Consider the following 57,262-nt stretch of genomic DNA (forward strand, 5'->3'; position numbering starts at 1 on the left):
TTCCGGCAGGATCACCGGCAGCTGATCTTCCGGGGTCGGCAGCACGGTGCCATCTTCCAGGGTCACCATCGGGATCGGCGCGCCCCAGTAGCGCTGACGGGATACGCCCCAGTCGCGCAGACGGTAGTTAACTTTACGCTCGCCCACGCCCATGGCAGCCAGTTTGTCGGCAATGGCGTTGAAGCCCGCTTCATAATCAAGACCGCTGAACTCGCCGGAGTTAAACAGGACGCCTTTCTCGGTCAGCGCCTGCTCGGAGAGATCCGGCTCGGAGCCGTCGGCAGCGAGGATAACCGGCTTAATGTTCAGACCGTACTTGCTGGCGAACTCGTAGTCGCGCTGGTCGTGACCCGGAACGGCCATTACCGCGCCGGTGCCGTATTCCATCAGCACAAAGTTTGCCGCCCAGACCGGAATTTCTTCACCGGTCAGCGGATGAATGGCTTTAAAGCCGGTATCGACGCCTTTTTTCTCCATCGTCGCCATGTCGGCTTCGGCCACTTTGGTATTGCGGCACTCGTCGATAAAGGTGGCCAGCGCCGGATTGTTCGCCGCAGCCTGCTGCGCCAGCGGGTGACCCGCCGCGACGGCCAGGTAGGTACAACCCATAAAGGTGTCCGGACGGGTGGTGTAGACAGTCAGTTTGTCAGCGTAGTCGTTGACGTCAAAGGAGATTTCTACCCCTTCCGAACGGCCGATCCAGTTGCGCTGCATGGTCTTCACGGTGTCCGGCCAGTGGTCCAGCTTATCCAGATCGTTCAGCAGTTCATCGGCGTAGGCGGTGATTTTAATAAACCACTGCGGGATCTCTTTACGCTCGACCTTGGTATCGCAGCGCCAGCAGCAGCCGTCGATAACCTGTTCGTTGGCAAGCACGGTCTGGTCATTCGGGCACCAGTTCACTGCGGAGGTTTTTTTGTACACCAGGCCTTTTTTGTACAGCTCGGTGAAGAACTTCTGCTCCCAGCGGTAGTATTCCGGGGTGCAGGTCGCCAGCTCGCGGCTCCAGTCATAGCCGAAGCCCAGCATTTTTAGCTGGTTTTTCATGTAGGCGATGTTGTCGTAGGTCCACGGCGCTGGCGCGGTGTTGTTTTTCACCGCCGCCCCTTCTGCCGGCAGACCGAACGCATCCCAGCCGATCGGCTGCAGGACGTTTTTGCCCAGCATGCGCTGGTAGCGGGCAATCACGTCGCCGATGGTGTAGTTACGCACGTGACCCATGTGTAGTCGACCAGAAGGATAAGGAAGCATCGACAGGCAGTAATACTTCTCTTTGCTCTCGTCTTCAGTTACTTCAAATGTACGATTTTCGTCCCAGTGAAGCTGGACTTTCGATTCTATCTCTTCCGGGCGGTATTGCTCTTGCATGGCAGCCAGTGGTCCTGTTTTCAATACAGCTACAAAGTGTAGCCAATGGATGTGTTATTTCAGATCGGCATAGCATAGCCCAAACGCCCACGTCAAAACAGCTTTTCGCACATCAACATCGGCAAAAGCTGCGCAGATTATTTCGCGACTCTGTGGCTTGTCAGACACAGCGGGAGAGGAATAAGGTCTATTATCAGAAGACGTTAACCCCACCGGAGGCGAAATGATGAACAAGGTTGCTCAATATTACCGTGAACTGGTCTCCTCGCTCAGCGAACGGCTCCGCCATGGAGAGCGCGATATCGACGCGCTGGTGACGCAGGCGCGGGAAAAAATCGTCCGCGCCGGCGATCTGACGCAGAGCGAGATCGAGTCGGTGATTGCGGCGGTCAAACGCGACCTCGAGGAGTTTGCCCGCAGCTACGAAGAGAGTCACGAAGACGAGAGCGACAGCGTGTTTATGCGGGTGATCAAAGAGAGCCTGTGGCAGGAGCTGGCTGATATCACCGACAAAACCCAGCTCGAGTGGCGGGAAGTCTTTCAGGATCTGAATCATCACGGCGTGTACCACAGCGGCGAAGTGGTCGGTCTGGGCAACCTGGTCTGCGAGAAGTGCCACTATCACCTGGCGGTATACACCCCGGACGTGCTGCCGCGCTGTCCAAAATGTGGCCACGATCAGTTCCAGCGTCGGCCCTTCGAGCCCTAAGCGTGCGAAAAACGATGCGCGAGGCTTCGCGCATCGTGGTTTGTCTTATTTCACCGTGTTGACTTCGGTGCTCTTGAAATACTGTTTTCCACCCATGTCGCTAACATATTTCTGCGATGAGTTCAGTACCAGCTTGTCAGCAGTTAACGTCCCGACGCCGCATTTCGCCAGGCCCAGTATGCCGCAACTTTTACCACCATTGACCACTTTGGTGGCGGTTAACGTCATGTTGCCGCCCGCGCTGAGGGTTGAATAATTGTAGATCGCGCCTTTATTTTTGGTATTTAAGGTCAGGTCGCCGGTGCTGCTGATCTGCCCTTCGTTGGTGATATCTGAGTAGGTCGTGATTGAAATATTTTTGGCAGTAATATTGCCATAATTATTCACTACGCCGTGATCGGTGGTGATATCGGCGGCATTCATATAACCATTTTGGTTCAGCCAGTAGCTGTGGGCGGTAATGGCGTTGGTTGCCTCAATACGACCACTGCTGCTTTGCGCCAGCGTGCCATTGGTCTGTAGATTGATATTTTCGCCGGTGATATTGCCGAGGTTATAGATCTCGCCCGTATTGGCGCTGCCGTCCTGTTTAAGCGACTGAATGGTGGTTTGGCCAGTAGAGTTAATATTGCCGGTGTTTTTAAAGCTGTCGCCGACAAACGTCAGGCTGGTGTGTTTGGCGCTGATTTTGCCTTCATTGAGGAAATCACCGATTGCCGTGGCGGCAATCTGGTTATTTGACAGCAGGGAGGCTTTTTCTTCGTTGCGGATTTTCCCGCCGCTGGTCAGGCTTAATCCACTGGTGCCGGTCATCGTGCCTGAGTCGCCGTTGGTGATGTTGCCGTTAGCGGTGGCAATCAGCTGGCCGCCGGAGAGAGAACCGGTGTTAACGATATAATCGCCACTGGAGAGCATTAAATAATAGGCGCCGGCGATGCTACCGTCATTGGTGATGCCCGTGACGGTGGAAACCTGGCTCAGCAAACCTTTGCCCGTTATTGACCCTTTGTTCAGTAAATTACCGTTGCTGGTGAGCATCAGCGTGCCGTTGGAGATAATAGAACCCTTATTACGTACGCCAAAGCCGATGTTATTGCCGACCATGCTGATGCTGTTGGCCTCAATGCCGCCAAGGCTGCTGACGTCGATGCTGTACTGCGGGTTAACCGTCATCTGGATCAGGGTGGCCTTTTTACCGGCGGAGGTCACCGAGCCAGAGCTGTTATCCATGGTGAAGTTGCCCGCGCTGACCAGGGCGTTGTTGGCCTGCACTTTACCGTTAATCTTAATCGCGTCGGCGAGCAGAACCGCGTAGCCGTTGGCGGCGTTCATGCCATTTTCGCCGATGGTGAGGGTGCCTCCCGTTACGGTATAGCTGCCGATGGCGCCATCGTCGGTCATATTAACCTTGCCGGTGGTCAGGATAGCCTTGTTGGTATTAACAAAGCTACAGCCGGAACAGGTGATGCCGTTCGGGTTGGCGATTATCACATCCGCTTTCTGACCGTTGACTTCGATAAAGCCCTTCAGACTACTGGCGTTTTTGGAGGTCACCTCGTTCAAAATCACCGAAGCGCTGCCGGCGGTCAGATTATTGTTGCGGGCGATATTGCCAAATGTGCTGTGGCTGACATCATCGCCGCTGTTATTGAGGATGGTGCCATTGGCGCCGACGTTGAAGTCGCGGTACAGGTTATGGGAGACACCGGCGGCGTTCGGCTTTTCAATATCGATAACCGTGGCGCCGGAAGAGTGCGTATAGCTTGTGGGGTCGGCATAAACTACCGACGAGGTTAATACTGCCGCCAGTGCGACATAAGAAGCCTTAAACTTAAACATTTTCTTTATTCCTTTAAATAATGATTAATAAATAATGTAAATATGACGAGTCAATAATGTGCGAATTAATACCTCCACTGTAATGAAAAGCCCATATTCAGGGCGTCGCTATGAAACTTATCCGGTTTACTCAGCGGGGTACTAATAAACAGATCGTACTGCGTTGACCATAGCTGACCGCGCAGCCCGCTGACGGCGCCGGAGAGCACTTTGCCTTTTTGATATAGATCGGCGCCGATAAGACGGCCTATATCCGCGCCCAAATAGAATTGCCGCTCGTGGGTGGCCAGATCCCAGATAAAATCGTTGCGCCAGTACCATCCCTGATTGCCGGACAGGCTGTTTTCACCGTCAAAACCGCGCACGCTCCAGCGACTACCAATATTGAATTTATTATCGGAAGCGAGTTTGTCCGGGCTGAACTGGGCGCTGAGGCGGGGAGCCCAGGTAAATTTGTCGCCGGTGGCGTCAAATTTTATCATTGCCTGCAGATTACCATGCACAATCCGCGACAGCGGGCTATACAGCCCGGCCTGCTCTTCCGGCGTTGCTGTCGAGCTGAGCCACGGCAGGCTGCGCTGGATGCCGATGCTGGCATCAACAATCTTTTTGTTAAAGTAGTGCTGGTGGTTGAGGGTGAATTCCCATGAGGGGTTCTGCTTGCGCATCACCAGTAGCTCACTGCCGCCGAAGTAATAATGCGAGGTGCTCTTGGCGATCCGCAGGTCAGCGGTGGTTTTTTGCTGCCGGGTGTGGGAGAGCAGACGACTCAGCGTGGCGCTGTAGTAGCGATTTTTACTCTTATAATCCATCGTCGACCAGTTGCCGTTAAACTGCTGACGATACTGGCTGTATGCCCCGTAGGCGCTTAGTGTCCAGTAGCCAAAGGGAATGGAGTAATACAGGCTGCCGTTGTGGTTGCCGTCGTTATGCTGATTGAATTCAATATCGCCCCCGCGGAAAGGTACAGGATATCGTTGAGGGTGGTCAGGTCATAGAGATAGAGGGCCCCGCCGGCCTGGTAGCGTCCGCTGGCTTTGCTGCCGGCGTCGTTAAGCCAGGCGCCAAGCTGCCATTTTTTCGCCAGGCTGCGGGCGATCTGGATATCGCTTTCTCCCTCGTGCTGGCCCGGCAGCAGTTTCATGTGCGCGGTGGCGCCGGGCAGACGCTGCAGGTTGGCCATCCCTTGCTCAAGGTCGCTTAAGCGCAGGATAGTACCGGAAGAGGTGGGTAGGGAATTCCACAGGCGGGTGGTGTCCGAGCCGTCGGCATAGTCGATAGCGCCCACTTTGCCATAGTGCAGCGTGAACCTGAGTATGCCGTGCTCCAGCGACTGGGAGGGCACATCAATCAGCGAGGTGATGTAGCCTTGCGCGATCAGCTCATTTTGCAAGGTATAGGCCAGCAGGCGAATGCCTTCGCTACCCAGACAGCGTCCCTGCGCCTGCCGCGCGGTTTTCGCCAGTAATTTCCGGGTGAGCGCCTGGTTATCGGAGTCGATATCGACCCGGTTGATCAATTTGCAATGCGTTTCCTCAGGAAAAGGGATACCCTGCGGCGCCACGCGCTGTTGTGAAGACTGAAAATCCTGTTGCTGCGGCGCCAGCGCTTCCTGGCGGGCTTTATCCTGCTCCGTCTGGTGAGTAGAAGAGGCCAATGGCGCGGCCCCGGCGGCTGAGGTGCCCGCCAGCGTGATAAACAGCAGCCCGGTGAGCGTGCGAGATCGAATTAACATGAAGCAATATCCATTTGTTTCATTGGTTTGGTGGCGCATCCATTATTCTGCGAGCGGCAGAGAATATTGATGGCCTTTATTTCGGCGCAGGCGAGGTCAGGCAAGAATATTATATTCAATTAATAAAATAATCGTGCGACGAACCTGTTACGAGGCGTTATATGCTAGCGGCGGTGGCAAGGCCGGTCCACGAATTCATTATTGAATTCTTTATGAATTGATCGATTTAATAAATAAGTTCAGCTTTTATCGCCCAGGTTTATTGGGTACGTAAATGATAGTAGCGATAATCTGCCGCATAAATAACATTGGCGAATAATATGGCGGAAAAGATTAACTGCGCATACCGGGCGGTATGCGCAGAGAAAAACCATTAATGGAGTATTTTGGCGAGGAAATCTTTGGCACGCTCGGATTGCGGATTGGCAAAGAAGGCCTCTTTATCGGCATCCTCGACAATCTTCCCTTCATCCATAAAGATCACCCGGTTCGCCACCTTGCGGGCAAAGCCCATCTCATGGGTCACGACCATCATGGTCATCCCCTCGTTGGCCAGTTCGACCATAACGTCCAGCACCTCGTTAATCATCTCCGGGTCAAGCGCTGAGGTGGGCTCATCAAACAGCATGGCGATTGGGTCCATACACAGGGCACGGGCAATGGCCACGCGCTGCTGCTGGCCGCCGGAGAGTTGCGCCGGGTATTTTTCCGCATGCGCCGCCAGGCCAACGCGCTCCAGCAACTTGAGGCCTTTCTTGCGCGCTGAGGCTTTATCGCGGTTAAGCACTTTAACCTGCGCCAGCGTCAGGTTGTCGATAATCGACAGATGCGGGAACAGTTCAAAATGCTGAAACACCATGCCGACGTGCGAGCGCAGTTTAGCCAGGTTGGTCTTTTTATCGTTAACCACGGTGCCATCGACAATAATCTGCCCCTGCTGTACCGGCTCAAGGCCGTTCACAGTCTTAATCAGCGTGGATTTACCGGAGCCTGACGGCCCGCAGACCACCACGACTTCGCCTTTTTTCACTTCCGTGGAGCAATCGGTCAGCACCTGAAAGTGACCATACCATTTTGAAACGTTTTTCAGGGTAATCATTACACAGTCCTTTTCTTCAACCAGCTGACCAACAGCGAGGCGCTGAGGCTAATCACAAAATAGACGCCGCCCGCGAACAGGATCATTTCGACCTGGGTTCCGTCACGCTCGCCAATAGTGGAGGCGGTACGGAAGAAGTCGGCGAGACTCAATACATACACCAGCGAGGTATCCTGGAACAGGACGATCCCCTGGGTTAGCAGCAGCGGCACCATGGCGCGGAAGGCCTGCGGCAGGATCACCAGCCGCATTGACTGCCAATGGGTCATCCCCAACGCCAGCGCGGCGCTGGACTGGCCGCGGGAGATGCTCTGAATGCCGGCGCGGATAATCTCTGAATAGTAGGCGGCTTCGAACATCGAAAACGCCACCATCGCCGAGATCAGGCGAATATCCGTTTTCGGGGACAGTCCCAGCACGTTCTGCAGGAAGCCCGGGACAATCAGGTAGAACCACAGCAGGACCATCACCAGTGGGATTGAGCGGAATACGTTGACGTAGGATTTAGCAAACCAGGCCAGCGGCAGAAAGCTGGACAGGCGCATAACCGCCAGCAGGGTGCCCCAGACGATGCCGACCACGATGGCGATCACCGTAATCTTCAGGGTGATCACCAGCCCTGCCAGCAGATAGGGCATGGAGGGAACGATCGAACTCCAGTCAAAATCGTACATTATTTGCCTCCCATATTGCCAGGCAGGCGAACCTTACGCTCGACCACATACATAATCAGCATAATCACCGCGTTGATGAAAACATATGCCAGGGTGATGGCGGTAAAAGACTCCCAGGCATGAGCGGAGTAGTCCAGCAGTTTGCCCGCCTGCGCGGCCATATCGGCCAGACCGATGGTGGAGGCGATGGCCGAGTTTTTCACCAGGTTCATCATCTCCGAGGTCATCGGCGGCACAATAACGCGGTAGGCGTTCGGCAGCAGCACGTAGCGGTAGGTTTGCGGCAGGGTCAGGCCCATCGCCAGGCCGGCGTTCTTCTGCCCGCGCGGCAGCGACTGGATGGCGGCGCGTACCTGCTCGCAGACGCGAGCGGCGGTAAACAGCCCCAGGCACAGCATGGAGGAGACAAAGAATTGAATGTTTGGGTCCAGCTCCGATTTAAACCACATGCCGATATTTTCCGGCAGGAACTCCGGCACCACCAGGTACCAGGTAAAGAACTGCACGATCAGCGGCACGTTGCGAAACAGTTCGACATAGCAGGTGCCAATGCCCGAGAGGAAGCGATTGGGTACCGTGCGTAAAATGCCGAACAGTGAGCCGACGAGAAAAGCGATGATCCAGGCCGAGATGGAGAGGGCGACGGTGATTTGAAAACCGCTCCACAGCCAGCCCAGGTAGGTAGTGTTGCCGAAGGGGGCCTGTTGCAGGAATATCCCCCAGTTCCAGTCTATTGACATACATGACTCCTGGAAAAAAAAGGGTAGCCAGTGCTACCCTCGAAGACGGTTGTCCAGCTTGTTTCGGTATTCGCGGCGGCTGGGGAACGACCAGCCGCCGTATAGTCTGTCCGTGCTGTGACAATCATCGGGAGGGCAGGATATCCCGCCCCTGGTTGTTATAATTAGTTCAGTGCTTTGTCGTTAGGTGATTTGAACAGCGCTTTCATGTCGTCCGACAGCTCGAAGTTGAGGTTAAGATTTTTTGGCGGAATCGGGTTTTTGAACCATTTGTCAAACCACTTCTCCGCTTCGCCAGAGGTCTGAGCCTGGGCGACGGTTTCATCAACCAGCGCCTTGAACGTCGGATCGTCCTTCCGCAGCATGCAGCCATAGGCTTCCTTCGACTGCGGGGTGCCGACGATTTCCCAATTATCCGGTTTCTTCGCCTTGGCGCGTTCGCCAGCCAGCAGGGCATCATCCATCATAAAGGCCACGGCGCGTCCGCTCTCCAGGGTGCGGAAAGAGTCGCCATGATCTTTGGCGCTGATAATGCGCATATTCATTTTTTTCTCATCGTTCAGCTTATGCAGCAGGATCTCCGAGGTGGTTCCGGAGGTGACGACGACCGCTTTATCCTTCAGGTCCGGGAAATCTTTGATCGGGCCGCCTTTCTTCACCAGCAGACGGGTACCGACCACGAAGATGGTATCGGAGAAGGCCGCCTGTTTCTGGCGCTCAAGGTTGTTGGTGGTTGAGCCGCACTCGAAATCAAAGGTGCCATTCTGCAGCAACGGGATACGGTTCTGCGAGGTGACCGGGATCAGTTTGACCTGCAGATCGGGTTTGTTCAGTTTTTTCTTGATGGCATCGACGATGGCGTTGGAATAATCCTGAGAGTAGCCCACAACCTTCTGCTGGTTATCGTAGTAAGAGAACGGGACCGAAGATTCACGATGGCCGACAACGATAACCCCGTTTTTGGCGATCTTATCCAGGGTGTTCTGGCCAGCCGCCGGGGCAGCATCTTCCGCCTGCGCCAGACCAGCGGTCATTCCCATTACCAGCATTGCCGTGGCCAGTTTACGTAATTGCATATCCAACTCCTTATCCGCAGCGTCAGCGACGCTATTGATACCCATTGTGATTGTGTGTGTTGTTATTGGGGGCACGCGTCCACGTGCCGCATTTGTATGTGTTTGTTAGCATTTAGTTTGGCTTAATGTAAAGATTTTGCTGCTTTATTGTTTATTTTTGCGAAGCGCTCCGCACCAATCGGAGGCAAATATCTTCCATTGCACCAAAATAGCGCGACCACCGATCGTTTCTGGTGCAACCTGGTTGCACTGGGTCGGACGATGCCGCTACCAGGTTAAATAAAGCAATGACTGTGCCAGAGTGGCAGATGATGGGAAGAAAAAGCCGGCGACGGGCGTCGCCGGCGGAGAAACTTATCGGCGACGCTGGCGCAGGCTCATCAGCAGCGCGGCGAAACCAAACAGCGCCGTCAGCGCCCATAGCGGCCAGTTGCCGGTGCGGGCGTAAGGGGTTAAGCCGCTGGTGGGGGTCACGGTGGTGGTCAACACCTCGCGGGTAAACTGTGGGATCATCTTCTGGATCTCGCCGCGCGGGCCGATCACCGCAGTAATGCCGTTGTTGGTGCTGCGCAGCAGCGGGCGGGCCAGCTCCAGGGCGCGCATTCGCGCCATCTGGAAGTGTTGCCACGGGCCGATGGACTTGCCGAACCAGGCGTCGTTGGAGATGGTCAGCAGGAAGTCGGTGTCCGGCCGGAAGTTATCCCGCACCTGTTCCCCGAGGATTATCTCGTAGCAGATGGCCGCGGTCAGCTTCAGGTTATGCGCCATCAGCTGCGGCTGCACGTAGGGGCCGCGGCTGAAGGAGGACATCGGCAGGTCAAAGAACGGCGCCAGCGGACGCAGAATCGACTCCAGCGGTACAAACTCGCCGAACGGCACCAGATGGTTCTTGTTGTAGCGGTTGGTCGAGTCGTAGCGGTACGGGTTATCTTTGCCGAGAGTAATGATGGTGTTGTAGGTATCGTAACGGTTCTGCTTGTTGAGACGCGCATCGACAATGCCGGTGATCAGCGAGCTGTCTTTTGCGCGCAGCAGATCGTCCATCATGCTGAGGAACTGCTGCTGGTTGATCTCCAGATCCGGGATCGCCGATTCAGGCCAGATAATCAGCTGCGAGTGGCCGATATGCGGCTGGGTCAGCGCCAGGTAGGTTTTCAGGGTATTGACCAGCTGCTTTTCGTCCCATTTCATGGCCTGTGGGATATCGCCTTGCACCAGCGAGACCTGGGTCGCGCGCGCCGGCAGCAGCTGATACCACTGGATATAGCGCAGCGGGAAGGGCAGGGCGAACAGCAGCGCGGCAATCGCCAGCGGCTTCCAGTTGCGCTGGACGAGGGCCAGGGCCAGCAGGCCGCTGACTACCATCAGCAGGAAGTTAATCGCCTCGACGCCCATCACCGGCGCGAGGCCTTTCAGCGGGCCGTCAATCTGGCTGTAGCCGAACTGTAGCCACGGAAAGCCGGTCAGCACCCAGCCGCGCAGGAACTCGGTGATTTGCCAGACGACAGGGGCAGCGATAGCCATCCGTATCCAGTTAGTTTTAGGCCACAGACGGGCGAGCAGGCCGGCAAACAGGCCGGTGTAGAGCGAGAGATAGGCCGCCAGCAGAACGACGAGGAAGACGTTAACCGGGCCGGGCATTCCGCCAAACTGCGCGATGCTGACATAGACCCAGTTGATACCCGTGCCGAACAGCCCGAGTCCCCAGAAATAGCCGATCCCGGCGCTTTGCAGCGGGCGTCGGTTGAGGGTTAACGCCTGCAGACCGATCAGCGAAACGATAGCCGCTGGCCAGAAGTCATAAGGTGAAAAAGCCAGCGTTCCGCTGGCTCCAAACAACAGCGCCAGCAACAGACGTACGCGCTGGCGTTCAAGAAGAGAGGCAAATACCATTTAGGTTAATCGTCCCGTTAATTAACGCCTGCTGCTACAGGCTATTCTTTTTGCCAGCCGGACGCGGGGCACCTACAACCGTGTATGACTCGCGGTCTCCCGGCTGGCCATTTCAGCGCTACCGCTTACTCTTCCAGCTTCGGCTGGGGAGCGTCATCGGGCAGCTTTACATGCACCTGAATGATACGACGACTATCTGCCATTGCTACCTTGAATTGGTAACCATCAATGTCGATAGATTCGCCGCGGGCCGGCAGATGGCCGAAGGCCTGCATCACCAGCCCGCCAATGGTATCCACTTCTTCATCGCTAAAGTGCGTGTCGAAGGCGTCGTTGAAGTCTTCGATGGAGGCCAGGGCGCGCACCGTCCAGGTGTGGCGGCTCAGCTGGCGGAAATCGATATCTTCTTCTTCGTCGTACTCGTCTTCAATTTCCCCGACGATGAGCTCAAGGATATCCTCGATGGTCACCAGGCCAGAGACGCCGCCGAATTCGTCAATAACGATCGCCATATGATAGCGCTGTGAGCGAAACTCTTTCAGCATGCGGTCGACCCGCTTGCTTTCCGGGACGACAACCGCCGGCCGTAACACTTTTTCCATGCTGAAGGCTTCGGCGTCGCTGCGCATAAACGGCAGCAGATCCTTGGCCATCAGAATCCCTTCGATGTGATCTTTATCTTCACTGATGACCGGGAAACGCGAGTGGGCGGATTCGATGATGACATCCAGGCACTCGTCCAGCGTCTGGTTGCGTTTCAGGGTTATCATTTGTGAACGGGGGATCATAATGTCGCGGACCCGCTGGTCGGCGATATCCATTACCCCTTCGAGCATGTCACGCGTATCTTCATCGATAAGGTCGTTTTGCCCGGAATCACGGATCAGCGCCAGCAGTTCATCGCGGTTTTTCGGTTCCCCGTGAAAAAGCTGGCTGAGTAACAGGGAGAAAAATCCCTTTTTGCTGTTTACTGTGTCACTACTGTGTGAATTGTCGTCGCTCATGGCGTCGTTTGGGTTCTCATGTTGATTTAACTGTCGCTCGTCGCGCGTAAACTCAGCGCCGGACGGCATGGGTTGCCTGACTTTCTGGCAGGTAAAACGCAGAAACAGCGGCCGGATGAGGCGCAAGCACCGCCATCCGGCTGGGCGCTATTCCGCAATCTTCTCGGAAATGTACGGGTCCTCATAGCCCAGAGCAAGCATTATCTCTGTTTCAAGGCCTTCCATCTCTTCCGCTTCGTCGTCTTCGATATGATCGTAGCCCAGCAGATGCAGGCTACCGTGCACCACCATATGCGCCCAGTGCGCCTCCAGCGGCTTACCTTGCTCGCTGGCTTCCTGCTCTACCACCTGACGGCAGATGATCAGATCGCCGAGCAGCGGCATTTCAATTCCCGGCGGCGCTTCAAACGGGAAGGAGAGGACGTTGGTCGGCTTATCCTTGCCGCGATAGGTCAGGTTCAGCTCATGGCTTTCTGCAACGTCGACCAGACGAATCGTTAACTCTGACTCCTCCTGAAACGGCGGAATGACGGCGTCGACCCAGCGTTGAAAAAGGGCTTCGTCCGGCAGGCCGCTGGTCTCTTCGCAGGCCAGCTGTAAATCGAGGATCACCTGACTCATTTTTGCTCCTGTTCCTGGGCTTCGCGTTTGCGCTCGGCGGCCAGCTCTGCTTTACGTTTCTGGTCTGCGGCTTCCCATGCCTCATAGGCGTTCACGATGCGGGCGACCACCGGATGGCGCACCACGTCTTCGCTATGGAAGAAGTTAAAGCTGATCTCATCGACTTCCGCCAGCACTTCGATGGCATGGCGCAGACCGGATTTGGTGCTGCGTGGCAGGTCAATCTGCGTGATGTCGCCGGTGATCACCGCCTTGGAGTTAAAGCCGATGCGGGTCAGGAACATCTTCATCTGTTCGATGGTGGTGTTCTGGCTTTCATCAAGAATGATAAAGGCGTCATTCAGCGTCCGTCCGCGCATATAGGCCAGCGGGGCCACTTCGATGACGTTACGCTCAATCAGCTTCTCCACTTTCTCAAAGCCGAGCATCTCAAACAGCGCGTCATACAGCGGGCGCAGATACGGGTCGACCTTCTGGCTCAGATCGCCGGGCAGGAAGCCGAGCTTTTCGCCTGCCTCGACGGCCGGACGGGTCAGCAGAATACGGCGGATCTCCTGGCGCTCCAGCGCATCGACCGCCGCCGCTACCGCCAGATAGGTTTTACCCGTACCCGCCGGACCCACGCCGAAAGTGATGTCGTGATCGAGGATATTGGCGATGTACTGCGCCTGGTTCGGCGTACGCGGTTTGATTACCCCGCGCTTGGTCTTGATATTGACGGCTTTACCGTACTCAGGCACGCTTTCGGCGCTCTGCTCCAGTACGCGCGCTTCCTTGATCGCCAGGTGGATCTGCTCTGGTTCAATATCCTGAATCTGACCGCGCATTGGCGCTGTGTCGACATACAGGCTGCGCAGAATATCGGCGGCAGCGTGCACGCACAGGGCGCGACCGGTCAGCTTAAAGTGATTGTCACGGCGGTTGATCTCAATGCCTAACCGACGCTCCAGCTGTTTAATGTTGTCGTCAAACGGGCCGCACAGGGCTAACAGGCGTGCGTTATCCGCTGGCTCCAGGGTAATCTCACGAGTGTCTATGTTCAAACTATTCCTCTTTACGCAGGTGGCCGGACGCGGCGCGTGGCCGGCTAATCAGGAAATTATTTACGTCACAGGAAAATGGCGCAAGCATTGCTGTAGATATAGGGACGGAGAGAGGAATTACAAGGCCTGCCGGAACCGACAGGCCTGAAGGGATCATGGCTGGTAAATTCCCACGCCAAGATCGTTCTCTTTACGGGTGCGGGCAATCACTGATTCGGGTGATTCAGCGATACGCAGACCCATCTCCGCTTCGGTGCGCACGATTTTACCGCGCAGCGAGTTGGTGTATACATCGACGATTTCGACATCGACAAACTTACCGACGAGGTCCGGGGTACCTTCGAAGTTGACCACCCGGTTATTCTCCGTACGTCCGGAGAGCTCCATGATGTTCTTACGCGAGGTGCCTTCCACCAGGATGCGCTGTACCGTGCCGAGCATGCGACGGCTCCAGGCCATCGCCTGCTGGTTAATGCGTTCCTGCAGGATATACAGACGCTGTTTTTTGTCCGCCTCCGGCACGTCGTCGACCATATCGGCCGCCGGGGTGCCCGGGCGAGCGGAGAAGATAAAGCTGTAGCTCATATCGAAATTGACGTCGGCGATGAGCTTCATGGTCTTTTCGAAATCTTCCGTGGTTTCGCCCGGGAAGCCGACGATAAAGTCGGAGCTTATCTGAATATCCGGGCGCGCTTCACGCAGCTTGCGAATAATCGCTTTATACTCCAGCGCGGTATGGGTGCGTCCCATCAGGTTCAGCACACGGTCGGAGCCACTCTGCACCGGCAGGTGCAGGAAGCTCACCAGCTCCGGCGTATCGCGATAAACGTCGATGATATCGTCGGTAAATTCGATCGGGTGGCTGGTGGTGAAGCGAATGCGGTCGATGCCGTCGATGGCGGCGACCAGGCGCAGCAGGTCGGCAAAGCTGCCGGTGGTGCCGTCGTAATTCTCACCGCGCCAGGCGTTAACGTTCTGCCCCAGCAGATTGACCTCACGCACGCCCTGCGCCGCCAGCTGGGCGATTTCAAACAGGATATCGTCGCACGGACGGCTAACTTCTTCTCCGCGGGTATACGGCACCACGCAGTAGGTGCAGTATTTATTGCAACCTTCCATAATCGAGACAAAGGCGGTCGGCCCTTCGGCGCGCGGCTCTGGCAGGCGATCGAATTTTTCAATTTCCGGGAAGCTGATATCAACTACCGGACTGCGGTTGCCGCGCACGGAGTTAATCATCTCCGGCAGGCGGTGCAGGGTTTGCGGCCCGAAAATAATATCGACATAGTGCGCGCGCTGGCGAATATGGTCGCCTTCCTGGGAAGCCACGCAGCCGCCGACGCCAATAATCAGGTCCGGGTTCTTCTCTTTCAGCAGCTTCCAGCGGCCAAGCTGATGGAAAACTTTTTCCTGGGCCTTCTCACGAATTGAGCAGGTATTGAGCAACAGCACATCTGCTTCTTCCGCCACTTCGGTCAGTTGATACCCATGTGTCGCATCCAGCAGATCGGCCATCTTTGATGAATCATACTCGTTCATCTGACAGCCCCAGGTTTTAATATGGAGTTTTTTTGTCATTGACTTGCTCATGCTCAGTAATAGATATCCAAAACGCGGGGATATATACAGGGTGAATTTCGCATTCCAGGGCGCGTATTGTAATGCTTTGGTCGCCCCCTGACCAGTGCGAGCGTTATCGCCGCAAGAGGGCGAAAAATCCGGTAAACTTAACGGATTCTGCTTTAAGGATAATAGCCATGACAATTCACGTAACAGATGTCGCCATCGTGGGCGGCGGCATGGTCGGCGGCGCCCTGGCGTTAGGGCTGGCGCAACAGGGATTTACCGTGACGGTGCTTGAGAAAGCGGCGCCACCGGCGTTCGATCCGGCATCCGCCCCGGATGTGCGGATCTCGGCGATCAGCGCGGCTTCGGTCGGCCTGCTGAAGAGTCTCGGCGTCTGGGATGCCATACGGGCGATGCGCGTCCATGCTTATCGCCGTCTGGAGACCTGGGAGTGGGAGAGCGCGCACGTCGCCTTCGACGCCGCAGAGCTCAAACTGCCGGAGCTGGGCTATATGGTCGAGAACAAGGTTCTGCAATGGGGCCTGTGGCAAGCGCTGGCGGCGCATGAGGCGGTTACCCTGCGCGTCGGTAGCGAACTGAAAACGATGCAGCGCGGCGAGACGCAGACGGCGTTGCATTTGCGCGAGGGGGAGACGATCCACGCCCGGCTGGTTATCGGCGCCGACGGCGCTAACTCCCAGGTGCGGGAGATGGCCGGCATCGGCGTGCACGCCTGGCAATATCAGCAGTCCTGTATGCTGATCAGCGTCGAATGCGCCGACGATCCCGGCGACAGCACCTGGCAGCAGTTTACTCCCAGCGGCCCGCGCGCCTTCCTGCCGTTGTTCGACCACTGGGCCTCGCTGGTCTGGTACGACGCCCCGGCGCGGATCCGTCAGCTGCAGAGCATGACCATGGCGCAGCTCCAGCAGGAGATCGCCAGTCACTTTCCGGCGCGGCTGGGACGGGTGACGCCGCAGGCGGCCGGCGCCTTCCCGCTCACCCGGCGTCATGCGCTGCAGTATGTTCAGCCCGGCCTGGCGCTGGTGGGCGATGCGGCGCACACCATTCATCCACTGGCGGGGCAGGGGGTTAACCTTGGCTATCGTGATGTCGATGCCCTGCTGGAGATCCTGGCGGAAGCGCGCGGCCGCGGCGAAGACTGGGCCAGCCTGCCGGTGCTGAAGCGCTACCAGGCGCGGCGGCGAGCGGATAATTTTATCATGCAGTCGGGGATGGACCTCTTTTATGCCGGATTCAGCAATGACCTGGCGCCGGTGCGGATGCTGCGTAATATTGGCCTGATGGCGGCTGAACGCGCCGGGGGGCTGAAGCGTCAGGCGCTGAAGTATGCCTTAGGCTTGTAAAACCGGCTTCCCGGGCAGGGGCGTAGCGGAGAGCGCCTGCCCGGCAGTCAGTACGGAGTAAGCATGTCAGGACGCCAATAGCAAAAAAGCCCACCGAAGTGAGCTTTTTTGCATTGAAATGGCTGGGGTACGAGGATTCGAACCTCGGAATGCCGGAATCAGAATCCGGTGCCTTACCGCTTGGCGATACCCCAATTGTCTGTTGCGCTTGACCGTAACTACGCCGGTTGAGGGCAACAGTGCGTTCACTGCTGAACGACTTTTAAATTTGGCTGGGGTACGAGGATTCGAACCTCGGAATGCCGGAATCAGAATCCGGTGCCTTACCGCTTGGCGATACCCCAACAAATTGTTTGCGGATTTATCGATGTGTATCGATACGTCCAGAGTTTGGTGGCTACGACGGGATTCGAACCTGTGACCCCATCATTATGAGTGATGTGCTCTAACCAGCTGAGCTACGTAGCCTAATTGTCTTACTGCTTCTTCGATGGCTGGGGTACCTGGATTCGAACCAGGGAATGCCGGTATCAAAAACCGGTGCCTTACCGCTTGGCGATACCCCAATACCGTCGCGGTGAACCGCAAATATCGAAGAAATATGGCTGGGGTACCTGGATTCGAACCAGGGAATGCCGGTATCAAAAACCGGTGCCTTACCGCTTGGCGATACCCCATCCGTACAACGCTAACTGGTGAATGGTGCGGGAGGCGAGACTTGAACTCGCACACCTTGCGGCGCCAGAACCTAAATCTGGTGCGTCTACCAATTTCGCCACTCCCGCAAAAAAGATGGTGGCTACGACGGGATTCGAACCTGTGACCCCATCATTATGAGTGATGTGCTCTAACCAGCTGAGCTACGTAGCCATCTTTTTTTCGCGTAACCTTATCGGCGTTGCGGGGCGCATTATGCGTATTGGGCCTGCGAGCGTCAACCTCTTTTTCAAGGAAAATCGTTGTAATGTGACTGTTTGGTTAGGTTGCGAACAGCTCGCTGGAATATTCGGCAATTATTGGTTATTTATCGTTTTTCAGCGGTATAAATCCGGCAAAAAGAAAACGGACCCCGGAGGGTCCGTTTTGCGTTTCACCGCCCGTCTGGGCTTATTTGTAAGCCGACTGGTGGACACCGACCGCGCGGCCTGATGGATCGTTCATGGTTTTGAACGCTTCATCCCACTCAATGGCTTTCGCTGAAGAGCAGGCCACCGACGGACCGCCAGGGACGCACTCCGCCGCGCTCGGTAGCGGGAACAGCTCTTCGAAGATCTCGCGGTACAAATAGCCTTCTTTGGAGGTCGGCGTGTTGTACGGGAAGCGGAAGCTTGCGGTTTCCAGTTGCTGGTCGCTGATCTGTTTGGCGGCCACTTCTTTCAGGGTATCTATCCAGCTGTAGCCGACGCCGTCAGAGAACTGCTCCTTCTGGCGCCAGGCGACGCTGGCCGGCAGGTAGGATTCAAAGCATTCGCGCAGAATGTGTTTTTCCATTTTGCCGTTGCCGCACATCTTATCCTGCGGGTTAATGCGCATCGCGACGTCGAGGAACTTCTTGTCGAGGAACGGCACGCGGGCCTCCACGCCCCAGGCGGACATCGCTTTGTTGGCGCGGGCGCAGTCAAACATATGCAGCGCCTGCAGCTTACGCACCGTCTCTTCGTGCAGTTCTTTGGCGTTCGGCGCCTTATGGAAGTAGAGGTAGCCGCCGAACACTTCGTCCGAACCTTCGCCGGAAAGCACCATTTTGATGCCCATGGCTTTAATTTTCCGCGACATCAGGTACATCGGCGTCGAGGCGCGAATAGTGGTCACATCGTAGGTTTCGATGTGATAGATAACGTCGCGGATGGCATCCAGCCCTTCCTGGACGGTAAAGTGAATTTCGTGGTGCACGGTGCCGAGGTGGTTGGCCACCTCCTGCGCCGCTTTCAGGTCAGGAGAGCCTTCCAGACCGACCGCGAAAGAGTGCAGCTGCGGCCACCAGGCTTCGCTACGCTCCTGATCTTCGACGCGACGGGCGGCGAATTTCTTGGTGATAGCCGAGATGACCGATGAATCAAGACCGCCGGAGAGCAGCACGCCGTAAGGCACGTCGGACATCAGGTGGCTTTTCACCGACTCTTCCAGCGCCTGGCGCAGCTCGTTCTTATCGGTAACGTTGTCTTTCACCGCGTCGTAATCAAACCAGTCGCGCTGATAGTACTGGCGAATTTCGCCGTCTTTGCTCCACAGGTAGCTGCCCGCCGGGAACTCTTTAATGGTGCGGCATACCGGCACTAGCGCTTTCATTTCGGAGGCGACATAGAAGTTGCCGTGTTCGTCATGGCCCATATACAGCGGGATAATGCCGATATGGTCGCGGCCAATTAAGTACGCGTCTTTTTCGCTGTCGTACAGGGCGAAGGCGAACATTCCCTGCAGGTCGTCGAGGAACTCCGGGCCTTTTTCCTGATACAGCGCGAGGATCACTTCGCAGTCGGAACCGGTCTGGAACTGGTAGCGATCGCCATACTCCGCGCGCAGCGCCTGGTGGTTGTAGATCTCGCCGTTAACGGCCAGCGCATGGGTTTTTTCGGCGTTGTACAGCGGCTGGGCCCCGGCGTTGACGTCGACAATCGACAGGCGCTCGTGCGCCAGAATCGCTTTGTCGCTGGCATATACGCCAGACCAGTCCGGACCGCGGTGGCGCATCAGGCGGGAAAGCTCCAGCGCCTTTTTACGCAGCTCGCCTGCGTCAGTTTTAATATCCAGTACGCCAAAAATAGAACACATAGCCTTCTCCATTACCCTGTCGTGTTTGATGTTGTGCTGGCTTCGTCTCGTGGCGAAGCCTGAGTGCGTGCTTAAGAAAATGCCGTAAAGGGGGAGCAGGCGCAAGGGTTTTGCGGCCGGAAAAAGAAAAAACGCAACCGTGATTGTTGAACAGTGAAAAAAGAGTATCTTTTGAACGGCTTTATTGAGGAATTCGTATTTATAGGCCGTTTTTATTAGATGGGGTAATTCTGATGGGCGCTAGAAATGAAAAACCACGTCCTGCGACGTGGTTGGCATCAGAAAATATCGATTTCCGCGACGGAAGGGTAAATCCACGACGGGCGGAACGGCATGCTGTCGATATCGTCGAGGGTGGAGACGCCGGAGAGCACCAGAATAGTCTCCAGCCCCGCCTGGAAACCGGCCAGTATATCGGTGCGCAGGTTATCGCCGACGATCACCGTCTGCTCGGAGTGAGCTTGCATTTTATTCAGCGCTGAACGGATGATCCACGGGCTGGGTTTGCCGACGTAAAACGGCTTACGGCCGGAGATCTTCTCGATCCCGGCGCACAGCGCGCCGCAGGCAGGGTAGAAGCCGCGACCGTGCGTATCCGGGTTAGTGGCAATGAAGCGGGCGCCGTTGGCGACGAAGAAGGCGGCCTTATGCATCATTTCCCAGTTAAAGGAGCGAGTTTCCCCGACGATGACAAAATCCGGGTTCACATCGGTAATGGTAAAGCCGGCTTTGTACAGCTCGTGGATCAGCGCCCCTTCTCCCACCACGTAGGCTTTTTTGCCTTCCTGGCGACGCAGAAAATCGGCGGTGGCCATCGCTGAGGTGTAAAAGGCGCTATCCGGAACATCAATTCCAGCGGTGGCGAAACGGTTCGCCAGATCCTGGCCGGTTTGCGACGGGTAGTTGGTCAGCATTACCAGCGGCATGCCTTTATCGAGGATGCGCTTGATAAACTCGGCTGCGCCGGGAACGGCGACGTTATCGTGCATCAGTACGCCGTCAATATCACAAATTATGTTTTGAATGGTCATGGTGGGTCCAGAATCATTAACAAAGACGAAACTATACGCGTCATCGATGAGGTTTCACACCTCTGACGGGCGAGGCCCGCCCGTATCAAGGTGACGCGCTATCAGAAAAGGGGCGATTAGCTCTCAAGCAAACGCTGCAGCAGCGTGCCATTAAGCATGGCGCGTTTGACCAGCGCGAAGGCGCCGATTGCAGAGCGGTGATCGAGGGTGGAGCGCACCACCGGCAGGTTCTTACGAAACGCCTTAAGCGCCTGGGCGTTAATGCAGCCTTCGATGGCCGGAAGAAGGACCTTTTCAGCTTCCACTATTTCGCCGGCGACGACGATTTTTTGTGGGTTGAACAGGTTAATGGCGATGGCGATCGTTTTCCCGAGGTGGCGCCCCACGTACTCAATCACCTCGCAGGCCAGGGCATCGCCCTTGTTGGCCGCTTTGCAGATAGTTTTGATCGTGCAGTCATCCGGCGTCAGACGGCTCTGGTAGCCCTGCTCCAGCAGGTGGCGAACCCGCTGTTCAATGGCGGCATTGGCCGCGACGGTCTCCAGACAGCCGAAGTTGCCGCAGTGGCAGCGTTCGCCCAGCGGGTCGACCTGAATATGGCCAATTTCGCCGACGTTGCCGTTGCGGCCGATAAAAATGCGCCCGTTGGAGATAATCCCCGCCCCGGTACCGCGGTGCACGCGCACCAGAATGGAGTCTTCGCAATCCTGGCTTGCGCCAAAATAGTGCTCGGCCAGCGCCAGGCTGCGGATATCGTGGCCAACAAAGCAGGTAACATTGAAGCGTTTCTCCAGCGCCCCGACCAGGCCCCAGTTTTCCACCGCAATGTGCGGCATATAGCGGATCACGCCGCTTTCCGGGTCGACGAGGCCCGGCAGGATCACTGAGATAGCGATCAGCTCGCGAATTTTGCGCTGACAGTTTTCGATAAAGGTGGCGATGATATTCAGCAGGGCGTGTTCCAGCGTTTCCTGGGTGCGCTCGGGCAGCGGGAAGTGCTCCTCTTCCAGGGTCTTGCTGCTTAAATCATACAGGGTCAGTGTGGCGTCATAGCGGCCAAGCCGCACGCCGATGGCGTTGAAGTTGCGGGTTTCTGCAATGATAGAGATAGCGCGGCGGCCACCGGTGGAGGCCTGCTGATCGACTTCTTTGATCAGGCCGCGCTCAATAAGCTGACGCGTGATTTTGGTCACGCTGGCAGGGGCAAGCTGGCTTTGTTCGGCTATCTGAATGCGCGAGATGGGCCCATGCTGGTCAATCAGGCGGTACACGGCCGCGCTGTTCAGTTGTTTTACGAGGTCAACGTTACCAATTTGAGCTTGTCCGCCTGCTGTCATACTTTTACTTACTCAGTGACGACCTCGTTACCATTAACGATGGTCTTGGTGATTTTATAATCGCGTGTAAAGGCGGTCAGGTTAGCGACCATGCCCGGCGCAATGCTGCCGAGCTGCTTGTCCACGCCGATAGCGCGCGCAGGATAGAGCGTCGCCATGCGCAATACTTCGTCCAGTGCCACGCCGCAATGCTCAACCAGATTACGCACCCCTTCAATCATGGTCAGGGAAGATCCGCTGAGGGTGCCGTTTTCATCTACGCACAGCCCATTGCGGTAGTATATTGTTTTCCCGGCAAAAATGAACTGGTCAATATTCGCCCCCGCCGGCGCGGTGGCGTCGGTGACCAGGCACAGCTTGTCGCCTTTCAGGCGCTTGGCGTTGCGCACGTTGGCGTAATCGACGTGCATCCCGTCGACGATGATACCGCAGTAGACATCCGGCTCGTCAAAAATCGCCCCGGCAAGACCCGGTTCGCGGCCGGTAATGTACGGCATCGCATTATACAGGTGGGTGGCGAAGGTAATGCCCGCGCGGAAGCCGACTTTCGCCTCTTTCAGCGTAGCGTTGGAGTGGCCCGCGGAGACAACGATCCCGGCGGCGACCAGTTTGCGGATCACTTCTGGCTCAACGCGCTCAGGGGCGAGGGTCACTTTGGTGATCACATCGGCGTTGTCGCACAGGAAATCGACCAGCGCCGCGTCCGGTTTACGCACGTAGTCCGGATTGTGGGTGCCTTTCTTAACGATATTCAGCCACGGCCCTTCGAGATGCAGGCCCAGCGCCTGGTTCGGATGTTTTTGCAGATATTCGCGCATTACGCGCACGCCTTGCTTCATCAGATCGTCGCTGGAGGTAATCAGCGTCGGCAGGAAGCTGGTGCAGCCTGAGCGTTCGTTGGCCTTCTGCATGATCTCCAGCGTTTCGACAGTGACCGCCTCTGGGCTGTCGTTAAACTGCACGCCGCCGCAGCCGTTGAGCTGGACGTCGATAAAACCGGGGGCGATTATTGCGCCGTTGACTGAGCGCTGCTCGATGTCAGACGGCAAATCTGCCAGCGGACAAAGACGTTCGATAAAGCCATCAGCGATAACAACCGCATGGTCATCGAGAATTTCATGACCGGTATAAACCCGGCCCTGGGTTAATGCATACATTACGACCCCCGGTATATACGCCTCATCAGGTCAGCGTTCGTTCGTTTGCCGCCGGCATGATGGTGCGTACAAAGAAAAAGATGATCCCGCGCCAGGGCGCGGGAAGGACTACATTACAGACCTTTAATATTTTCAGCTTCTAATTCGTTGAAATATTTCAGCGTCTTCACTTTCAGCTCCATGGTGGACGGTTCGTCGCAGACGATCACCGCCTTCGGATGCAGCTGCAGACAGGTAATGGTCCACATGTGGTTGACGTTACCTTCTACCGCCGCCTGCAGCGCCAGCGCTTTCTGATGACCCAGCACCAGAATCATCACTTCTTCTGCGTCCAGCAGGGTGCCCACGCCGACGGTCAGCGCATATTTCGGCACCAGATCCACATCGCCGTCGAAGAAGCGGGAGTTCGCTACGCGGGTTTCATGGGTCAGGGTCTTAATACGGGTGCGGGACGCCAGAGAAGAGGCCGGTTCGTTAAACGCGATATGACCATCGTTGCCCACGCCGCCCATGAACAGGTGGATTTTACCGTAGGAACGAATTTTTTCTTCATAGCGACGGCATTCCGCATCGATGTCCGGCGCGTTACCATTCAGCAGGTTGATATTTTCTGCCGGAATATCAACGTGGTCAAAGAAATTACGGTGCATAAAGCTATGATAGCTTTCCGGATGCTCTTTCGGCAGGCCAACGTATTCATCCATGTTAAAGGTGACGACGTGCTTGAAGCTAACCTGGCCTGCTTTATGCATTTCAACCAGCGCCTTGTAGGCGGTCAGCGGGGTACCACCGGTTGGCAGACCCAGGACGAACGGACGGTCCGCGGTTGGTTTAAATGCATTAATGCGGTTAACGATATGGCGGGCAGCCCATTTACCGACCTGCTCAGCGGTTACCAGGGGAATCAGTCTCATTCTTCACCTCTATAGTCAAAGTAGATTCTGGCGGATTGGCGCCAGCACTCTAAGGAGAGTATTGCAGCAACTGCGCCGACCGGGGTCAATCCGTGTTGATTTTTTGAATGATAAAATAAGTTTTCGTTGTTAGCCAGTGCAAGGGAGGAGGGAATACGATATTTGGTGATAATTATCACAAAAAATACCCGTTTAATTTGCGATACGAATTAATTTTTCACACACTTTGCCGGTAAGTGATAAAACCGACCTTGTTACACAATAAAAAAGTGGCTTTGAAATGAGCCTCATCGGGGTCTCATAGGGGGAATAAGATGAATATTTTAGGTTTCTTTCAGCGACTGGGTAGGGCGTTGCAGCTCCCTATCGCAGTGCTGCCGGTCGCGGCATTGCTGCTGCGTTTCGGGCAACCAGACCTGTTAAATGTACCCTTCATCGCGCAAGCGGGTGGGGCGATCTTCGATAATCTGGCGCTGATCTTCGCAATTGGTGTGGCATCAAGCTGGTCCAAGGATAACGCCGGTTCTGCGGCGCTGGCCGGTGCGGTAGGGTATTTCGTGATGACCAAAGCGATGGTCACCATCAACCCGGAAATCAATATGGGCGTGCTGGCCGGTATCATTACCGGTCTGGTGGCAGGGGCGGTATACAACCGCTGGGCCGGCATCAAGCTGCCGGACTTCCTGAGCTTCTTCGGCGGCAAACGCTTCGTGCCGATCGCCACCGGCTTCTTCTGTCTGATCCTCGCGGCGATCTTCGGCTACGTCTGGCCGCCGGTGCAGCACGCTATCCACTCTGGCGGCGAATGGATCGTCTCCGCAGGGGCGCTGGGTTCCGGTATCTTTGGTTTCATCAACCGTCTGCTGATCCCAACCGGTCTGCATCAGGTGCTGAACACTATCGCCTGGTTCCAGATTGGTGAGTTCACTAACGCCGCTGGCGCTGTGTTCCACGGCGACATCAACCGCTTCTACGCCGGCGACGGCACCGCGGGGATGTTCATGTCCGGCTTCTTCCCAATCATGATGTTTGGTCTGCCGGGTGCGGCGCTGGCGATGTATCTGGCGGCGCCGAAAGCGCGTCGTCCGATGGTAGGCGGTATGCTGCTGTCCGTGGCCATCACCGCGTTCCTGACCGGGGTAACCGAGCCGCTGGAATTCCTGTTCATGTTCCTGGCTCCGCTGCTGTACCTCCTGCATGCGGTGCTGACCGGTATCAGCCTGTTCATCGCAACGGCGCTCGGGATCCATGCGGGCTTCTCCTTCTCCGCAGGTGCAATTGACTACGTGCTGATGTACAGCCTGCCGGCCGCCAGCAAAAACGTCTGGATGCTGCTGGTGATGGGCGTGGTGTTCTTCTTCGTCTACTTCCTGCTGTTCAGCGCGGTGATCCGCATGTTCAACCTGAAAACGCCGGGTCGTGAAGACAAAGCCGCTGACGTGGTAACGGAAGAAGCCAACAGCAACACTGAAGAGGGGCTGACCCAGCTGGCGACCAGCTATATCGCCGCGGTGGGCGGAACGGACAACCTGAAAGCCATTGACGCCTGTATTACCCGTCTGCGTCTGACCGTGGGCGATTCGGCGAAGGTGAACGACGCCGCCTGTAAACGTCTCGGCGCGTCCGGGGTGGTGAAACTGAATAAGCAAACCATTCAGGTTATCGTCGGTGCGAAAGCAGAGTCTATCGGCGATGAGATGAAAAAAGTGGTTACCCGCGGCCCGGTAGCGGCAGCGGCAGCCGCACCGGCTGGCAACGTCGCCACCGCAGCGCCCGCGGCTAAACCGCAGGCGGTAGCGAACGCGAAGACCGTTGAGTCGCTGGTTTCGCCGATTACCGGTGACGTGGTGGCCCTCGAGCAGGTGCCGGACGAAGCCTTCGCCAGCAAAGCCGTCGGCGACGGGATCGCGGTGAAACCGACCAGCAACATCGTGGTGGCCCCGGCCGCCGGTACCGTGGTGAAAATTTTCAACACTAACCACGCGTTCTGCCTCGAAACCAACAACGGTGCGGAAATCGTCGTTCACATGGGTATCGACACCGTGGCGCTGGAAGGCAAGGGCTTCAAACGTCTGGTTGAAGAGGGCACGGACGTGAAGGCGGGTGAGCCGATTCTGGAAATGGATCTGGACTTCCTCAACGCCAACGCGTGCTCAATGATCAGTCCGGTCGTCTGCAGCAACAGCGATGACTACAGCGCGCTGGTGATACTGGCGAGCGGTAAGGTCGTTGCTGGCCAGACGCCGCTGTATGAGATTAAAGGCAAGTAAGGCTCCTGAGTCGAGTTTTTGCCTCAGCGGCGAAGGGAAACCTTCGCCGCTTTTTTTTCCAGCAATCGGCCCCATAATCCTCTTCTGATACCTATTTTACGTAACTAATAGTTGTCACTACGCCCTGCTTGTAAGATCATGTGCCGTTATACGTTGTTTACGCTTTGAGGAACCCGTGATGAGTGAGGCAGAAGCCCGCCCGACTAACTTTATCCGTCAGATTATTGATGAAGATCTGGCTACCGGTAAACATACCACCGTTCACACTCGCTTCCCGCCGGAGCCGAACGGTTATCTGCACATTGGCCATGCAAAATCCATCTGCCTGAACTTCGGCATCGCCCAGGATTATCAGGGCCAATGCAACCTGCGTTTCGATGACACCAACCCGGTGAAAGAAGATATCGAATACGTTGAGTCGATTAAAAACGACGTGCAGTGGTTAGGTTTCCACTGGTCCGGGGACGTATGCTACTCGTCTGATTATTTCGATCAGCTGCATCAGTATGCGGTTGAGCTGATCAACAAAGGTCTGGCCTATGTTGATGAACTCTCTCCTGATGAAATTCGCGAATACCGCGGCACCCTGAAAGCGCCGGGTAAAAACAGCCCGTATCGCGACCGCAGCGTGGAAGAGAACCTGGCGCTGTTTGAAAAAATGCGCAGCGGCGGCTTCGAAGAAGGCAAAGCCTGCCTGCGCGCGAAGATCGATATGGCGTCGCCGTTTATCGTGATGCGCGATCCGGTGCTGTACCGCATTAAGTTCGCTGAGCATCATCAGACTGGCAACAAGTGGTGCATCTACCCGATGTACGACTTCACCCACTGCATCAGCGATGCGCTGGAAGGCATTACCCACTCGCTGTGTACCCTGGAGTTCCAGGACAACCGCCGCCTGTACGATTGGGTGCTGGACAACATCAGCATCCCGGTGCATCCGCGTCAGTACGAATTCTCGCGCCTGAATCTCGAATACACCGTGATGTCCAAGCGTAAGCTGAACCAGCTGGTGACTGAGAAGCACGTGGAAGGCTGGGACGACCCGCGTATGCCGACCATCTCCGGTCTGCGTCGTCGCGGCTACACCGCCGAATCCATCCGTGAGTTCTGCAAGCGCATCGGCGTGACCAAGCAGGACAATACCATCGAGATGGCGTCGCTGGAGTCCTGCATTCGTGAAGATCTGAACGAAAACGCCCCGCGCGCGATGGCGGTGATCGAACCGGTGAAACTGGTTATCGAGAACTATCCGCAGGGCGAAAGCGAAATGGTGGTGATGCCGAACCATCCGAACAAGCCGGAAATGGGCAGTCGTGAAGTGCCGTTCAGCGCCGAAATCTGGATCGATCGCGCGGACTTCCGCGAAGAAGCCAACAAACAGTACAAGCGTCTGGTGCTGGGTAAAGAAGTGCGTCTGCGCAACGCCTACGTCATCAAAGCGGAACGCGTGGAGAAAGATGCCGAAGGCAATATTACCACCATCTTCTGCACCTACGATGCCGACACCCTGAGCAAAGACCCGGCCGACGGCCGCAAGGTCAAAGGCGTGATCCATTGGGTAAGCGCGGCGCATGCGCTGCCGGTAGAGATCCGTCTCTACGATCGTCTGTTCAGCGTGCCAAACCCGGGCGCGGCGGACGATTTCCTCGCAGTGATCAACCCGGAATCGCTGGTGATCAAACAGGGGTACGCGGAGCCGAGCCTGGCGCAGGCCGAAGCCGGTAAAGCTTACCAGTTTGAGCGTGAAGGCTATTTTTGCCTCGACAGCCGCTATGCAACCGCAACCAATCTGGTGTTCAACCGCACCGTCGGGCTGCGTGATACCTGGGCGAAAGCGGGCGAATAACATTTCTTTTCTGTCAAAGCGTCGCTCCCAGCGGCGCTTTTTTTGTTTCAGAATCAGCTAATTAAACTTTTCATTTTCGCGATGCGAATTAATTCTGTTTCTGCGCGGTAATAAATAGCGCTTCTGATGTTTCCTGTCACATACAAAAAACCAATGTAATCGCTTTCAATGATTGCGTTTTTCCCTGATTTTGCAATGACTTCCATAACAAAATCATCAGAGATAAGACTGTAACAAAACGACATAAAATATGTGCGCTTTGTCATAATCTTAAGCTTTGCCTCACGAAAAACATTGATAATTCGCGTCACGAAAAATAGTCTATCTATAGTGGTTTCGCGGTCTTTTTTACCGCCCCACATTTTGCAGTTTTATTTATTTTTTAGCGATTGACCGCTGGTCTTCGCCTTTTAAAACGTCAAAGAGGATATGCACATGCGTACGTTTAGTGGCAAACGTAGTACGCTGGCGCTGGCTATTGCCGCCGTCACCGCGATGTCGGGCTGGGTTGTTGCTCCACAGGCCAGCGCAGCAGGCTTTATCGATGATTCAACCTTAACCGGCGGTATCTATTACTGGCAGCGTGAGCGTGACCGTAAAGATGTGACCGACGGCGACAAATACAAAACCAACCTTTCCCACTCCACCTGGAACGCCAACCTGGACTTCCAGTCCGGCTATGCCGCCGATATGTTTGGCCTTGATATTGCCGCGTTTACCGCGATTGAAATGGCGGAGAACGGCGATAGCGGCCACCCGAACGAAATTGCCTTCTCGTCACGTAACAAAGCCTATGACGAAGACTATTCCGGCGATAAGAGCGGCATCAGCCTGTATAAAGCCGCAGCGAAATTCAAATATGGTCCGGCGTGGGCACGTGCGGGCTATATCCAGCCAACCGGCCAGACTCTGCTGGCCCCGCACTGGAGTTTTATGCCAGGTACCTATCAGGGGGCGGAGGCCGGGGCTAACTTCGACTATGGCACGGCGGGCGCGTTAAGTTTCTCCTATATGTGGACGAACGAGTATAAAGCGCCATGGCATATCGAGATGGACGATTTCTATCAGAACGATAAGAAGACCAAAGTCGATTATCTCCACTCCGTCGGCGCTAAATATGATTTCAAAAATGACCTGGTGCTGGAGGCGGCATTTGGTCAGGCTCAGGGCTATATCGATCAGTACTTTGCTAAAGCCAGCTACAAGTTTGACGTCGCCGGCGCGCCGCTGAGCACCAGCTACCAGTTCTACGGCACCCGCGATAAGGTCAGCAACGGCGGGGTCAACGACATCTATGATGGCACCGCATGGCTGCAGGCGTTAACCTTTGGTTATAAGGTGGCGGATGTCCTGGATCTGCGTCTCGAGGGAACCTGGGTGAAGGCTGATGGCCAGCAGGGCTACTTCCTGCAGCGTATGACCCCGACCTACGCCTCTTCCAATGGTCGTCTCGATATCTGGTGGGATAACCGCTCCGACTTTAACGCCAATGGCGAAAAAGCGGTCTTCTTTGGCGCGATGTATGACATGAAAAACTGGGATATGCCGGGCTGGGCGTTCGGCGCGTCTTATGTCTACGCCTGGGATGCGAAGCCGGGAAGAATGTCCTCTCCGGATGCGTACTATGACCCTGACTATCGCCTGAAAGAGTCGGCCTATAGCCTGGATGCAATGTATACCGTACAGGAAGGGCGGGCGAAGGGCACCCTGTTCAAACTGCACTTTACCCAATACGACAACCATTCCGATATTCCGAGCTGGAGCGGCGGCTACGGCAACATCTTCCAGGATGAGCGCGACGTGAAGTTCATGGTTATCGCCCCGTTCACTATTTTCTGATGCCTGCGCGGCGGGCGTGAGCCTGCCGCACCTCTGGGAGAACGACAATGAAAAAAATGCTGCTTATTGCCATGATGGCAGCGGGCCTGGTGGCCTGCACCACGTCGCCGGCGCCGAAAGAAGACACCAAACTGAAAGATGCCTATAGCGCCTGTATTAATACGGCGGAAGGGAATCCGGACAAGATTGAAGCCTGCCAGAGCGTACTGAATGTGCTGAAAAAGGATAAACAGCACCAGCAGTTCGCCAACCAGGAGAGCGTTCGCGTCCTGGATTACCAACAGTGTATTCAGGCCACCCGCACCGGCAACGATCAGGCGGTGAAAGCGCGCTGCGATCAGATCTGGAAGGAGATCCGCAGCAATAATACGACCCATTAAATCAGACGACAGCGGCAAACGGGCGGGGCATATCTCCGCCCGTTTGTTTTTTTGCGCTGACTCTCCGCCGGCTGATAGCCGCGGCTCAGCCGCACGAACAACAGGACGGTGGCGACGAACCCGCATAGCGCGGCGCACATTAGCCACCAGCCCGGCGTGCTTTTATCGCCGGTGAGCTCGACCAGGGCTGTGGAAATAGCTGGCGTCAGTCCGCCGAAGATCGTGGTGGCAAGGCTGAAGGCCAGCGAAAAGCCCACGGTGCGGACGTATACCGGCATCACTTCGGTAAGCGCCGCGACCATCGCGCCGTTATACATGTCAAAGAAGAACGAGAACCATACCAGGACCAGCGTCATACGGGTGAAATCGGGCGCGACGGTGAGCCAGTGCATCACCGGCCAGGTGGTGAGCAGGGCCAGCACGGTAATGCCCATCAGCACCGGACGACGACCGATCCGATCAGAGATCGCCCCGCTGGCGAAGTTCCATATCAACTCTCCGGACAAAGCGGGGATGAGGAAAGTCACCCCAGGGGCGTGTGCGGGAAGGGCGCCAGAGGCGCCCATAAAAAAGCCAACCGGCAGGTTGGCTTTTCAGTCTCAGCGAAACGGGGAATTATTTTTCCACCGCGTCGTGGGCGTGTTCGTCCTCGCGGCAATCCCCTTCCGCACAGTGACCGTACAGATATAAACTGTGGTTGGTCAGGCGGATGCCGTGGCGGGAGGCAATTTCACGCTGGCGTAATTCGATCGAGTCGTCGCTGAATTCGATCACTTTGCCGCAGTCGAGGCAGATCAGGTGATCGTGGTGATGCTGCTGGGTCAGTTCGAAAACGGATTTTCCGCCTTCGAAATTATGACGAGTCACGATGCCGGCGTCATCAAACTGGTTGAGGACGCGGTAAACGGTCGCCAGACCGATCTCTTCGCCCATGTCGATCAGGCGTTTATATAAGTCTTCCGCACTGACATGATGGTTATCCGGTTCCTGCAGCACTTCAAGGATTTTTAGTCGAGGAAGTGTGACTTTCAGGCCAGCCTTCTTTAATGCGGTATTGTTGTCAGTCATGCGGAATCTGTCCTGTTGCTAAACGATCTACTTCCTTCAACGGAAGTCATACAGAAATTAACCCGACGTAATGCGTCTCATTATAGAACTGCCACTGGTAAATGAAAACTGCAAGCATCAGGCCTGGTTTGCTGTCAAAAACGAGGCACCAGCTACAAACTGCGTCACGTGCCTCGTAGAATCAGAGGACATTGTACAGATATGTGATTAAAAGTTAAAAACTTGTAGCTATTAGTTTGATTGCTTTTGTCTATTAATGCGGCGCAACTCAATGATTGCGCCGCTTAATCATCAGGCGTTTTTGATTTCTTCGAGGTGCAGCTCTTCGGCAACCTGCTTCACCCATTTCTCAACGCGCTCGTTGGTCAGCTCCGGCTGGCGGTCTTCATCGATGGCGAGGCCGACGAAGTGGTCGTCATCCGCCAGGCCTTTGGAAGCCTCAAAATGATACCCCGCCGTTGGCCAGTGACCGACGATGGTCGCGCCGCGCGGCTCAATGATGTCGCGGATGGTGCCCAGCGCGTCGCAGAAGTATTCTGCGTAATCTTCCTGGTCGCCGCAGCCGAACAGCGCCACCAGTTTGCCATTGAAGTCGATCTCTTCCAGCGTCGGGAAGAAGTCATCCCAGTCACACTGCGCTTCACCGTAGTACCAGGTCGGGATACCGAGCAGCAGGATGTCGTGGGCTTCCAGGTCTTCTTTGCTGCTTTTGGCAATGTCGTGAACATCAGCAACATCTTTACCAAGCTGCTTTTGAATCATTTTTGCAATATTTTCGGTGTTGCCGGTGTCGCTGCCAAAAAAGATGCCGATGATTGCCATGAGTAAAATAACCTCTTGAAACTTAAATGATGTGGTAGGGACGCAATGCCCATAGATAACGGCAATCATAGCAGAACAGGCAAGGGCGCGGAAACAGCAATCACGCCCGACTGCACACTCTGCTACATGAATGCGGGTTTTTCGCGGAAAGTTAGACTTTTCCCTGGCTGCGCAGGGCGGTTAACTGGGTCATCAGCATCTCTTCAATGAGATCGCTGCGGCTCATATTACGCGCTTCCGCCAGCTCGTTGAGCGCATCGACCGCATCGGCGTTGAGTTTTAACTCCACGCGCTTCAGCCCGCGAACCCTATCGCGTTTCAGCTGGTTACGTTTGTTGATGCGCAGTTGTTCATCGCGCGACAGCGGATTGGTTTTCGGTCTTCCCGGGCGACGCTCGTTTGCGAACAAATCTAATGTCGTACGGTCCGTTTGTTCTTTTGCCATGATTCTGAGTGACTTCGGGGAAACAAGCTGCCGGGCTCTAGCCGGCGCAGATAGCGCGCCATCATACATCAGGCGAACGGCTGCGCCAACGACCGCGGGCATTCTGCGGCGCGGTCGGGCATATTTTAGCCAATCAGGCGGCGATGCTCGTCAGATAGCGGCGGATGGCGCGTAACACCGCCTCGGGTTTCTCGGCATGGACCCAGTGTCCGGCGCCGGCGATGACGTGGGCCCGGGCCTGCGGGAACTGGGCCAGCAGCGCGTCGCGGTAGGCGTCGGTCACATAGGGCGAGTTGCCGCCGGGAATAAACTGCGTCGGGTGCGGCCAGGCCGGGATGGTTTCCCAGCCGACGATATGCGGATACTGGTCCCACAGCACCGGCACGTTGAAGCGCCAGTCGCCGTCGACGAATGATTTCAGCAGGAACTGAATCACGCCTTCTTCCTGCAGGTGCTCGCGCATCACCTGCGCCGCCTGCTGGCGGGTGCTGGCGGCGGATTCGCTGACGGCGCGGATAGCGGCGAAGATCTCATCATGGCGGCGAACGTGATAATCCACCGGCGCGATATCGATCGCCACCAGACCGCTGATGCGTTCAGGCGCCAGGGCGGTAAGCGCCATTACCGCTTTCCCGCCCATCGAATGGCCGATAAAGGTGGCGCGCTCGATCTGGTGCGCGTCGAGCGTATCAAGCAGATCCTGCGCCATGGCGGGGTAGGTCATCTCTGGCGACCGCGGCGACAAACCGTGGTTGCGCATATCGACCTGCACAATATCATGGTCGGCGATCAGGTCGCGGGCGAGGATGCCCAGGTTGTCCAGGCTGCCAAACAGACCGTGGACCAGCACGATCGGGGAGTGGTTGTGCGGATTCTGTGCAGATTGCGCTCGGCTATTTAATTTCATGGCAAAGTTCTTTTTTTCGCTCCGTCGGGTTAGGGTATTATGTTGGACATTCTGCCATCCGGCTGCAAGACCCAGAAGTTTTCTGAGTTTTACCGCCATCCTGGTTTGACGCTATCCGCGGTTGGGATTTGTACTTATAATCCCAACGATTTGTATTCAGAAAAGATATCGCACTGGATTAAGATGAAAACAATTGAAGTTGATGATGAACTCTATCGCTATATTGCCAGCCACACTCTGCATATCGGCGAGAGCGCATCCGACATTTTACGGCGTATGCTAAAATTTTCCGCCGTTTCCCAACCGGCTACACCGGTCAGCAAAGCCGCGCCGACGCTGGCGCCAGCGCCTGTCGCTGAGGTGAAACCCGCTAACCCGGTGAAAGATAAAGTCCGCGCCATGCGCGAGATGCTGTTATCTGATGAATACGCCGAGCAGAAGCGCGCGGTGAACCGTTTTATGCTGGTGTTGACGACCCTCTATTCCCTGGACAGTAAAGCATTTGCCGAGGCCACCGAGTCTCTGCACGGCCGCACGCGCGTTTACTTCGCGGAAGATGCGCGTACGCTGCTGAAAAGCGGTAATCAGACCAAACCGAAACAGGTTCCTGGTACACCGTGGTGGGTGATCACCAATACCAATACCGGCCGTAAATGCAGCATGATTGAGCACATCATGCAGTCGATGCAGTTCCCTGCGGAGCTGATTGAAAAGGTTTGCGGCACGATCTAGCTTTTTAACATTTGCACCAGAAGGATCAGGCAATGGCAATCGATAAACGTGCGGGGCAGCCTGCGCAACAGAGTGATTTGATTAACGTCGCCCAACTGACTGCTCAGTACTACGTGCTGAAGCCTGAAGTCGGTAATGCGGAGCATGCGGTAAAATTCGGCACCTCTGGCCATCGCGGCAGCGCGGCGCGCCACAACTTCAACGAACCGCATATCCTGGCCATCGCCCAGGCCATTGCGGAAGATCGTGCGAAAAACGGGATCACCGGTCCGTGCTATGTCGGCAAAGATACCCACGCCCTCTCCGAGCCGGCGTTTATTTCGGTGCTGGAAGTGTTAACCGCCAACGGCGTCGACGTGATCGTGCAGGAAAACAACGGCTTCACCCCGACGCCGGCGGTCTCCAACGCGATTCTGGTGCATAACAAAAAAGGCGGTCCGCTGGCGGACGGCATTGTGATCACCCCGTCACACAACCCGCCGGAAGATGGTGGTATCAAGTACAATCCGCCAAACGGCGGCCCGGCTGATACCAACGTCACCAAAGTGGTGGAAAACCGCGCCAACGAACTGCTGGCCGCGGGCCTGCAGGGCGTGAAACGCATTTCTCTGGACGCGGCGCTGGCTTCTGGCCACGTTAAAGAACAGGATCTGGTGCAGCCGTTCATCGAAGGGCTGGCGGATATCGTCGATATGGCCGCAATCCAGAAAGCCGGCCTGACGCTGGGCGTCGATCCGCTGGGCGGGTCCGGTATCGAATACTGGAAACGCATTGGCGAGCACTACAAGCTCAATCTGACCATTGTTAACGATCAGGTGGATCAGACCTTCCGCTTTATGCACCTCGATAAAGACGGCGCCATCCGCATGGATTGCTCCTCAGAGTGTGCGATGGCCGGCCTGCTGGCGCTGCGCGATAAGTTCGATCTGGCGTTTGCTAACGACCCGGATTACGACCGCCACGGGATTGTGACCCCGGCGGGGTTGATGAACCCGAACCACTACCTGGCGGTAGCGATCAACTACCTGTTCCAGCATCGTCCGCAGTGGGGCAAAGAGGTGGCGGTGGGTAAAACGCTGGTCTCCTCCGCGATGATTGACCGCGTGGTGAACGATCTGGGCCGCAAGCTGGTGGAAGTGCCGGTGGGCTTTAAGTGGTTTGTCGACGGCCTGTTCGATGGCAGCTTCGGCTTCGGCGGCGAAGAGAGCGCCGGGGCCTCCTTCCTGCGCTTCGACGGCACGCCGTGGTCCACCGATAAAGACGGCATCATCATGTGCCTGCTGGCGGCGGAAATCACCGCGGTGACCGGGAAAAACCCGCAGGAGCATTACAACGAACTGGCGGAACGCTTCGGTGCGCCGAGCTATAACCGTCTGCAGGCTTCCGCGACCTCCGCGCAGAAAGCGGCGCTGTCCAAGCTCTCTCCGGAAATGGTCAGCGCTGACACCCTGGCGGGGGATCCGATCACTGCCCGTCTGACCGCGGCACCGGGCAACGGGGCGGCGATTGGCGGCCTCAAGGTGATGACCGACAACGGCTGGTTCGCGGCGCGTCCGTCAGGCACCGAAGACGCCTACAAGATCTACTGCGAAAGCTTCCTCGGCGAAGAGCATCGCAAGCTGATTGAAAAAGAAGCGGTAGAGATTGTCAGCGAAGTGCTGAAGAACGCTTGACGACGCACTACCATCAGGCCCCTTGCGGGCCTGATTTTTTTCGCAAGGATAGCGATGAAAATACAACGGAAGTCCCTGTTTTTGTTCTGGGCGTGGATGGATCTCTTTTTCGTCCTGCAATTCTTATGGTGGAATATTGCCCACCGCCGCCTCCCTTTTTACGACGATCTGCTGGCTTATCTCCAGCTGCTGCACACCTGGGGCTCCGCGGCGGTCTGGCTGTACCCGCTGAATGTTCTGCTGATTATCAGCATCCCGCTATCGATGATTCTTTTTTTTCCGCCAGAGCCGCTATGCGCTGTGGCTGGCCTGGGGGCAGGCGCCGCTCAGGCTGCTGTTTATGCAGCCTTCGCTATCGCTGGGCCTGTGGCTGATTCAGGCTGCCGGGGTCCGGCATGTAGCGATCCTGGCAAGCTTTCTGCTGCTCTCTGAAGGGCTGAAAATCGCCAGCCTCTGGTACTGCAGAGGCGGGATTCAGGGCATAAAGCGATAGCCAATCCCGGTTTCGGTCAGCAAATGCTGCGGCCGTGCCGGATCGGCCTCCAGCTTTTGTCGCAGATGACCCATATAGATCCGCAGATAGTGGCTGTGCTCCACGGCGTTAGGCCCCCACACCTGATTCAGCAGCTGGCGCTGGGTAAGCACTTTGCCGGGATTATTCAACAGCGCCGCCAGCAGGCGAAACTCGATAGGCGTCAGGTGGATCTCTTCGCTGCCGCGCAGGATGCGGCGGGCGGGGATATTGACCTCCAGGTCAGCGAAGCGCACCACCGGCTCATCGGCCTGCGCCGCGCCGTGGCGACGCAGCGCGACGCGCAGACGGGCCTGCAGCTCGCCGATGCCAAAGGGTTTACTTAAGTAGTCATCGGCGCCGGCATCCAGGGCGGCAATTTTGTCATGCTCTTCGCTACGCGCTGACAGGACGATAATCGGCATCTGGCTCCACTGACGCAGGTCGCGAATAAAATCAATGCCGTCACCATCCGGCAGGCCGAGATCGAGGATCGCGAGGTCGGGCTTACGGGTGGCGGCTTCAATCAGCCCACGCTGCAGGGTTTCCGCTTCAAATACGCGCATGCCGTCGGCTTCCAGCGCGGTGCGCAGAAAGCGTCGGATAGCGTGTTCGTCTTCGATAATCAGAACGTTAATCACAATTCCTCAGGTAGCTCTTCCAGTTCAGGGGGCGTTTCTCCAGGCAGTGTAACACGGAATGAGGCGCCGCCCTCGGGCCGGTTGCTGGCGGAGATGGTCCCGCCGTGGACGTCGACGATGGCCTGACAGATGGCAAGGCCCAGCCCGACGCCAGGGATCGCCGACTCTTTGTTGCCGCGGGCGAATTTATCAAAGATAGTCTGTTCCTGGCCTGCCGGGATCCCTGGACCGTTATCCCATACCTCCAGCGACAGCTGCCGGGCGTCCGCCTCGGCGCGAATGCCGATGCTCGCCCGGGCGCCGGCATACTTATGGGCATTTTCCAGCAGGTTGATCAGCACCCGCTCGAACAGCGGCCCGTCGACATGCACCAGCTGGAGGGGATCGGGTAAATCCAGCTGAATATGCTGGCCGCCGAGGCCTGGCTCGAGCATGCGCAGCGCGCTGCCGACCACTTCCTCCAGCGTCAGCCACTCCTTATGCAGATTAAAGCCGCCGGACTGGATCCGCGCCATATCCAGCAGGTTGTTCACCAGCCGGGTGGTGTTGAGCACATGCTGGCGGATTTCGTTGGCCTGCGGGGCATGTTTTGAACCTTCGCTGGCCAGATCGAGGGTCAGAATTTCCGCCTGGCCAAACAGCACGGTTAGCGGAGTACGCAGATCGTGCGACAGGGCGGCGAGCAGCGAGTTACGCAGGCTTTCCCGCTCGCTGGTCAGCCGGGCCTGCTCTTCGCTGGCGGTCAGGGTGAGGCGCTCCAGGGCGCTGGCCACCAGCAGGGTAAAGGTCTCCAGCAGCCGCTGCTGCTCCGGGATCATCAATTGGCGCAGATTCTCCGGTTCCACCACCAGTAGTCCCCAGGTGCGGGCGGCGCTCTTCAGGGGCAAGATCTGATACGGCACGCCGGGCAGGGTATCGGTGCCGGCGCCGGCAGGCTGCCCCTTATCAAAGCTCCAGCGGGCGATGGCATCATCCCACGGGGTCAGCCCTGGCTGGTGGGTTAAGGGCAGCAGTTTTCCCTGGGCGTCCGGGAGCAGCAGCTGGCTGCGGGCCTGAAAGGTGGAGGCGATAAACCGCTCGCTGGTGGTGGCGATATCCTGCTGGCTGCGACCCACCGCCAGCGCTTTAGACATCTCATACAGATGGCGGGTACGGCGTTCGCGGTAGCGCGCCACCCGCGCCTGGTAGCGCACGCCGGCGGTGAGGTTGCCGATAAGCAGGCCCACGGTGAGCATCACGCCGAAGGTGAGCAGATACTGGACATCCGACACCGCCAGCGTTCCGCGCGGGGCGACAAAAAAGAGATCGAAGCTGATGACGTTGATCACCGTCGCCAGCACCGATGGCCAGCGGCCATAGACCAGGGCGATGAGCACCACCCCCAGCAGATAGAGCATCACCAGGTTGGCGGCTTCGAAGGCCATCAACCACTGCATGGCCACCAGGGTAATGATGGCGCATAGCGCCACCGCCACCGCGCAGCCCTGCAGCTGCAGGCGCCATTTCTCCAGCGCCGGACGGCTGTCGCTGGCGCGTGCGGCAAGGGGGAAGGGTTTCTCATCGAGGGCGATCACCACCAGATCGAGGTCCGGCGCATGGCGAGCCAGACGATCGGCGAAGCCGCTGCGATCCCACCAGCGGCGCTTGCTTTGGCGGCCAATGACGATTTTGCCGAGGTTATGTTCGCGGGCGTAATGGAGGACCGCTTTCTCTTCCGACGGGTCGGAGAGGGTGGCGGTTTCGGCCCCCAGCTCCTGGGCCAGACGCAGCGCGGCGAGAATAGCCCGCCGCCGGCCTTCCGGCAGCCGGTGCAGGGAAGGGGTCTCGACATACACCGCATGCCAGACGCTGCCCAGGCGGGCGGCGAGCCGGGCGGCGGCGCGCACCAGCTTTTCGCTGCCGGTGTTGTGCCCAATACAGAGCAGGATCGCATCGCGGGTGTGCCAGACTTTCTCCTGGCCCTGGCGGTCGCGCCAGGCGCGCATCTGCTCATCGACGCGGTCGGCGGTGCGGCGCAGGGCCAGCTCGCGCAGCGCAATCAGATTGCCCTTGCGGAAAAAGTTTTCGATAGCGCGCTCGGCCTGGCCGCCGATGTAGACTTTGCCCTCATTGAGCCGCTGGCGCAGATCGTCAGGGGGGAGGTCCACCAGCACCACGTCGTCCGCGGCGTCAAAGAAGGGATCGGGAACCGTCTCCCGCACCTGCACGCCGGTGATCCCGCTGACGACGTCATTCAGGCTTTCCAGATGCTGGACGTTAACGGTAGTGAAAACATCTATCCCGGCCTCCAGCAGTTCATCCACATCCTGCCAGCGCTTTGGATGGCGGGAGCCTGGCGCATTGCTGTGCGCCAGCTCATCCACCAGAATCAGCGCCGGACGGCGGGCTAGAGCGGCGTCGAGATCGAACTCATAGACGTACCGCCCGCGATGGGCAAGCCGCCGCGGCGGCAGGGTGCTCAGGCCCTGCAGCATCGCGGCGGTCTCTTTACGGCCGTGGGTCTCCGCCACGCCAATCAGAATATCCAGCCCCTGGGCGCGCAGCCGCTGCGCTTCCGCCAGCATCGCCCAGGTTTTCCCCACCCCGGCGCAGGCGCCAAAGAACACTTTAAGTTTGCCGCGATGCGGGGCGGCGGTGTGCTGCAGCAGGCGGTCAGGGTCCGGGCGCAGCGGCTCGTCACTCATTTACTTATCCTTCAGGGCATCCAGCGCCATATTGAGTTGCAGTATATTGACCACCGGCTGGCCAAGGAAGCTCAGCAGCGGGGTTTGTGTGGCCTGATTCACCAACTGGGTTACCTGCTCAACGCTCAGCTGGCGCGCTTGAGCCACCCGGGGCACCTGCCACAGCGCGGCGGCCGGAGTCAGGTTGTTATCGAGACCGCTCGCCGAGGTGGTGACCAGTTCGACCGGCACCCGCGGGTCGGCGTCCGGGTTGGCGGCGCGCAGGGCCTGCACGCGCTCGCTCACCGCTTTATCCAGCGCCGGGTTGCTGGCGGCGAGGTTGCTGCCGCCAGAGGCCATGGGATTATCCGCCGTCTCCGCGGTGGCCGACGGGCGGCCCTGGAAATAGCCTGCGGCGGTGAAGTTCTGGCCAATCAGCGCCGAGCCGCGCACTTCACCGTTCAGGCGGATCAGCGAGCCGTTGGCCTGTGAGTTAAACCACCATTGTCCCAGGCTGGTGGTAAGCAGAGGATAGACGCCGCCGGTGAGCAGCGTTAACAGAATAAATAGCACAAGTGCCGGACGAATCAATGACATAGTTTGTTCCTCACACCAGACCGCTCAGGGTCAGCAGCAGGTCGATGGCTTTAATACCGATAAAGGGCACCAGCAGACCGCCGAGGCCGTAGATCCACAGGTTGCGGCGCAGCATCGCCGAGGCGGAGAGCGGGCGATAGCTGACGCCTTTCAGGGCCAGCGGGATCAGGAAGACGATGATCAGCGCGTTGAAGATAACGGCGCTGAGGATCGCCGATGAGGGCGAATGCAGGCCCATCACGTTCAGCATGGCCAGCTGAGGATAGACCGCGGCAAACGCCGCCGGAATAATGGCGAAATATTTCGCCACGTCGTTGGCAATACTGAAGGTGGTCAGCGAGCCGCGCGTCATTAACATCTGTTTGCCGATATGGACCACCTCAATCAGCTTGGTGGGGTTGGAATCCAGGTCGACCATGTTGCCCGCTTCCTTCGCCGCCTGGGTGCCGGAGTTCATGGCTACCGCCACGTCGGCCTGAGCCAGCGCGGGCGCATCGTTGGTGCCGTCGCCGGTCATCGCCACCAGCCGACCTTCCGATTGATACTGGCGGATCAGCGCCAGCTTGGCTTCCGGCGTCGCTTCGGCGAGGAAATCATCGACGCCGGCCTCGGCGGCGATCGCCGCGGCGGTCAGGCGGTTATCGCCGGTGATCATCACCGTTTTAATGCCCATTTTGCGCAGCTGGGCGAAACGTTCTTTGATGCCGCCTTTGACGATATCTTTGAGCGCAATAATCCCCAGCACCTTTTCCCCTTCGGCGACCACCAGCGGCGTGGCCCCCTGGCGGGCGACCTCTTCCACCTGTTTATCGACATCGGCAGGGAAGTGGCCGCCGTTGGCCTCCACGTGGCGGCGAATGGCGTCCACCGACCCTTTGCGGATCATGCGCTGATCGATATTGATGCCGCTCATCCGCGTTTGCGCGGTAAAGGGGACAAAGGTGGCGTGCAGCGACTGCAGATCGCGTTCGCGCAGGTTAAAGCGCTGTTTCGCCAGCACCACGATGCTGCGCCCCTCAGGGGTTTCATCCGCCAGCGAGGAGAGCTGGGCGGCGTCGGCGAGGGTTCGCTCTTCCACGCCGCGCGCCGGCAGGAAGGCTGAGGCCTGGCGGTTGCCGAGAGTAATGGTCCCGGTTTTATCCAGCAGCAGAACATCGACGTCGCCAGCGGCTTCCACCGCACGGCCGCTGGTGGCGATCACGTTGGCGCCGAGCATACGGCTCATCCCGGCGACGCCGATGGCCGACAGCAGCCCGCCGATGGTGGTCGGGATCAGGCACACCAGCAGGGCGACCAGTACGGTAACGCTGACCGCATTGCCGCTCCACGCCGAGAAGGGCCAGATGGTGGCGGTGGCCAGCAGGAACACCAGCGTCAGGGCGATCAGCAGGATCGTCAGGGCGATCTCGTTCGGCGTTTTACGGCGCTGGGCGCCTTCCACCATGGCGATCATCCGGTCGAGGAAGGTTTCTCCCGGGTTCACGCTGCAGCGGATCACCAGCCAGTCGGAGAGAATGCGTGTCCCGCCGGTCACCGAGGCAAAATCGCCACCGGATTCACGGATCACCGGGGCAGACTCGCCGGTAATGGCGCTTTCGTCCACCGAGGCGCCGCCTTCGATGACTTCGCCATCGCAGGGGATAATATCCCCGGCTTCCACCAGCACCACGTCGCCTTTGCGCAGGTCTTCCGCCGGCACGTGGTCGACCGGTGCGTCATGCTGCGGGGCGCGCAGTTTGCGGGCGAAGGCCGTTTTTTTCACCCCTTTCAGGCTGTTGGCCTGGGCTTTGCTGCGGCCTTCCGCCATCGCTTCGGCAAAGTTGGCGAACAGCACGGTAAACCACAGCCAGATACTGACGGCGGCGGTAAAGGTGGCGCTACCGGTCAGGGCGCCGCCAGCCATGGCGATCGCCAGCAGGGTAGTTAACAGACTGCCCACCCAGACGATAAACATCACCGGATTGCGCCATTGCACCATCGGGCTGAGTTTTTTCACGGCATCCAGCAGCGCCTGGCGCACCAGCGTCGGCTCCAGCAGGGCTAATTGTTTGCGACTCATAACAGGGTGCTCCGCATCGCTCAAAGTAAGGAAAAGTGTTCAGCCAGCGGGCCAAGCGCCAGCGCAGGAATAAAGGTCAGGGCGCCCACCAGCAGCACGGTGCCGATCAGTAAACCGATAAACAGGGCGTCGTGAGTGGCCAGGGTGCCGGGGCTGGCCGGTTGAATTTTCTTCGCCACCAGCGAGCCGGCTATGGCCATCACCGGAATGATGACGGCGAAGCGGCCGACCAGCATGCAGAACGCCAGCAGCAGGTTCCAGAACGGCGTCGCCGCGCCCAGGCCAGCGAAGGCGCTACCGTTGTTATTGGCCGCCGAGGTGACGGCGTACAGCACTTCGCTAAAGCCGTGCGGTCCAGGGTTGAACATCCCGGCGCGGCCGGCGTCGGTCATCATCGCCAGCGCCGTGCCGAGCAACACCAGCGTCGGGGTGACCAGAATGGCGAGGGCGATCATTTTCATTTCCCGGACATCGATTTTCTTCCCGAGGTACTCCGGGGTGCGGCCGACCATCAGCCCGGCGATAAATACCGCCAGCATAACGAACAGCAGCATGCCGTACAGGCCCGAGCCGACGCCGCCGAATACCACTTCGCCAATCTGCATCAGCCACATTGGCACCATGCCGCCCAGCGCGGTGAAGGAGTCATGCATGGCATTGACCGCGCCGCAGGAGGCGGCGGTGGTGATCACCGCGAACAGACTGCTGGCGAGAATACCGAAGCGACTCTCTTTTCCTTCCATATTCAGGCTGCTGTCGGCACCCAGCGTCAGCAGATGCGGATTGCCGCGGGTCTCCGCCCACATCACCACGGCGACGCAGAGTATAAAGATCAGCGTCATTGCCCACAGGATGGCGCGTCCCTGACGCCGATCGCTTACCACCTCGCCGAAGGCGAAGCACAGCGCCGCCGGGATCAGGAAGATCGCCAGCATCTGCACGAGATTGGTCAGCGCGGTCGGGTTTTCAAACGGATGGGCGGAGTTGGCATTGAAGAAACCGCCGCCGTTAGTGCCCAGCAGCTTAATCGCTTCCTGTGAGGCGACAGGCCCCATCGGCAGCAGCTGGTGCACCCCTTCGAGGGTGGTAAAGGGCTGGTAGGCCTGCAGATTCTGCGGCACGCCCTGCTGAATAAAGAACAGGGCCACCAGCAGAGAGAGCGGCAGCAGCAGCCACAGGGTAATGCGCGTCAGGTCGACCCAGGCATTGCCGAGGGTCGACATTTTCTGCCGGGCGAAGGCGCGGGTCAGGGCGAAGACCACGGCGATGCCGGTGGCGGCGGAGAGGAAATTCTGCACCGTCAGGCCGACCATCTGGCTGAGATAACTCATTGTGCTTTCGCCGGCGTAAGCCTGCCAGTTGGTATTGCTGACAAAGCTGATCGCGGTATTGAGCGCCAGATCCCATGACAGCCCCGGCAGGTGCTGCGGGTTAAACGGCAGCACGCCCTGGAGCATCAGCAGGGCAAACAGCGCCAGGCCGCCGAGGGCGTTAAACAGCAGGATCGCCAGCAAATACTGCAGCCAGCCCATCTCCTCGGCGCGGATCCCGGCCACGCGCCACAGGACGCGCTCGACGCCGGCCAGGCCGGGAAGCGGGATATCGTTCACCATTCTCGCCAGACACATCCCCAGCGGGCGCGCCAGCACCAGCAATACCAGCAGATAGCTGGCTAATAATAAAAATCCCTGGGCAGCCATCAGAATGCCTCCGCATGTATCAAGGCATAAACCAGATAAGCCAGTAACAGGAACACCAGCCCAACGCCAGTGAGTACGCCTGCAGTCACAATCCACCTCCGGGTGTGTTTTCGATTTACCTGGAGGATAGAAATTACGGCGCAAAGATTTCGCAAAAATCCGCGGGTGCGGTGTAAAAAAAGTATAAAAATGACAAAGGCACAAATTAACTGATGGTTAGTATTAATTTAACTTTTTCGTAACTAATTTACGTGGCGAATGTAAATTAAGTATAAATACGTGCTTTTTAGTGGTCGGATGAGTAGTAAAATTACAAGCAGAGCGGTATTATTTTGCTCAGACAAACATGATTAATTTTACCGGCGCTGCTTGCCGGCCTGACAAAGGGGAGAGAAATGATGGCGTTGTACAAAGCTTATCCTGCTCATATTATTTTGCTGCGTCGTGCTTTCGCCGTCGTGGCTGGCGTCGCGGCGCTGCCGGTGATGCTGTTCTGGAAAGATCGCGCCCGCTATTACAGCTGGCTGCACCGGGTGTGGTCGAAAACCAGCGAGCAGCCGGTGTGGATGGCGCAGGCGGAGAAAGCCGCTCACGATTTCTATTAATCCTCCTGCTGCGAAGAAAATAACAAGACCGCCGGGTTGCCCCGGCGGTTTTTTTTCGCCGCTTGTCTACACTCGTTTTTATGCGCCGCCTTGGAATTGGCAGGTGCGTATTTTGCCGGAGCGCGCTATTTTTGCCGGCTTAGATCATAAGATGAGTATTGCTGACGGATAATAAGGAGTGATATGGCCACCCATCTGGTCTGGTTACGCACGGATTTACGCATTCACGATAACCTGGCGCTGGCTGCCGCCTGCCGCGATCCGCAGGCGCAGGTGCTGGCGCTGTATATCGCCACCCCGGGGCAGTGGCGTGAACATCACCTGGCGCCACGGCAGGCCGCTTTTATCGCCAGCCATTTACAGAGTCTGCATGCCGCGCTGGCGGAACGGGGCATACCGCTGTGGGTAGAAGAGGCGGACGATTTTACCGCCAGCGTCGAACGGCTGGCCGATTTTTGCCAGCAGCATCAGGTCAGTCACCTGTTCTACAACTATCAGTACGAATTCAATGAACGCCAGCGCGATGCCGCCGTTGAGAACACCTTGCGCGACGTGATTTGCCAGGGCTTTGACGACAGCGTCCTGTTGCCGCCCGGCAGCGTACTGACCGGTGGCGGCGAAATGTATAAAGTCTTCACCCCGTTTAAAAATGCGTTTATTCGCCGTCTGCGGGACGGACTGCCGGCGTGCGTGGCGGCCCCTAAGCCGCGCCAGGCGCCTGCCCGCCAGGCGCCGCCGCTGCCTGAGCTTAACTACCCGCAAACGCCGTTCGACGGGCTGCTGTTTGCCGCGGATGAAAAAACGGCGCTGGCGCGTCTGCGCGCGTTTTGTCAGCAAGCGGCGGCGGATTACGAGGGGCAGCGCGACTTCCCGGCCGTGGAAGGGACCAGTCGCCTGTCGCCCTGCCTGGCCATCGGCGTGCTGTCCCCCCGCCAGTGCCTGCATCGTCTGCTGACGGAACATCCCGCCGCGCTGGACGGCGGAGCCGGCGCCACCTGGCTTAACGAGCTGATCTGGCGCGAGTTTTACCGCCATCTGATGGTCTACTATCCGAAGCTCTGTAAAGGACGGCCATTTACTGCCTGGACAGATAAGGTCGCCTGGCGCGCAGAGGAGGCCGCCCTACAGGCCTGGCAGCGCGGGGAGACCGGTTTTCCGATAGTCGATGCCGCCATGCGCCAGCTGAACGCCACCGGCTGGATGCATAACCGGTTGCGCATGATTGTCGCCAGCTTCCTGACCAAAGATTTGCGCCTCGACTGGCGGGCGGGCGAGCGCTATTTCATGAGCCAGCTGATTGATGGCGACCTGGCGGCGAATAACGGCGGCTGGCAGTGGGCGGCTTCAACGGGCACCGACGCCGCGCCCTATTTCCGCATATTTAACCCCACCACCCAGGGCGAAAAGTTTGATAAACAGGGGGTGTTTATACGTCGCTGGCTGCCGGAGCTGGCAAAGGTGCCGGAGAAGGCCCTGCATCAGCCGTGGGCGTGGGCGGATAAACAAGGGATCACGCTGGACTATTCGCGCCCGATAGTTGATCACAAGCAGGCGCGGCAGGAGACGCTGGCGGCCTGGGAGGCCGCCAGAAAAGGAATTACTCCACCGCCAGACGGCGGGTCCTGACTTTCAGCGAATGATACAGCCAGATGACCAGCACCACGCCGACGCAGGCCAGCGCGCCCCAGGTGATCTGACTGAAGACGGTAATGTAGGCGTCAATGGAGTAGTTCACCGCTCCGGCGGCGTCGAATGACGCCTGCGAGGTCTGGTCGGCGATAACGCCGGCCAGATAGTTGGCGATGGCCCCTGAGAGCAGCATATAGATACCGGTCAGCACCCCAGTGACACCCGGGATCTCAATGCGGGTGATCTGCGACATCGCGACCGGGTCGATAAACAGTTCGGCAAAGCCCATCACCGCCAGACCCAGCACCATCAGCGGCATGGACGACTGACCATAGGCCGCCGACCAGCGGGCGCTGAGGGTCAAAATGCAGAACCCGGCGCTCATCAGGCCCAGACCGAGGGCAAATTTCCCCCAGATGCGCACGGTACGATTGCCGTTCACGCTCTCTTTCACCAGCCACGCCAGCACCATGCCGCAGAGCATCACCGCGAAGGCGTTGATTGACTGGAACATAGCGGTAGGGACTTCGTAGCTCATGATATGGCGGTTAACGAAGCGGTCAATATACAGGCTGATGGAGCTCCCGCCCTGTTGGGCGAAGGCCCAGAACAGCAGGCTGAAGGCGGTCAGGACGACGATCAGGCGCAGATCCTTGCGCTGTTTATCGGTTTCGGCGCGCAGGTAGATCCGCGCCAGTACCGCGAGGCCAATGGCCGTGGCCACGATCAGGGCATACACCGACCACTCCTGCCAGAACAGTACCGCAATCAGCAGCGGGGCGGTAACCAGCAATACCAGCAGCCAGCCCCAGTTCGGCAACAGGAAGCGGCGCGCGCACAGCGCCTGGCGGTTGACGCCGGCGGTATGCTGGAAATGACGGTTGCCGCAGAGGAAAATCACCAGCCCCGCGACCATGCCGATGGCCGCCAGGGCAAAGCCCATCGCCCAGCTATACTCCTCCTGTACGTAGCCGCAGGCGATCGGCGCGATAATCGAGCCGATATTGCCGGCGGCATACATCAGCGAAAAGCCGCCATCGCGACGCGGATCGGCGGGTTCGTACAGCTCGCCCAGCAGACAGCTGACGTTGGATTTAAACAACCCGTAGCCGCAGACGATGATCGCCAGCGACAGGTACAGGAAAACCGGAGCGGTTTCGCTGGCCCCGAGCACCAGATGGCCAATGGCCATCAGCAGCGCGCCGAGCATGACCGCCATCCGGTTGCCTAACAGCTTATCGGCCAGATAGCCGCCGAGGATCGGCGTCACATAGACCAGCGAACAGTAGGCGCTGAACAGGGCGTAGGCATGGTTATCGTCATATTTGAGCTGGTTGGTGAGATAGAGGATCAGCAGGGCGCGCATGCCGTAAAAGCTAAAATACTCCCAGATTTGCAGCGCCACGACGTAGTAGATCGCCCGCGGTTGCGATGATGTTGTCTGCATATGAAGTGTGTTTCCTGGCGTAAAGCGAAAGTCGATCGTTCTGCATGAATAGCGATTTATCAGTCATATTCATGGCTTGAGGGGCTTTCTGATTATTTAATATGCTTTATTAGTGCATAAATATACACTAATACGCGGCGGGATGAATAGACAAATTGCGGGATTCGTTAAAAAGTCATGGTCAGTGACGGTAGCGGACTATCGACGACCCGAATGGATATGGTTATGTTATGCCTTTGTATAACCTGATTATCTGCTGGAGTGGCGATGAAAAATAGCGAACTGGAACAACTGATTAACGACAAGCTCAATAGTGCGGCCATCAGTGACTTCGCCCCTAACGGTCTGCAGGTGGAAGGACGCGAAACGGTGCACAAGATCGTCACCGGAGTGACGGCCTGCCAGGCGCTGCTGGATGAGGCCGTCCGTCTGCAGGCGGACGCGGTGATTGTTCATCACGGCTATTTCTGGAAAAACGAATCGCCAGTGATCCGCGGCATGAAGCGCCGTCGCCTGAAAACCCTGCTGGCCAACGATATCAATCTCTACGGTTGGCACCTGCCGCTGGATGCCCATCCGGAGCTGGGCAATAACGCGCAGCTGGCGCATCTGCTGGGGATTAACGTGCTCGGCGAAATCGAACCGCTGGTGCCGTGGGGCGAGCTGTCGATGCCGGTTTCCGGCCTCGAACTGGCCTCGTGGATCGAGGCGCGACTGGGGCGTAAGCCGCTGTGGTGCGGCGATACCGGGCCGGACACCGTCAGCCGCGTCGCCTGGTGTACCGGCGGCGGCCAGAGCTTTATCGACGCCGCGGCGCGCTTTGGCGTGGACGCCTTTATCACCGGCGAAGTGTCGGAACAAACTATTCACTCTGCCCGCGAGCAGGGCCTGCATTTTTATGCCGCCGGCCACCACGCCACCGAGCGGGGCGGCATTCGCGCCCTCAGCGAATGGCTGACGGAAACGACCGATCTAGATGTTACCTTTATTGATATTCCTAACCCTGCCTGACGGGAGAGAAGAAAGTGCAGCGAGCGCGTTGTTATCTGTTAGGTGAAACGGCGGTGGTCCTGGAGCTTGAGCCTCCGGTGACCCTGGAGAGCCAAAAACGTATCTGGGGCCTGACGCAGCGGTTGACCGATCGCGAAGAGGTGGTTGAAGTGATCCCGGGGATGAACAACATCACCGTTGTGCTGCGTCGTCCGCAGGAGATGGCGTGGGAGGCGATTGACAAGCTGCAGCGCTGGTGGGAAGAGAGCGATGCGCTGGAGCCGGAATCCCGTGAGATAAGTATCCCGGTTATCTACGGCGGCGAGGCGGGGCCAGATCTTGGCGACGTCGCGCGCCATAGCGGTTTGAGCGAAAAGCAGGTGGTCGAACTGCACTCTTCGGTGGAGTATATGGTGTGGTTTCTGGGTTTCCAGCCGGGGTTTCCGTATTTTGGCGGCCTGCCGGAGCAGCTGGCGATGCCGCGTCGCGCCGAGCCGCGCGTACTGGTACCGGCGGGATCCGTCGGTATCGGCGGATCGCAAACCGGTATTTATCCGCTGGCGACGCCGGGCGGCTGGCAGCTGCTGGGGCGCACGCCGCTGGCATTATTCGATCCAAAACGTGAAGAGCCGGTGCTGCTGCGTTCCGGCGATCGCGTGCGCTTTGTGCCGCAGAAGGAGGGGGTATGTTGAAATTTATCCGCGCCGGCATGTATACCTCGGTACAGGATGGCGGCCGGGAAGGCCAGCGCCAGTGGGGGATTAGCCGCTGCGGCGCGCTGGATAAACCGGCGATGACCATTGCCAATCTGCTGGTGGGCAATGCGCCGGAGGCGGCGGCGCTGGAAATTACGCTGGGTCAGGTCGATGTGCAGTTTACCCGCCACTGCTGGTTCGCGTTGACCGGCGCCGCCTGTGAAGCGACGCTCGACGGCGCGCCGGTCTGGTTGGGCTGGCGAATGGAGGCGAAGGCCGGGCAGCGGCTGGTGCTGAAAAATCCTCAGCATGGGATCCGCAGCTATCTGGCGGTCGCGGGCGGTATTGATGTCCCTGAAGTTTTAGGTTCCCGCTCTACCGATCTGAAAGTCGGTATCGGCGGAATCGAAGGGCGCCGGTTGCAGGATGGCGATCAAGTGAAGATTGGGAAATCGTCCCGCCGCTTTAGCGCCTCGCGCGGCGTTAAACAGCTGCCGATAGGCAATATTATTCGCGCGCTGCCGGGGCCGGAGTATCACGAATTCGACAGCGTGTCGCAGGAGTCTTTCTGGCGCTCGCCGTGGAAGCTGAGTCCGCAAAGCAACCGTATGGGCTACCGCCTGCAGGGGCAGCCGCTCAGGCGCACAACCGACCGGGAAATGCTCTCTCATGGCCTGCTGCCCGGCGTGGTACAGGTACCGCATAACGGCCAGCCGATTGTGTTGATGAACGATGCGCAAACCACCGGCGGCTATCCGCGTATAGCCTGCATTATTGAAGCCGATATGTACCAACTGGCGCAAATTCCGCTAGGTCAGCCGATCCATTTCGTCCCCTGTTCGCTGGAGGAAGCGCTAAAAGCGCGCGCCGACCAGCAGCGCTACCTTGAACAACTGGCCTGGAGATTAAGCGATGAAAATTGATTTAAATGCCGACCTCGGCGAAGGCTGCGCCAGCGATAGCGCGCTGCTGCAGCTGGTCTCTTCCGCCAATATCGCCTGCGGCTTTCACGCCGGCGATGCGGTTCTCATGCAGCAATGCGTGCGCGAGGCGCTGAAAAACGGCGTCGCTATCGGCGCACACCCGAGCTTCCCGGACCGGGAAAATTTCGGTCGAACCGCGATGCAGTTACCGCCAGAGACGGTCTACGCCCAGGTGCTGTACCAAATTGGCGCGCTGGCGGCAATCGTACACGCCCAGGGGGGCGAGCTGCGGCACGTCAAACCGCATGGCATGTTGTACAACCAGGCGGCGAAAGAGCCGCCTTTGGCCGACGCTATCGCCCGTGCGGTGCGCGATGCCGACGCCGACCTGGTGCTGGTTGGGCTGGCGGGCAGCGAGCTTATCCGCGCCGGACAGCATTATCAGTTGACGACGCGCCAGGAAGTCTTCGCCGATCGCGGCTATCTGGCCGACGGCAGCCTGGTGCCGCGTAGCCAACCGGGCGCGCTGATTGAGAGCGAAGAGCAGGCGCTGGCGCAAACGCTGGAAATGGTGCAGCACAACCGGGTGCGCAGCCTGAGCGGCGAATGGGCGCATGTAAAGGCGGAAACGGTCTGCCTGCATGGCGATGGCGCTCACGCGCTCGATTTCGCCCGACGCTTGCGCGCCGCGTTTGCCGGGCGGAATATCGACGTCAGCGCGGACCTCGAGTAATAGTCCGCCTAAGTTATTAATAATAATTAAATCAAATAATTAACAACACTCACAATACTCACAACTGAACAGGACGTTATTATGCAAGAGGCGATATCCCTCTGGCCGCTAATCGGCATTGCCGTGATTGTGGTCGGTTTTGTATTACGCTTTAACCCGGTGCTGGTGGTGATTATCTCCGGGATCGTCACCGGCGTGGCGGCGCATATGCCAATAGCCACTATTCTGGAGAAACTGGGCGAGGGCTTCCTGAATACCCGTAATCTGCCGTTTATTCTGCTGCTGCCGCTGGCGGTGATCGGGCTGCTGGAGCGCCATGGTCTGAAAGAGCGGGCGCAGGCGTGGATCGCGAAGATCCATAGCGCGACCGCCGGACGTCTGCTGATCGTCTATCTGTTTGTGCGCGAAGCCACCGCCGCTCTGGGGTTGACCAGCCTCGGCGGACATCCGCAAATGGTGCGCCCGCTGCTGGCGCCAATGGCGGAGGGGGCGGCGGAAAAGCGCTTTGGCCCGCTGCCGGGTCATGTGCGCTACCGCCTGCGCGCGATGTCGGCGGCGACCGATAACGTCGGGCTGTTTTTCGGTGAAGATATTTTTGTCGCCTTTGGCGCGATCATCTTCATGCACAACTTTATGCTGGAGTCGGGCGGGATTCAGACGGAACCGTTGCATATTGCCCTGTGGGGGATCCCGACGGCGATCTGCGCCTTCCTGATCCACGCCGCGCGCCTGTGGCGCCTCGATCGCCATCTCCAGCGCGAGCTGGACCAGGTTAACGCCGGGCAGGCGAAAGGCGGTGCGGCATGAACTTCCAACAAACGTATTTATACTGGCTGGCCGGCGCGGTACTGCTGGTCGTGGCTATCATGTCCTGGCGCGACAAAAGCAATCCGCGACGTCTGACAACCGGTCTGTTCTGGGGCCTGTACGGGCTGGTGTTCTTGCTCGGCGACTGGACATATCAACTGGTGGGCGATAAGCGTACGGTGAATATCGCTGTCGGCGGGGTGGTGGTCGTCCTGGCGCTGATCGCCGGTTTTGGCGGCGTGCGCCTCGGCAGTTACCATCAGCGTACCCAGGAAGAGAAAACCGCCAGCGCGAAACGCCTCGGCAACAAACTTTTCTTTCCGGCGCTGGCGATTCCGGTCGTCACCGTCATTGGCGTACTGCTGTTTAACAATCTGCCCTCATGGCAGGTGGCGCTCTTCGGGCCGGGCAACCACGCGACGCTGATTACTCTGTTCTCGATGACTGTCGGTACGCTGATTGGCCTGGCGATGGCGATTCGTATGACGCATGAAACGGTGGCGCAGCCAATGCAGGAAGCGCGCCGTTTGCTTGATTCCGTCGGCTGGGCCTTTATCCTGCCGCAAATCCTCGCGGTGCTGGGGCTGCTGTTTACCGCAGCGGGCGTCGGAACCAGCATTTCATGGCTGACCGAGCACTATCTGGCGGTCGATAACCGCTTTATCGCCGTGGCTGTGTATGCCATCGGCATGGCGGTGCTGACAATGGTGATGGGCAACGCCTTTGCCGCTTTCCCGATTGTGACCGCCGGAGTTGGCATTCCGATTTTAGTCCTGCAGCACGGCGGCAATCCGGCGGTAATGGCGGCGATTGGTATGTTTTCCGGCTACTGCGGCACGCTGATGACGCCGATGGCGGCGAACTTCAATATTGTCCCGGCGGCGCTGCTGGAACTGCCGGATAAAAACGCGGTGATTAAAGCCCAGATACCGACCGGTATCCTGCTGCTTATCGTCAATGTATTCTTACTCTATTTCCTGATGTTCCTGTAAGGAGGGATGATGGCTGGCGTATTGATTACCGGTTTTGAGCCGTTCGGCGGCGAAACGGTTAATCCTTCATGGGAAGTGGTTAAGCAGCTGGATGGCATGATTATTCGCGGACAGCAGGTGGTGGCTAAACAGTTACCCTGCGTATTCGGCGAAGCGCTGACGGTGCTGAAGGCGGCGCTGGAAACCTATCAACCGCGGCTGACGATTGCCGTCGGACAGGCCGGCGGCCGTGTCGATATCACCGTCGAACGTGTAGCGATCAATGTCGATGATGCGCGGATCCCCGACAATAAAGGGCAGCAACCGATCGATGAGCCGATCGTCGCTAATGGCCCTGCGGCCTGCTTCAGTACGCTGCCGATCAAAGCGATCGTTAGCGCGTTGCGCCAGCAGGGGATCCCGGCCTCGGTGTCGCAAACCGCGGGCACCTTCGTCTGCAATCACGTGATGTATGGTTTGCTGCATCAGCTGCAGGGAAAACGCGGACAGAAGGGCGGTTTTATCCATATTCCGTATCTGCCTGAACAGGCGGCGGCCCACCCGGGTCAGGCGAGTATGTCGGTCGCGACGGTACGTGAGGCGCTGGAAACGGCGATTGCCGTCGCCCTTGAACAGGATGACGATGTCAAAATTGGCGGCGGCGCCACCCATTAACAGAAGGATGACAGTATGCCGGAAGGTCCGGAGATCCGCCGTGCGGCGGATAAACTGGAGGCGGCAATCAAAGGCGAACCCTTAACCAACGTCTGGTTCGCCTTTCCTCAGTTGCAACCCTATCAAACTCAGCTAATTGGTCAGCGGGTGACCCATATCGCCACCCGCGGCAAGGCCCTGTTAACCCACTTCTCCGGCGGATTGACCCTGTATAGCCATAACCAGCTGTACGGCGTCTGGCGCGTGGTGGATGCCGGCGTTGAGCCGCAATCGAACCGCGTACTGCGCGTCAGGCTGCAGACCGCCAGCAAGGCGATTTTGCTCTACAGCGCGTCGGACATTGATATCCTCACGGCGGAGCAGGTTGCCAACCATCCGTTCTTGCTGCGCGTCGGACCGGACGTGCTGGACATGACGTTAACCGCGGAGCAGGTGAAAGCGCGGCTGCTGTCGGCCAAATTCCGCAATCGTCAGTTTTCCGGCCTGCTGCTGGATCAGGCTTTTCTTGCCGGGCTCGGAAACTATCTGCGGGTGGAAATTCTCTGGCAGGTGGGATTAAGCGGTAAGCGTAAAGCCGCTGAACTGAGCGACAGTCAGCTGGATGCGCTGGCGCACGCGCTGCTCGATATCCCGCGGCTGTCCTATCGTACTCGCGGTCTGGTGGATGACAACAAGCATCATGGCGCGCTGTTTCGCTTTAAGGTCTTCCATCGCGATGGGGAAAGGTGCGAACGCTGTGGGGGAATCATTGAGAAGACGACGCTCTCCTCGCGGCCATTTTACTGGTGTCCAGGATGCCAGCATTAAGCCGGCTGGCGGGCGATTTCAGCATGAAGCGCGTTATCAGGCATAAAAAAACGCGCCAGCAGGCGCGTTTTTATGATCCGGACAGTGCGATTAACGCTTAATGTCGGACTGGAAATCGCGTTTGGCGTAGCCGGTATACAGCTGACGCGGACGGGCGATCTTCATGCCATCGCTGTGCATTTCGTTCCAGTGCGCAATCCAGCCCACGGTACGCGCCATGGCGAAGATAACGGTAAACATGGAGGACGGAATACCCATCGCTTTCAGGATAATACCGGAGTAGAAGTCGACGTTCGGATACAGTTTCTTCTCGATGAAGTACGGGTCGTTCAGCGCGATATGCTCCAGCTCCATGGCCACCTGCAGCAGGTCGTCTTTGGTGCCCAGCTCTTTCAGCACTTCATGGCAGGTTTCACGCATCACGGTGGCGCGCGGATCGTAGTTTTTGTAAACACGATGGCCGAAGCCCATCAGGCGGAAAGAGTCATTCTTGTCTTTCGCACGACGAACAAATTCCGGAATGTGCTCAACGGAGCTGATCTCTTCCAGCATTTTCAGCGCCGCTTCGTTGGCGCCACCGTGTGCCGGTCCCCACAGGGAGGCGATGCCCGCAGCGATACAGGCGAACGGGTTAGCGCCGGAGGAGCCCGCGGTACGTACCGTGGAGGTCGACGCGTTCTGCTCGTGATCGGCGTGCAGGATCAGAATACGATCCATCGCGCGCTCCAGCACCGGATTGACTTCATACTCTTCGCACGGTGTCGCAAACATCATGCGCAGGAAGTTGCCGGCGTAGGAGAGGTCGTTGCGCGGATAAACAAACGGCTGGCCGATAGAATACTTGTAACACATGGCTGCCATGGTTGGCATTTTGGACAGCAGACGGTAGGCGGCAATCTCGCGGTGACGCGGGTTATTCACGTCGAGGGAATCATGATAGAACGCCGCCAGCGCGCCGGTGATCCCGCACATCACCGCCATCGGGTGGGAATCGCGACGGAACGCGTGGAACAGACGGGTGATCTGCTCATGAATCATGGTGTGGCGGGTGACGGTAGTTTTGAATTCGTCATATTCGGCCTGGGTCGGCTTTTCGCCGTACAGCAGGATATAACAGACTTCAAGATAATTAGATTCGGTCGCTAACTGGTCGATCGGGAAGCCGCGGTGCAGCAGGATCCCCTCGTCACCATCGATAAACGTAATTTTAGATTCACAAGAAGCCGTTGATGTGAAACCTGGGTCAAAGGTAAATACGCCTTTTGAACCAAGACTACGAATATCAATAACATCCTGACCGAGCGTGCCTTTTAGCACATCCAGTTCAATAGCAGTGTCACCACCCAGGGTGATTTTTGCTTTAGCATCAGACATTTATGGTCTCCTTAGCGCCTTTATTGCTTAAGACTGCCGGGTGGTGGATTTGCTTTCGGCCCGCGCCTGCATACGTTACCAGTTTGTTATGTTGCACACAGCTCTGCGTCAGCGAAAAGGGCAGGGTACAGAGCAACGGCGCTTGATGGCACGTCCTTCAGGGCTGCGGTGAAACAACAGCAAATCAGCGTTTTAGCAGTCCGAATATTAAAACCTATATACCACTAATAACTGTCCTGATTACATCGGTCAATACTGACACACTGTTACATAACTTATTCTCAGGTGAAAGAGTGACCCCATAACTTTTGAGCATTATTGCATTTAACTGGTAATGGTTGTAACAAGAATGTTTAATATTTGTCAAATCAGGTGATTAAAAATTAAAAAAATGTTGGTATCGTGACCTTGATCACTGTTCCGGAGAAAACCCAACAAACTATATGTAGGTTAATTGTAATGATTTTGTGAACGGCCTATACTGCGGCCAGGTCTCCGGAACACCCTGCAATCCCGAGCCACCCAGCGTTGTTTAGTGATGTTTTAATGCCTGAAAAGACGTTTTAACATGACTTCTGGTTATAGAAAGGACGCTGTCTGACCCGCAAGCAGACCGGAGGAAGGAAACAATAAGAACAGCATGTGGGCGTTATTCATGGTAAGAAATGTGAAAAAACAAAGACCTGTCAATCTGGATCTACAAACGATACGGTTCCCAATCACGGCGATAGCGTCCATTCTCCATCGCGTTTCCGGTGTCATCACCTTCGTGGCGGTCGGAATTCTGCTTTGGCTGCTGGGCACCAGCCTTTCCTCCCCAGAAGGTTTTCTGACGGCGGCCTCCATCATGGATAGCTTCTTTGTGAAGTTCATCATGTGGGGCATTCTCACCGCGCTGGCCTATCACGTCGTTGTCGGTATTCGCCATCTGATGATGGACTTTGGCTACCTGGACGAAACCCTCGAAGCAGGGAAACGTTCCGCCAAAATTTCTTTTGTTATTACTGTCGTGCTTTCACTTCTCGCAGGAGTCCTCGTATGGTAAGCAACGCCTCAGCACTGGGACGCAACGGCGTACATGACTTTATCCTGGTCCGTGCTACCGCCATCGTTCTGACCCTCTACATCATCTACATGGTTGGCTTCTTCGCCACCACCGGTGAAATCTCATGGGAAGTGTGGACCGGATTCTTTGCCTCCGGCTTCACTAAAGTCTTCACTCTGCTGGCTCTCGTTTCCATTCTCATCCATGCCTGGATCGGGATGTGGCAGGTGTTAACAGACTACGTTAAACCACTGGCTCTGCGCCTGGTTCTGCAACTGGCTATCGTTGTGGCGCTGGTGGCTTACGTTCTTTATGGATTTGTTGTGGTGTGGGGTGTGTAATGAAATTGCCAGTCAGAGAGTTTGATGCTGTTGTCATCGGTGCCGGCGGCGCAGGTATGCGCGCGGCGCTGCAAATTTCCCAGAGCGGACAGACTTGTGCACTGCTCTCCAAAGTGTTCCCT

Annotated in this window: 51 protein-coding genes, 7 tRNA genes and 2 pseudogenes (2 of these 60 only partly in view); 22 read left to right on the forward strand and 38 right to left on the reverse strand. The window is 57.4% G+C overall.

All coding sequences use genetic code 11. The annotated features are described in order from the left end of the window. Positions 1-1,368: the 5' portion of a leucine--tRNA ligase gene (gene leuS, locus HMPREF1024_RS17975; protein ID WP_004147581.1), read on the reverse strand. It extends 1,215 nt beyond the left edge of the window; 1,368 of the gene's 2,583 nt are visible here — the first part of the coding sequence; the start codon lies at positions 1,366-1,368; its stop codon lies off the left edge, out of view. A 226-nt stretch (positions 1,369-1,594) separates the two neighbouring features. Here leuS and HMPREF1024_RS17970 point away from each other — a divergent pair, with 226 nt between their 5' ends. Then, positions 1,595-2,077 carry a zinc ribbon-containing protein gene (locus tag HMPREF1024_RS17970; protein WP_002894699.1) on the forward strand — a complete coding sequence of 161 codons (483 nt, stop codon included), beginning with the start codon at positions 1,595-1,597 and terminating at the stop codon, positions 2,075-2,077. A 45-nt stretch (positions 2,078-2,122) separates the two neighbouring features. Here HMPREF1024_RS17970 and HMPREF1024_RS17965 read toward each other — a convergent pair whose 3' ends face one another. The 11 genes and pseudogenes from HMPREF1024_RS17965 to miaB form a co-directional block, all read right to left on the reverse strand. Next, positions 2,123-3,916, reverse strand: a complete 1,794-nt coding sequence (locus HMPREF1024_RS17965; RefSeq protein WP_009308183.1) for a filamentous hemagglutinin N-terminal domain-containing protein — start codon at positions 3,914-3,916, stop codon at positions 2,123-2,125. 65 nt (positions 3,917-3,981) lie between these two features. Continuing rightward, a pseudogene (locus tag HMPREF1024_RS0126080) lies at positions 3,982-5,651 on the reverse strand (ShlB/FhaC/HecB family hemolysin secretion/activation protein). A 373-nt stretch (positions 5,652-6,024) separates the two neighbouring features. Continuing rightward, complete coding sequence (locus tag HMPREF1024_RS17960; RefSeq protein WP_002894706.1) at positions 6,025-6,750, reverse strand: amino acid ABC transporter ATP-binding protein; 726 nt, start codon at positions 6,748-6,750, stop codon at positions 6,025-6,027. Beyond that, the gene (gltK, locus tag HMPREF1024_RS17955; protein WP_002894707.1) at positions 6,750-7,424 is read right to left on the reverse strand and encodes a glutamate/aspartate ABC transporter permease GltK; all 675 of its coding nucleotides are present in this window, start codon (positions 7,422-7,424) and stop codon (positions 6,750-6,752) included. The genes HMPREF1024_RS17960 and gltK overlap by 1 nt, the downstream gene beginning before the upstream one ends. Continuing rightward, positions 7,424-8,164: an amino acid ABC transporter permease gene (locus HMPREF1024_RS17950; RefSeq protein WP_002894709.1), complete on the reverse strand. Its 741-nt coding sequence runs from the start codon at positions 8,162-8,164 to the stop codon at positions 7,424-7,426. Before HMPREF1024_RS17950 ends, gltK begins: the two co-directional genes overlap by 1 nt. A gap of 164 nt (positions 8,165-8,328) precedes the next feature. Continuing rightward, positions 8,329-9,240 (reverse strand): amino acid ABC transporter substrate-binding protein, encoded by a 912-nt coding sequence (locus HMPREF1024_RS17945; protein ID WP_002894712.1) that lies wholly within the window; start codon positions 9,238-9,240, stop codon positions 8,329-8,331. Between the two features lie 354 nt (positions 9,241-9,594). After that, positions 9,595-11,133 carry an apolipoprotein N-acyltransferase gene (gene lnt / locus HMPREF1024_RS17940; RefSeq protein WP_004142312.1) on the reverse strand — a complete coding sequence of 513 codons (1,539 nt, stop codon included), beginning with the start codon at positions 11,131-11,133 and terminating at the stop codon, positions 9,595-9,597. Positions 11,134-11,258: 125 nt separating this feature from the next. Beyond that, positions 11,259-12,137: a CNNM family magnesium/cobalt transport protein CorC gene (gene corC / locus HMPREF1024_RS17935; protein ID WP_004197606.1), complete on the reverse strand. Its 879-nt coding sequence runs from the start codon at positions 12,135-12,137 to the stop codon at positions 11,259-11,261. A gap of 147 nt (positions 12,138-12,284) precedes the next feature. Further along, positions 12,285-12,758, reverse strand: coding sequence for an rRNA maturation RNase YbeY (gene ybeY / locus HMPREF1024_RS17930; RefSeq protein ID WP_002894722.1), 474 nt, complete (start codon positions 12,756-12,758; stop codon positions 12,285-12,287). Then, positions 12,755-13,801 (reverse strand): PhoH family protein, encoded by a 1,047-nt coding sequence (locus HMPREF1024_RS17925; protein WP_004176871.1) that lies wholly within the window; start codon positions 13,799-13,801, stop codon positions 12,755-12,757. Before HMPREF1024_RS17925 ends, ybeY begins: the two co-directional genes overlap by 4 nt. Before the next feature lie 153 nt (positions 13,802-13,954). Further along, complete coding sequence (miaB, locus tag HMPREF1024_RS17920; RefSeq protein ID WP_002894730.1) at positions 13,955-15,379, reverse strand: tRNA (N6-isopentenyl adenosine(37)-C2)-methylthiotransferase MiaB; 1,425 nt, start codon at positions 15,377-15,379, stop codon at positions 13,955-13,957. Between the two features lie 179 nt (positions 15,380-15,558). Between miaB and ubiF the strand changes: the two genes are divergently transcribed. Beyond that, complete coding sequence (ubiF, locus tag HMPREF1024_RS17915; protein ID WP_009308186.1) at positions 15,559-16,734, forward strand: 3-demethoxyubiquinol 3-hydroxylase; 1,176 nt, start codon at positions 15,559-15,561, stop codon at positions 16,732-16,734. A gap of 119 nt (positions 16,735-16,853) precedes the next feature. On the opposite strand, the gene HMPREF1024_RS17910 is transcribed toward ubiF, so the two are convergent. The 12 genes from HMPREF1024_RS17910 to nagB form a co-directional block, all read right to left on the reverse strand. Then, a tRNA-Gln gene (locus HMPREF1024_RS17910) sits at positions 16,854-16,928 on the reverse strand. Positions 16,929-17,003: 75 nt separating this feature from the next. Beyond that, positions 17,004-17,078: transfer RNA gene (locus tag HMPREF1024_RS17905), tRNA-Gln, on the reverse strand. Positions 17,079-17,125: 47 nt separating this feature from the next. Beyond that, positions 17,126-17,202, reverse strand: a tRNA-Met gene (locus HMPREF1024_RS17900). 23 nt (positions 17,203-17,225) lie between these two features. Next, a tRNA-Gln gene (locus tag HMPREF1024_RS17895) sits at positions 17,226-17,300 on the reverse strand. 36 nt (positions 17,301-17,336) lie between these two features. Further along, a tRNA-Gln gene (locus tag HMPREF1024_RS17890) sits at positions 17,337-17,411 on the reverse strand. 23 nt (positions 17,412-17,434) lie between these two features. Beyond that, a tRNA-Leu gene (locus HMPREF1024_RS17885) sits at positions 17,435-17,519 on the reverse strand. 8 nt (positions 17,520-17,527) lie between these two features. After that, positions 17,528-17,604: transfer RNA gene (locus HMPREF1024_RS17880), tRNA-Met, on the reverse strand. Between the two features lie 237 nt (positions 17,605-17,841). Beyond that, positions 17,842-19,506 (reverse strand): asparagine synthase B, encoded by a 1,665-nt coding sequence (gene asnB / locus HMPREF1024_RS17875; protein WP_002894734.1) that lies wholly within the window; start codon positions 19,504-19,506, stop codon positions 17,842-17,844. A 278-nt stretch (positions 19,507-19,784) separates the two neighbouring features. Then, positions 19,785-20,537 (reverse strand): HAD-IIA family hydrolase, encoded by a 753-nt coding sequence (locus HMPREF1024_RS17870; RefSeq protein ID WP_002894738.1) that lies wholly within the window; start codon positions 20,535-20,537, stop codon positions 19,785-19,787. A gap of 116 nt (positions 20,538-20,653) precedes the next feature. Next, on the reverse strand, positions 20,654-21,874 hold the full coding sequence (locus HMPREF1024_RS17865; protein ID WP_002894742.1) for an N-acetylglucosamine repressor: 1,221 nt from the start codon (positions 21,872-21,874) through the stop codon (positions 20,654-20,656). Between the two features lie 8 nt (positions 21,875-21,882). Then, positions 21,883-23,031, reverse strand: coding sequence for an N-acetylglucosamine-6-phosphate deacetylase (nagA, locus tag HMPREF1024_RS17860; protein WP_004223668.1), 1,149 nt, complete (start codon positions 23,029-23,031; stop codon positions 21,883-21,885). A 113-nt stretch (positions 23,032-23,144) separates the two neighbouring features. After that, entirely contained in the window at positions 23,145-23,945 is an 801-nt protein-coding gene (gene nagB / locus HMPREF1024_RS17855; protein ID WP_002894749.1) for a glucosamine-6-phosphate deaminase, read from the reverse strand. 314 nt (positions 23,946-24,259) lie between these two features. On the opposite strand from nagB, the gene nagE reads away from it, so the two are divergent. Together nagE and glnS are read left to right on the forward strand one after the other, a co-directional pair. Next, positions 24,260-26,215 (forward strand): PTS N-acetyl glucosamine transporter subunit IIABC, encoded by a 1,956-nt coding sequence (gene nagE, locus HMPREF1024_RS17850; RefSeq protein ID WP_009308187.1) that lies wholly within the window; start codon positions 24,260-24,262, stop codon positions 26,213-26,215. 178 nt (positions 26,216-26,393) lie between these two features. Next, positions 26,394-28,061, forward strand: a complete 1,668-nt coding sequence (glnS, locus tag HMPREF1024_RS17845) for a glutamine--tRNA ligase (protein ID WP_009308188.1) — start codon at positions 26,394-26,396, stop codon at positions 28,059-28,061. Positions 28,062-28,114: 53 nt separating this feature from the next. Here the strand turns inward: glnS and HMPREF1024_RS17840 are convergent, their stop codons facing one another. After that, positions 28,115-28,423, reverse strand: a complete 309-nt coding sequence (locus tag HMPREF1024_RS17840; protein ID WP_002894756.1) for a methionine synthase — start codon at positions 28,421-28,423, stop codon at positions 28,115-28,117. 73 nt (positions 28,424-28,496) lie between these two features. Here HMPREF1024_RS17840 and chiP point away from each other — a divergent pair, with 73 nt between their 5' ends. Then, positions 28,497-29,900: a chitoporin gene (gene chiP, locus HMPREF1024_RS17835; protein ID WP_004152230.1), complete on the forward strand. Its 1,404-nt coding sequence runs from the start codon at positions 28,497-28,499 to the stop codon at positions 29,898-29,900. Between the two features lie 47 nt (positions 29,901-29,947). Then, positions 29,948-30,280, forward strand: coding sequence for a ChiQ/YbfN family lipoprotein (gene chiQ / locus HMPREF1024_RS17830; RefSeq protein WP_002894759.1), 333 nt, complete (start codon positions 29,948-29,950; stop codon positions 30,278-30,280). Here the strand turns inward: chiQ and HMPREF1024_RS17825 are convergent. The 5 genes from HMPREF1024_RS17825 to ybfF all read right to left on the reverse strand — a co-directional run bounded on the left by HMPREF1024_RS17825 (position 30,277) and on the right by ybfF (position 33,522). After that, positions 30,277-30,774, reverse strand: a complete 498-nt coding sequence (locus tag HMPREF1024_RS17825) for an MFS transporter (protein WP_169300759.1) — start codon at positions 30,772-30,774, stop codon at positions 30,277-30,279. The genes chiQ and HMPREF1024_RS17825 overlap by 4 nt on opposite strands. 121 nt (positions 30,775-30,895) lie before the next feature. Continuing rightward, positions 30,896-31,348: a ferric iron uptake transcriptional regulator gene (gene fur, locus HMPREF1024_RS17820; RefSeq protein ID WP_002894761.1), complete on the reverse strand. Its 453-nt coding sequence runs from the start codon at positions 31,346-31,348 to the stop codon at positions 30,896-30,898. Positions 31,349-31,639: 291 nt separating this feature from the next. After that, a complete protein-coding gene (gene fldA / locus HMPREF1024_RS17815; RefSeq protein ID WP_002894765.1) occupies positions 31,640-32,170 on the reverse strand; it encodes a flavodoxin FldA in 531 nt (176 codons plus the stop codon). Positions 32,171-32,321: 151 nt separating this feature from the next. Then, positions 32,322-32,615 carry a LexA regulated protein gene (gene ybfE, locus HMPREF1024_RS17810; RefSeq protein WP_009308190.1) on the reverse strand — a complete coding sequence of 98 codons (294 nt, stop codon included), beginning with the start codon at positions 32,613-32,615 and terminating at the stop codon, positions 32,322-32,324. Positions 32,616-32,748: 133 nt separating this feature from the next. Beyond that, complete coding sequence (gene ybfF / locus HMPREF1024_RS17805) at positions 32,749-33,522, reverse strand: esterase (RefSeq protein ID WP_004152229.1); 774 nt, start codon at positions 33,520-33,522, stop codon at positions 32,749-32,751. Between the two features lie 183 nt (positions 33,523-33,705). Here ybfF and seqA point away from each other — a divergent pair, with 183 nt between their 5' ends. The 3 genes and pseudogenes from seqA (at position 33,706) to HMPREF1024_RS17795 (ending at position 36,420) form a co-directional block, all read left to right on the forward strand. After that, positions 33,706-34,254, forward strand: coding sequence for a replication initiation negative regulator SeqA (gene seqA / locus HMPREF1024_RS0126095; protein WP_002894771.1), 549 nt, complete (start codon positions 33,706-33,708; stop codon positions 34,252-34,254). Between the two features lie 32 nt (positions 34,255-34,286). Then, positions 34,287-35,927, forward strand: coding sequence for a phosphoglucomutase (alpha-D-glucose-1,6-bisphosphate-dependent) (pgm, locus tag HMPREF1024_RS17800; RefSeq protein ID WP_002894773.1), 1,641 nt, complete (start codon positions 34,287-34,289; stop codon positions 35,925-35,927). 54 nt (positions 35,928-35,981) lie between these two features. Beyond that, positions 35,982-36,420 (forward strand): annotated as a pseudogene (locus HMPREF1024_RS17795) (arginine:ornithine antiporter). Here the strand turns inward: HMPREF1024_RS17795 and kdpE are convergent. From kdpE to kdpF, 6 genes are read right to left on the reverse strand one after another with little or no spacing between them, the layout of a single operon-like run. Beyond that, positions 36,402-37,079 (reverse strand): two-component system response regulator KdpE, encoded by a 678-nt coding sequence (kdpE, locus tag HMPREF1024_RS17790; RefSeq protein ID WP_002894776.1) that lies wholly within the window; start codon positions 37,077-37,079, stop codon positions 36,402-36,404. The pseudogene HMPREF1024_RS17795 and the gene kdpE sit on opposite strands and share 19 nt — an antisense overlap. Continuing rightward, a complete protein-coding gene (kdpD, locus tag HMPREF1024_RS17785; RefSeq protein WP_009308192.1) occupies positions 37,076-39,763 on the reverse strand; it encodes a two-component system sensor histidine kinase KdpD in 2,688 nt (895 codons plus the stop codon). The genes kdpE and kdpD overlap by 4 nt, the downstream gene beginning before the upstream one ends. Beyond that, positions 39,764-40,339, reverse strand: a complete 576-nt coding sequence (gene kdpC / locus HMPREF1024_RS17780; RefSeq protein ID WP_004142248.1) for a potassium-transporting ATPase subunit KdpC — start codon at positions 40,337-40,339, stop codon at positions 39,764-39,766. It abuts the gene before it with no gap. A gap of 10 nt (positions 40,340-40,349) precedes the next feature. Then, on the reverse strand, positions 40,350-42,398 hold the full coding sequence (gene kdpB, locus HMPREF1024_RS17775) for a potassium-transporting ATPase subunit KdpB (RefSeq protein WP_004147607.1): 2,049 nt from the start codon (positions 42,396-42,398) through the stop codon (positions 40,350-40,352). Positions 42,399-42,418: 20 nt separating this feature from the next. Next, positions 42,419-44,098: a potassium-transporting ATPase subunit KdpA gene (gene kdpA, locus HMPREF1024_RS17770; protein ID WP_004152226.1), complete on the reverse strand. Its 1,680-nt coding sequence runs from the start codon at positions 44,096-44,098 to the stop codon at positions 42,419-42,421. After that, positions 44,098-44,187, reverse strand: a complete 90-nt coding sequence (gene kdpF, locus HMPREF1024_RS30320; protein WP_020323459.1) for a K(+)-transporting ATPase subunit F — start codon at positions 44,185-44,187, stop codon at positions 44,098-44,100. Before kdpF ends, kdpA begins: the two co-directional genes overlap by 1 nt. A gap of 306 nt (positions 44,188-44,493) precedes the next feature. On the opposite strand from kdpF, the gene HMPREF1024_RS17765 reads away from it, so the two are divergent. Together HMPREF1024_RS17765 and phrB are read left to right on the forward strand one after the other, a co-directional pair. Beyond that, a complete protein-coding gene (locus HMPREF1024_RS17765) occupies positions 44,494-44,703 on the forward strand; it encodes a DUF2517 family protein (RefSeq protein WP_004142243.1) in 210 nt (69 codons plus the stop codon). Between the two features lie 183 nt (positions 44,704-44,886). Further along, complete coding sequence (gene phrB, locus HMPREF1024_RS17760; protein WP_009308193.1) at positions 44,887-46,329, forward strand: deoxyribodipyrimidine photo-lyase; 1,443 nt, start codon at positions 44,887-44,889, stop codon at positions 46,327-46,329. Here the strand turns inward: phrB and HMPREF1024_RS17755 are convergent. After that, complete coding sequence (locus HMPREF1024_RS17755) at positions 46,301-47,779, reverse strand: MFS transporter (RefSeq protein WP_004142240.1); 1,479 nt, start codon at positions 47,777-47,779, stop codon at positions 46,301-46,303. The genes phrB and HMPREF1024_RS17755 overlap by 29 nt on opposite strands. A gap of 267 nt (positions 47,780-48,046) precedes the next feature. Here HMPREF1024_RS17755 and HMPREF1024_RS17750 point away from each other — a divergent pair, with 267 nt between their 5' ends. The 8 genes from HMPREF1024_RS17750 (at position 48,047) to nei (ending at position 54,380) form a co-directional block, all read left to right on the forward strand. Further along, a complete protein-coding gene (locus tag HMPREF1024_RS17750) occupies positions 48,047-48,790 on the forward strand; it encodes a type 2 GTP cyclohydrolase I (RefSeq protein WP_004176858.1) in 744 nt (247 codons plus the stop codon). Positions 48,791-48,804: 14 nt separating this feature from the next. Next, positions 48,805-49,461 (forward strand): 5-oxoprolinase subunit PxpB, encoded by a 657-nt coding sequence (gene pxpB / locus HMPREF1024_RS17745; protein ID WP_004176857.1) that lies wholly within the window; start codon positions 48,805-48,807, stop codon positions 49,459-49,461. After that, on the forward strand, positions 49,455-50,387 hold the full coding sequence (gene pxpC, locus HMPREF1024_RS17740; protein WP_002894923.1) for a 5-oxoprolinase subunit PxpC: 933 nt from the start codon (positions 49,455-49,457) through the stop codon (positions 50,385-50,387). Before pxpB ends, pxpC begins: the two co-directional genes overlap by 7 nt. Next, positions 50,377-51,120 (forward strand): 5-oxoprolinase subunit PxpA, encoded by a 744-nt coding sequence (gene pxpA / locus HMPREF1024_RS17735; protein ID WP_002894926.1) that lies wholly within the window; start codon positions 50,377-50,379, stop codon positions 51,118-51,120. The genes pxpC and pxpA overlap by 11 nt, the downstream gene beginning before the upstream one ends. 81 nt (positions 51,121-51,201) lie before the next feature. Further along, entirely contained in the window at positions 51,202-51,927 is a 726-nt protein-coding gene (locus tag HMPREF1024_RS17730; RefSeq protein ID WP_009308194.1) for a DUF969 domain-containing protein, read from the forward strand. Next, on the forward strand, positions 51,924-52,919 hold the full coding sequence (locus HMPREF1024_RS17725; protein WP_004176855.1) for a DUF979 domain-containing protein: 996 nt from the start codon (positions 51,924-51,926) through the stop codon (positions 52,917-52,919). Before HMPREF1024_RS17730 ends, HMPREF1024_RS17725 begins: the two co-directional genes overlap by 4 nt. A 9-nt stretch (positions 52,920-52,928) precedes the next feature. Beyond that, a complete protein-coding gene (pcp, locus tag HMPREF1024_RS17720) occupies positions 52,929-53,573 on the forward strand; it encodes a pyroglutamyl-peptidase I (RefSeq protein ID WP_009308195.1) in 645 nt (214 codons plus the stop codon). Positions 53,574-53,588: 15 nt separating this feature from the next. Then, positions 53,589-54,380: an endonuclease VIII gene (nei, locus tag HMPREF1024_RS17715; RefSeq protein ID WP_002894935.1), complete on the forward strand. Its 792-nt coding sequence runs from the start codon at positions 53,589-53,591 to the stop codon at positions 54,378-54,380. Between the two features lie 90 nt (positions 54,381-54,470). On the opposite strand, the gene gltA is transcribed toward nei, so the two are convergent. After that, positions 54,471-55,754, reverse strand: a complete 1,284-nt coding sequence (gene gltA / locus HMPREF1024_RS17710) for a citrate synthase (RefSeq protein ID WP_002894943.1) — start codon at positions 55,752-55,754, stop codon at positions 54,471-54,473. A gap of 640 nt (positions 55,755-56,394) precedes the next feature. Between gltA and sdhC the strand changes: the two genes are divergently transcribed. The 3 genes in view from sdhC to sdhA are tightly spaced (each overlapping or abutting the next) and all read left to right on the forward strand, a layout consistent with a single transcriptional unit that may run on beyond the window. Beyond that, positions 56,395-56,799 carry a succinate dehydrogenase cytochrome b556 subunit gene (sdhC, locus tag HMPREF1024_RS17705; RefSeq protein ID WP_004142216.1) on the forward strand — a complete coding sequence of 135 codons (405 nt, stop codon included), beginning with the start codon at positions 56,395-56,397 and terminating at the stop codon, positions 56,797-56,799. After that, the gene (gene sdhD / locus HMPREF1024_RS17700) at positions 56,793-57,140 is read left to right on the forward strand and encodes a succinate dehydrogenase membrane anchor subunit (RefSeq protein ID WP_002894949.1); all 348 of its coding nucleotides are present in this window, start codon (positions 56,793-56,795) and stop codon (positions 57,138-57,140) included. The genes sdhC and sdhD overlap by 7 nt, the downstream gene beginning before the upstream one ends. Beyond that, a protein-coding gene (gene sdhA / locus HMPREF1024_RS17695) for a succinate dehydrogenase flavoprotein subunit (RefSeq protein ID WP_004179067.1) crosses the window boundary here: on the forward strand, positions 57,140-57,262 show its beginning. It continues 1,644 nt past the right edge of the window; 123 of the gene's 1,767 nt are visible here — the first part of the coding sequence; it begins with the start codon at positions 57,140-57,142; its stop codon lies beyond the right edge, outside the window. The genes sdhD and sdhA overlap by 1 nt, the downstream gene beginning before the upstream one ends.

Source organism: Klebsiella sp. 4_1_44FAA (assembly GCF_000238715.1).
GTDB lineage: Bacteria > Pseudomonadota > Gammaproteobacteria > Enterobacterales > Enterobacteriaceae > Klebsiella > Klebsiella pneumoniae.

Coding starts and splice junctions, on each gene's coding strand:
- HMPREF1024_RS17970 (WP_002894699.1), top strand. CDS start 1,595: ATGAACAAGGTTGCTCAATATTACCGTGAACTGGTCTCCTCGCTCAGC.
- HMPREF1024_RS17965 (WP_009308183.1), bottom strand. CDS start 3,916: ATGTTTAAGTTTAAGGCTTCTTATGTCGCACTGGCGGCAGTATTAACC.
- HMPREF1024_RS17960 (WP_002894706.1), bottom strand. CDS start 6,750: ATGATTACCCTGAAAAACGTTTCAAAATGGTATGGTCACTTTCAGGTG.
- gltK (WP_002894707.1), bottom strand. CDS start 7,424: ATGTACGATTTTGACTGGAGTTCGATCGTTCCCTCCATGCCCTATCTG.
- HMPREF1024_RS17950 (WP_002894709.1), bottom strand. CDS start 8,164: ATGTCAATAGACTGGAACTGGGGGATATTCCTGCAACAGGCCCCCTTC.
- HMPREF1024_RS17945 (WP_002894712.1), bottom strand. CDS start 9,240: ATGCAATTACGTAAACTGGCCACGGCAATGCTGGTAATGGGAATGACC.
- lnt (WP_004142312.1), bottom strand. CDS start 11,133: ATGGTATTTGCCTCTCTTCTTGAACGCCAGCGCGTACGTCTGTTGCTG.
- corC (WP_004197606.1), bottom strand. CDS start 12,137: ATGAGCGACGACAATTCACACAGTAGTGACACAGTAAACAGCAAAAAG.
- ybeY (WP_002894722.1), bottom strand. CDS start 12,758: ATGAGTCAGGTGATCCTCGATTTACAGCTGGCCTGCGAAGAGACCAGC.
- miaB (WP_002894730.1), bottom strand. CDS start 15,379: ATGACAAAAAAACTCCATATTAAAACCTGGGGCTGTCAGATGAACGAG.
- ubiF (WP_009308186.1), top strand. CDS start 15,559: ATGACAATTCACGTAACAGATGTCGCCATCGTGGGCGGCGGCATGGTC.
- asnB (WP_002894734.1), bottom strand. CDS start 19,506: ATGTGTTCTATTTTTGGCGTACTGGATATTAAAACTGACGCAGGCGAG.
- HMPREF1024_RS17870 (WP_002894738.1), bottom strand. CDS start 20,537: ATGACCATTCAAAACATAATTTGTGATATTGACGGCGTACTGATGCAC.
- HMPREF1024_RS17865 (WP_002894742.1), bottom strand. CDS start 21,874: ATGACAGCAGGCGGACAAGCTCAAATTGGTAACGTTGACCTCGTAAAA.
- nagA (WP_004223668.1), bottom strand. CDS start 23,031: ATGTATGCATTAACCCAGGGCCGGGTTTATACCGGTCATGAAATTCTC.
- nagB (WP_002894749.1), bottom strand. CDS start 23,945: ATGAGACTGATTCCCCTGGTAACCGCTGAGCAGGTCGGTAAATGGGCT.
- nagE (WP_009308187.1), top strand. CDS start 24,260: ATGAATATTTTAGGTTTCTTTCAGCGACTGGGTAGGGCGTTGCAGCTC.
- glnS (WP_009308188.1), top strand. CDS start 26,394: ATGAGTGAGGCAGAAGCCCGCCCGACTAACTTTATCCGTCAGATTATT.
- HMPREF1024_RS17840 (WP_002894756.1), bottom strand. CDS start 28,423: ATGTGGGGCGGTAAAAAAGACCGCGAAACCACTATAGATAGACTATTT.
- chiP (WP_004152230.1), top strand. CDS start 28,497: ATGCGTACGTTTAGTGGCAAACGTAGTACGCTGGCGCTGGCTATTGCC.
- chiQ (WP_002894759.1), top strand. CDS start 29,948: ATGAAAAAAATGCTGCTTATTGCCATGATGGCAGCGGGCCTGGTGGCC.
- fur (WP_002894761.1), bottom strand. CDS start 31,348: ATGACTGACAACAATACCGCATTAAAGAAGGCTGGCCTGAAAGTCACA.
- fldA (WP_002894765.1), bottom strand. CDS start 32,170: ATGGCAATCATCGGCATCTTTTTTGGCAGCGACACCGGCAACACCGAA.
- ybfE (WP_009308190.1), bottom strand. CDS start 32,615: ATGGCAAAAGAACAAACGGACCGTACGACATTAGATTTGTTCGCAAAC.
- ybfF (WP_004152229.1), bottom strand. CDS start 33,522: ATGAAATTAAATAGCCGAGCGCAATCTGCACAGAATCCGCACAACCAC.
- seqA (WP_002894771.1), top strand. CDS start 33,706: ATGAAAACAATTGAAGTTGATGATGAACTCTATCGCTATATTGCCAGC.
- pgm (WP_002894773.1), top strand. CDS start 34,287: ATGGCAATCGATAAACGTGCGGGGCAGCCTGCGCAACAGAGTGATTTG.
- kdpD (WP_009308192.1), bottom strand. CDS start 39,763: ATGAGTGACGAGCCGCTGCGCCCGGACCCTGACCGCCTGCTGCAGCAC.
- kdpC (WP_004142248.1), bottom strand. CDS start 40,339: ATGTCATTGATTCGTCCGGCACTTGTGCTATTTATTCTGTTAACGCTG.
- kdpB (WP_004147607.1), bottom strand. CDS start 42,398: ATGAGTCGCAAACAATTAGCCCTGCTGGAGCCGACGCTGGTGCGCCAG.
- kdpA (WP_004152226.1), bottom strand. CDS start 44,098: ATGGCTGCCCAGGGATTTTTATTATTAGCCAGCTATCTGCTGGTATTG.
- HMPREF1024_RS17765 (WP_004142243.1), top strand. CDS start 44,494: ATGATGGCGTTGTACAAAGCTTATCCTGCTCATATTATTTTGCTGCGT.
- phrB (WP_009308193.1), top strand. CDS start 44,887: ATGGCCACCCATCTGGTCTGGTTACGCACGGATTTACGCATTCACGAT.
- HMPREF1024_RS17755 (WP_004142240.1), bottom strand. CDS start 47,779: ATGCAGACAACATCATCGCAACCGCGGGCGATCTACTACGTCGTGGCG.
- HMPREF1024_RS17750 (WP_004176858.1), top strand. CDS start 48,047: ATGAAAAATAGCGAACTGGAACAACTGATTAACGACAAGCTCAATAGT.
- pxpC (WP_002894923.1), top strand. CDS start 49,455: ATGTTGAAATTTATCCGCGCCGGCATGTATACCTCGGTACAGGATGGC.
- pxpA (WP_002894926.1), top strand. CDS start 50,377: ATGAAAATTGATTTAAATGCCGACCTCGGCGAAGGCTGCGCCAGCGAT.
- HMPREF1024_RS17730 (WP_009308194.1), top strand. CDS start 51,202: ATGCAAGAGGCGATATCCCTCTGGCCGCTAATCGGCATTGCCGTGATT.
- HMPREF1024_RS17725 (WP_004176855.1), top strand. CDS start 51,924: ATGAACTTCCAACAAACGTATTTATACTGGCTGGCCGGCGCGGTACTG.
- pcp (WP_009308195.1), top strand. CDS start 52,929: ATGGCTGGCGTATTGATTACCGGTTTTGAGCCGTTCGGCGGCGAAACG.
- nei (WP_002894935.1), top strand. CDS start 53,589: ATGCCGGAAGGTCCGGAGATCCGCCGTGCGGCGGATAAACTGGAGGCG.
- gltA (WP_002894943.1), bottom strand. CDS start 55,754: ATGTCTGATGCTAAAGCAAAAATCACCCTGGGTGGTGACACTGCTATT.
- sdhC (WP_004142216.1), top strand. CDS start 56,395: ATGTGGGCGTTATTCATGGTAAGAAATGTGAAAAAACAAAGACCTGTC.
- sdhD (WP_002894949.1), top strand. CDS start 56,793: ATGGTAAGCAACGCCTCAGCACTGGGACGCAACGGCGTACATGACTTT.